Here is a 56268-nt window from a genome sequence, read left to right on the forward strand (position 1 = left end):
GGCGCCGCGAGCCGGTGGCGGCGGACGACAGGCCCGCGCAGCCGCCCCGGTGGGGCACCGGCGGCTCACCGGCCCGCCCGGCCCCGGCAGGGGTGGGACAGCCGGTACGAGCAGCCCGCGCCCGGCCGGGACCGGGAGCAGACACCCCGGCCCGTGGCGGCGGACGACAGGCCCGCGCGGCCTCCGGCCCCACCGGCCGCCCCCGGCGGGGGCAGGACAGTCGGTCCGGCAGGGCCGGGCGGCTTCGCCCCGGTCGCCTTGCCGGGCGGCGGCCGACCGGCGTGCGGGCCCCGGTCCGGCAGGGCCGGGCCGGGTGGTGGCGCGGTTCGGTACGGCCCGGCCCCGGAGGGCCGGGGGTGCTCCGGGTGCCGCGCCCTCGCGGGGTCAGCGCCGGGTGGCGCTGCTGACGCGGAGGAGGTCGATGTGCAGGCGTCGGGTCAGCCACCAGCGGCGCGGGCCGGGCCGGGGCGTCTGTACCGGTGTCACGGAAATCGACCTGCCCCCCGCTGCCCCCGGGGCTTACCCTGCCCCTGGCCGTCGCTGTCCCCCGCAGTCTCGTGGCGCCGTGCGGGGCCGTCAAGAAGGCGGTCGGGGGCGGCCGTTGACCGCCCCCACGGAAGGATCCCCGCACCCGATGCCCACCGAACATCCCGCCGCCCCCCTCGACAACCCGGTGTGGGCGTCCCTGACCGGCGCCCACCGGGCCTTCGCCGAGACCGCCCCCGGCGGTCTGGCCGCCCGCTACCTGCCGGCCGCGAACCCGTTCGCCGCGCTGGCCGACCCCGCCGACCCCGCCGCCTGGGCCGACCTGGCCGCGCTGATCGGGCCCGGCGAGACGGTCTGGCTGACCGGCCTGCCGACCCCGCCGCCCGACTGGACCACGGTGCTGGAGATCCCCGGCGTCCAGCTGGACGGCCGGGCCGTGCGGGCCGAGGCCGCTCCGGAGGCCGTACGGCTCGGGCCGGACGACGTCGCCGAGATGACCGAGCTGGTCGAGCTGACGGAGCCGGGCCCGTTCCTGCCCCGCACCGTCGAGCTGGGCGCGTACCTCGGGATCCGGCACGAGGGCCGGCTCGTCGCGATGGCCGGGGAACGCATGCACCCGCCGGGCTGGACGGAGATCAGCGCCGTCTGCACCCACCCCGACCACCGGGGCAGGGGCCTCGCGGGCCGGCTGGTCCGCGCCGTCGCCGCGGAGATCCGGGGCCGCGGGGAAACGCCGTTCCTGCACGCGGCCGCCGAGAACACCAACGCCATCCGGCTGTACGAGTCGATGGGGTTCACCCTGCGCCGCGAGCCGGTCTTCATCGGCCTGCGCACCCCCGGGACGGGCGGGATCCGGCCGTAACACGGCTTAACACGGGGTTCATTGAGTGCCGCCGGAGTCTCCCGTAGCGTCGGTGGAACGGGAGCACGGACGGAGGGAGGAAGGCCGTGGCGGTGAACACGTGGCAGATCAGCGGTCGTCCCGCCCTCCGTCCGGCTCCCGTGCTCGCCCCGCGCCGGCCGGTGCGCCTGCACGCGCGCGCCCACGTCGACCTCCAGCGGGTCTGCGCCTCCCTCTGTCGTCCCTGATCGCGTCCTCCGCCGCCGCGGCGCCCCGCCCGCGGCCGCCGCACGCCCGATCAGGAAGGCAGTTCCGCCGTGCCCGCACCCGACCCCGCCCCGCTCCACCTGGCCGTGGCCCTCGAAGGAGCCGGCTGGCATCCGGCCGCCTGGCGCGAACCCGGCGCCCGGCCCGGCGAGTTGACCACCGCCCGCTACTGGGCGGACCTGGTCGCCGAGGCCGAGGCCGGCCTGCTGGACTTCGTCACCTTCGAGGACGCGCTCGGCCTGCAGTCCACCGACCCGGCCGAGGCCGACGGCCGTACCGACCTGGTCCGGGGCCGGCTCGACGCGGTGCTGGTCGCCGCCCGGGTCGCACCGCTGACCCGGCACATCGGCCTGGTGCCGAGCGTGACCGCCACGCACACCGAGCCCTTCCACGTCTCGAAGGCCGTGGCCACCCTGGACCACGTCAGCCGCGGCCGGGCCGGAGTGCGCGTACAGGTCTCCGCACGCCCCGACGAGGCCCGCCACTTCGGCCGCCGCACCGCACCGGAGCCGGCCGGCGTCCTGCTGGCCGAGGCGGCCGACCACGTCGAGGTGACGCGGCGGCTGTGGGACAGCTGGGAGGACGACGCCGAGATCCGGGACGTGGCCACGGGCCGCTTCGTGGACCGGGAGCGGCTGCACCACATCGACTTCGAGGGACCCCACTTCAGCGTCCGCGGCCCCTCGATCACCCCCCGTCCCCCGCAGGGACAGCCGCCGGTGAGCGCCCTGGCGGCCGACGCCTCGGCGTACCCGCTGCTCGCCCGCGCCGCCGACCTCGGGTACGTGACCGCCCGGGACGCCGGACAGGCCCGCGCCGCCGTGGCCGGGATCCGGGCCGCCCAGGAGGCGGCGGGCAGGGCCGGGCGGCCCCTGCACGTGTTCGGGGAACTGACCGTCTTCCTCGACACGGGCCCCGGGGCGGCGACCCGGCGGCTCCAGCGGCTGGACTCCGTCCACGGGGCGGCGTACACGAGCGACGCCCCGCTGTTCGCGGGGAGCCCCGCCCAGCTCGCGGACCTGCTGCTGGACTGGCGGCGGGCCGGGCTGAGCGGCTTCCGGCTGCGGCCCGGGGTGCTGGCGCACGACCTGCCGGCGATCACCCGCGGCCTGGTGCCGGAGCTCCAGCGGCGCGGCGCCTTCCGGCGTTCCTACGAGGCCTCCTCGCTGCGCGGCCTGCTCGGACTCCCCCGCCCCGCGAACCGCTACGCCCGGCCCGCCGCCTGACCGCGCACGGGCCACGACCGGAAGGCCACGTACCGCCATGGGCAAACCCCTCAAGCAGATCCATCTGGCCGCGCACTTCCCCGGGGTCAACAACACCACCGTGTGGAGCCACCCGGAGGCCGGCAGCCACATCGACTTCGACTCCTTCGTCCACTTCGCGCGGACCGCCGAGCGCGCCCGCTTCGACTTCCTCTTCCTCGCCGAGGGACTGCGGCTGCGCGAACAGGGCGGCCTGATCCACGACCTGGACGTGGTCGGCCGGCCCGACACCTTCACGGTGCTCTCCGCCCTCGCCGCCGTGACCGGGCACCTGGGCCTGACCGGCACCATCAACTCCACCTTCAACGAGCCCTACGAGGTGGCCCGCCAGTTCGCCACCCTCGACCACCTGTCGGGCGGCCGGGCCGCCTGGAACGTGGTGACCTCCTGGGACGCCTTCACCGGCGAGAACTTCCGGCGCGGCGGCTTCCTGCGGCGCGAGGAACGCTACGGGCGGGCACGGGAGTTCCTGGCCACCGCCCACGAACTGTTCGACTCCTGGGACGGGGGCGAGATCCTCGCCGACCCGGCGTCGGGGGTCTTCCTGCGGGACGCGGGCGCGGGCGCCTTCGTCCACCGGGGCGAACAGTTCGACGTCTCGGGCCGGTTCAACGTGCCGCGCAGCCCCCAGGGCCGTCCGGTGATCTTCCAGGCCGGCGATTCGGACGAGGGCCGGGAGTTCGCCGCGGCCGACGCCGACGCCATCTTCGGCCGGTACGCCACGCTGGAGGAGGGCCGGGCCTTCTACGCCGACGTCAAGGGCCGGCTCGCCCGGTACGGCCGCACCCCGGACCAGCTGAAGATCCTGCCCGCGGCCACCTTCGTCCTCGGCGACACCGACGCCGACGCCCGGGAACTGGCCCACGAGGTACGCCTCGCGCAGGTCAGCGGGGCCACGGCGATCACGTACCTGGAGCAGGTCTGGAACCGGGACCTGTCCGCGTACGACCCGGACGGCCCGCTCCCGGAGATCGACCCGGTCCCCGGGGAGAACACCGTCGCGCGGGGCCGGGCCAGCGTGCGCATGTTCCGCGACCCACTGGCCACCGCCCGGGAGTGGCGGGAGCTGGCCGCCGCCCGGAAGCTGTCGATCCGGGAGCTGGTGATCGAGACGACCGGACGGCAGACCTTCATCGGCTCGCCCGCCACCGTCGCCGGCGCGATCGACGACCTGGTCCAGCGGGACGCGGCCGACGGTTTCATCCTGGTCCCGCACCTGACGCCCGGCGGCCTGGACGGCTTCGCCGACACCGTCGTCCCGCTGCTCCAGGAACGGGGGGTCTTCCGGCGCGAGTACTCCGGCCCCACCCTGCGCGACCACCTGGGCCTGGCCGCGCCGCGGGTCCCGGCCCCCACCGGCCCCTGAGGAGGAGCACCGTGTCCCGTACCCCCCTCGGGGTCCTCGACCTCGTCCCCGTCCCGTCCGGCTCCACCGCCACCGAGGCGCTGCACCACACCGTCGCCCTCGCCCGGCAGGCCGAACGGCTCGGCTACGCCCGCTACTGGTTCGCCGAGCACCACCTGAACCCGGGGGTCGCCGGGACCTCGCCCGCGGTGCTGCTGGCGCTGACCGCCTCGGCCACCTCCACGATCCGGATCGGGTCGGGGGCCGTACAGCTGGGCCACCGCACCGCGCTGTCGACGGTGGAGGAGTTCGGGCTGATCGACGCCCTGCACCCGGGCCGCCTCGACCTGGGCCTGGGCCGCTCGGCCGGCCGGCCGCCGCGGCCCGCGCCGGACGCGGCCCCGCCCTTCGAGGGGTGGACGCCGGGCGGACTGCGGATACCGCCCCGGTTCTCCTTCGCCCACCTCCTCGGGCACCCGCGCGTGGCCCTGCAACAGCGGCTGCTGAACCTGCCGGGGGCCGGGCCGCAGGACTACGCCGAGCAGGTGGGCGACGTACTGGCCCTGCTGCGCGGCGAGTACCGCTCCCCGGAGGGGGTGGAGGCGCACGCCGTCCCCGGCGAGGGGGCCGACGTCCAGGTGTGGATCCTGGGCAGCAGCGGCGGGCAGAGCGCGGAGACGGCCGGCGCGAACGGGCTGCGCTTCGCCGCGAACTACCACGTGAGCCCGGCGAGCGTGCTGGAGGCGGCGGAGGGCTACCGGGCCGCCTTCAAGCCGTCCGCCGCGCTGGACCGGCCGTACCTGACGGTGTCCGCGGACGTGGTGGTGGCCCCGGACGACGCCGGGGCCCGGGAGCTGGCCGCCGGGTACGCGCCCTGGGTGCGCAGCATCCGTACGGCCGAGGGCGCGATCCCCTTCCCCTCGCCGGAGGAGGCCCGGGAGCTGGTGGCCGGGTGGTCGGCGGCCGACCACGCGCTGGTCGCCGACCGGGTGGAGACCCAGTTCGTGGGGTCGCCGGCGACCGTCGCGGACCACCTGGAGCGGCTGCGGGAGGCCACCGGCGCGGACGAGCTGCTGATCACCACGATCACGCACGCGCCCGCCGACCGGGTGCGCTCGTACCGGCTGCTGGCCGAGGAGTGGGCCCGGCGTCCCTGACCGGTGCCGGACGGAGGCGGTCCGCTCCGTCGGGTTTCGCACGGCTGCTCGCGGTCAGACGCGGGAGGAGCCACGGAACCTACGGAAGGGAACTGCCGTGAACGACGTCACCCGTCTGCCCGGCGCCGCGCACCACCACTGGCAGTGGCAGGCACGGGCCGCCTGCCGGGGCCTGGGCCCCGGCAGGTTCTTCCACCCCGCCGGAGAGCGGGGCGAGGAGCGCGAGGACCGGGACGAGGCCGCCAAGCGGGTGTGCGCGCACTGCCCGGTGCGGGCGGCCTGCCTGGAGCACGCGCTGCGCACCCGCGAGCCCTTCGGGGTGTGGGGCGGGCTGACGGAGGAGGAGCGGCGGCAGCTGCTGTCCGGCGCCGCCGCCCGGCCCGTGTCGGCGTAGCCCCCGGGCCCGTTACGGGCGCGCCTGCCGCCAGGCGCGGGCGAACAGTTCGTGCGGGGGCAGCGGGGCGAGCAGCCGCTCCGTCATCGCGTACAGGCTCTTGCCCGCCGCCCACGCCAGGTGGCCCTCCAGTTTGGCCTTCTCCAGCGGAAGGTGCGGGGCCTTGAGGTCCGCCCACTCCCCGGGGACGAACGCGGTGCGGCCCGCGCGGGCCCGCTTGCCGCTCTCCACCGCCCCGGCCGCGACCAGTTCGGCCTGGGCCGCCTTGTGCCGCACCGCCGTCCAGCCGTTCCAGCGCCGCACGTTCCGGTCGGTGGGCCGGGCGAGCGCGAGCAGCTGGAGGTGGAGGGCGGCGGCGTCCGCGCCGACCCCGAGGGTCCCGGCGACCTCGGCCACCAGGTCGGGGGCGCTGAGCGAGGGGTCGGTCTCGTAGCCGCCCGGGGGCACGGGGGTGTCCGCGGCGCGGGCGGCGAGCCGGTCGAGCCCGTCCAGGAGCCGGGCGGTGCGCGGCAGGTCGTCGAGGATCCAGGCCGGTCCCCGGGCCCCGCACGTCGCGGCGGCCCGTTCCGCTCCGCCGGGGGCGGTGAAGGCGGCGGCCCGCAGGAAGGTCTCGCCGGAGGGGGCGCCGACGAGGAGGGTCCCGTCGTCGTGGACCGTGTCGGGTACGGCGCCCTCCGCCATCGGGACCGTACCGGGCAGGACCGTCCCCCGGTACGGGGCGAAGGCCGGGTCGGTGGGCACCGACCGTCCCAGGCCGGGCAGCTTTCCGAGGGGGATCAGCGCTCCGGGGCCCGCGAGCTGCTCCCGCAGCCGCTTGTGCAGGAGCAGGGCCCCGCCGCGGGCGGGGTCCCCGACGGGGCGTTCGGTCAGCGCCCAGGCGATGACGGTGGCGGCCGTCCGGTGGGCGGGCGCCGAGGAGGCCACCCAGCGTCCGGCGGTGCCGTCCGGTTCGGCGTACCGCAGTTCCAGGGCGCCGCGGCGGTCCCGGGTGAGGAGGAAGCCGTCCTCGCCGAAGGGCTCGCCCTGCGGGGCGCGTCCGGCGGGCAGGCTCCTGGCCCAGCTCTCGTGCAGGCCCAGCTCGGCCTCCAGGGCGGCGGCCAGTTCCTCGTCGGCGGGCTCCTCGGCGCCGAGGAGCCCGTTCCAGGCGGCGGCCATGCGTTCGGCCGCCGCGGTCATGCCGGTGGGCTCCCACAGTTCGGCGGGGTCCAGCGGGAGGCCCGCGGCGAGGACCGCCCGGCGTCCGGCAGCGCCCAGGGCCCGGCAGAGCTGGTCGTACGTGGAGACCACGGCCTTGGTCGCCTTGTACGGGGCCCCGCCCAGCAGGCGCTCGTGCTCGTCGTGGCGGTCGCGGCCCGGGAACCCGGCGAGGACCAGGGCCGCGACGGAGCCGCGTACGCCGGTGAGCCGGGCGAAGGCCTCCCGGGCGGCGGGGGGCACCTCCAGCGGTCCCCGCTGGGCGAGCAGTTCCAGCAGCCGGGGCAGGCGGGCGGTGTCGTCCGCGTCGACGGTGGGGGTCTCGCGGTCCTCGGCGCCGTCGGGCTCGGGGTCGGCGGCCCGCTGGAGGAACCAGTGCCCGCCGCCGTCGGCGGCGGCCGAGGAGAGGGGGTGTCCGGCGGCGCGGGCGGCGGCCAGGGCCTCCGTGGCCGCGCGGCCGGTGCGCCAGGTGCTGCCCGGTTCGGCGAAGGGCTGCCCGCTCCAGGTCTCCAGCAGGGCGGCGAGGGCGGCCCGGTCCGCTTCGGGGGTCGCGGCGGCGCAGGCCCGCCAGGCGACGGCGCCGATCCGGCCGACGAGCGGCTGCCAGGGTGCGTGGTCGGCGGGCAGGGCCAGCAGGCGGGTCTCCTCGTCGATCTCCCCGCGCAGGTGGCGGCCGTCGGCGGCGACGGCGGTGAGCAGGGCGGGCTGCGGCTGGGGCTCCGGGCTGCCGTGGTAGCGGCGCTGGTCGGGCAGCAGTCCGTACAGGGCGGGGGTGAGTTCGGTGTCGGGCACTTCGGTGCGCAGCGCGACGGCCGGCTCGGCGCGCATGAGGGTGACGCGGCGGGACAGGGCCCGGCGGCGGCGCAGGACGTCGGCGGCGCGGTGGGCGGCGCGGGCGACGCCTTCGGCGATCCGCGGTTCGAGCGGCCCGGGGAGCGCGGGGGCCGGGTCCTCGCGCAGGGCGGCGTCGAGGAGGTCCCGTACGGCGGGGTCGGCGACGGTCCGCAGGGCGTGTGAAGAGGTCTCGTCGCGGGGGGTCAGGAAGTGCCAGAACGCGGGCGGCGGGACGGGGCCCGCGCCGTCGCCGAAGCCGGGGGTGCGGGGGCGGTCGGAGCCGGGGAAGCCGTGGACCTGCCAGAGCAGGGAGTTGTCCTCGGCGGAGTGGCAGCGGACGGTCTCCTGGCCGGCGAGGACCGCGTCCTCGCCGCCCACGGGCATGCGCAGGATCGCCCAGGGCCGGCGGCCGAAGCGGCGGCTGCGATAGGAGGCGCTGCGGCCGTCGGTGCCCTGGAGGACGAACTCGCGGGGCGAGGGGCTCGCGTAGGGGGTGCGGTTGAGGACGCGGAAGCCGACGAGGCGGCCGTCCTGTCCGAGCGGGGAGGCGGGGGCGCCGGGGGGAAGCGCGGCGAGGGACTGCACGTCTCCGAAGAGCTGGGTGCCGGGCGGGGGTTCGGTGGCGGTGTGGAAGGCGGGCGGGGTGCGGTCGGTGCCGGGTTCCCCGGTGTCGGGGTCGACGCGGGTCCAGCTGCCCCAGGAGCAGAAGGTGCGTGCGCTCCAGAAGCGGTGGCCGTCGCTCATCTGGACGTCGTGGGCACCGATGCCCTCGCGTCCGCCGGGGCGCAGGACGTTGCGGCCGTCGTGGCGGCCGGTGCCGTCGGGGGTGGCGAACTGGTAGCCGAGGCCGCCCTGGATCATGCCGCCGTAGCGGTGCAGGCCGTACGTCCGCTCGGGCTCGAAGACGTCGTCGGGGTGGTCGCTCCAGAAGGCGCGGTCGGGGATGTTGTTCCCGGCGCCGCTCCAGGCGACGAGGAACTGCCCTCCGATGTGGTGCACGGTGAGCGCGGGCGCGGCGGCGCCGGTCTCGTCCCCCTCCGTTCCGGGCACGCGGAAGGTGCAGGCGGCCCGCCGGCCGGCGTGGTCGACGGCGAAGGCGCGGTCCGGGCCGTAGACGGTGAGGACGGGCCAGGTGCTGGTCACGCCGACGACCCGGTCGGGTCCGCCGAGCTCGGCGACGGCCTCCTCCAGGGCGGGCCAGCCGAACTCCTCGGGGAGCCCGGCGCGCAGGGCGCGGCCGAGGGGGCCGGTGAGGTCCAGGCCGGCCAGTGCCTCTTCGATGCCCTCCAGGGCGCGGGCGGTGGGGCGGTCCAGCAGTCCGTGGAGCTCGTCGACGGCCTCGTCGGCGGCGGCGAGGCCGCCGCCGCGCAGGGCGTCGAGGAGGGCTTCGACCCGGCCGTGCACCTCGGCGGCGATGCCCGCGTTGCGCGGGAGGCGGGTGATGGCGCTGCCCGCGGTGCGCAGCGCCTCGTGGACGGTGCCCTCCAGGCGGGGGCCGAATACGGGGTCCGCGGCCAGGGCCTTGAGGTCGCGCCGGGAGCGACCGTCCCGGAACTCCAGCCGCACGGCGGGTCCGGGGTCCTCGACGGCGATGCCCTCGGCGAGGCAGGCGTCGAGCAGGTCGGCGTCGAGCCCGGGGTGGCGGTAGCGGTCCTCGTGCAGCCGCAGCGGGGCGGCGGCGCGCAGCCGGGGGGCCCAGCGGGTCAGCAGCTCGAAGAGCTCGGCGGGCATGGGCTGGCGCATGACGCCGCTGCCGGAGCGGCCGTGGCCGAAGCGGTGGGTGTAGCGCGCGAACCAGCCGTCGAGGCCGCCCTCGGGGACGATCCGCCCGGCCGCGGCGGCGTCGGCGGCCCCGCAGGCCAGGAGCAGCCGCAGCCAGGCGCCGGCGTCGCCGCGGCTCTCGGGGAACAGGTCGAGGAGCAGGGCGGCGGTGTCGTCGGCCGGGGGGTGCTCGGTCAGCAGGGCCGTGGCGGCGTCGAACAGCCGGTCGGGGACGTCCTTGCCGTGGGCGGCGCCGAGCAGGGCGCCCAGTACCCGGGCTTCCTCGGCGGTGCCGGCTCCGGCCGCACGGGCGGAGAGCCGCAGGCGGCGGGCCAGGTCGGCGGGGGGCTCGCCGGGCGAGGCGGCCCAGGCCTCCAGGAAGCGTACGAACTCCTCGTGCGCGGCCCGCGGGTCCAGGGTGGCGGCGAGCCAGGTCTGGTGGGTCCCGATCGCGGTGGCGGGTAGGGCTCCGGCGCGGGCGAAGAGCAGCAGGTTGGCCCGGTGCCAGTCGGGGTCGACGGGGAGCCGGTGGGTCTGCTCGGCCTTGCGGGCGAGGGCGTGGGCGCGGGCCGCGGAGCGCAGGTGCCAGGGGATCAGCCGGTGCCCGAGGGTGTCCCAGAACCAGGGCAGGTGGGCGGGTTCCAGGGTCCTGGCGCGCCGCTCCAGGCCGTCCACGTACCGGCCGGGCTTCTCGTAGGCGGTGTGGAGGGTGGAGAGGGCCTCGGCGAAGAGCGCGGCGGCGTCCGCGGCCCGGGCGGGATCGTGGGCGGCGGCCCAGTCCGGGTAGGCGGTCGAGCGGTGCGGATCGGCCGGCGGCAGGATCTGGATCTTCATGGGCCGATCCTGGCACGCCCCTGTGACACCGCCCCGGCCCCTGATTCCCGCCGGGGAAGGGCCCAGGACCCCGCAGCCCGCACGGGGAGGCCGAGCCGAAGGGGCGCGCCGTGCTCTCAGGGGCGCACGCCCGGAGGAAACCGCGAGGAACGAGCGGTTTCCGAGGACGTACGCCCCTGAGAGCACGGCACCGGCGCCCCGGAGGCGAAGCCTCCCCTAGACAGAGGTGAAGCGGCGCAGGAGCGGGGAGAGGACCAGGACCGACTTGGTGCGTTCCACGAAGGGCTCGCCCGCGATGCGTTCCAGCACCCGCTCGAAGTGGCGCATGTCCGAGGCGAAGACCTGGACGAGGGCGTCCGCGTCGCCGGTGACGGTCGACGCGGACACCACCTCGGGGTACCGCTCCAACCCTCGCCGGATGTCGTCCGGCGAGGTGTTGTGGCGACAGTAGATCTCGATGAAGCCCTCGGTCTCCCAGCCCATCGCGGCCGGGTCCACGCGGACGGTGAAGCCGGTGATGGCTCCCTCGGCGCGCAGCCGGTCGACGCGCCGCTTGACGGCGGGGGCGGAGAGGCCGACCTCGGAGCCGATGTCCGCGTAGGAGCGGCGGGCGTCCTCGGCCAAGGCGTGCACGATGCGTTCGTCGAGATCGTTCAGTCGCACTGCGGGTGGATCACTTTTCTGCTGTGGCCACTTCTTCCGTGGCCAGGCGGGAGCGGCGGATGCCGTAGGTGAAGTACACCACGAGGCCGACGGCCATCCAGCCACCGAAGACGAGCCAGGTGGGGGTATCGAGGCTGAACATCATGTAGGCGCAGGCGAGGAAGCCGAGGATCGGCGTGACCGGGAAGAGCGCCACCTTGAAGGTGCGCGGCATGTCCGGCTTGGTGCGGCGCAGGATGATGACGGCGACGTTGACCAGGCCGAAGGCGAAGAGGGTGCCGATGCTGGTGGCGTCGGCGAGCTTGCCCAGCGGGATGAAGGCCGCGAGGAGGCCGCAGAAGACGGAGACGATGACGACGTTGGCGCGGGGGGCGCCGGTCTTCTCGTCGACCTTCGCGAAGACCTTGGGGACGAGGCCGTCGCGGGACATCGCGAAGAGGATGCGGGTCTGGCCGTAGAGGACCGCGAAGACCACGGAGAAGATCGCGATCACGGCGCCGGCGGCGAGGATGACGCCCCAGAAGCTGTGGCCGGTGACGTCGGTCATGATCTGGGCGAGCGCGGCCTCGGTGCCCTCGAAGTCCTGCCACGGCATGGCGCCGACGGCGACGAAGGCGACGAGGACGTAGAGGACGGTGACGATGCCCAGCGAGAGCATGATCGCGCGCGGCAGGTCCTTCTTCGGGTTCTTGGCTTCCTCACCGGCGGTGGAGGCGGCGTCGAAGCCGATGTAGGAGAAGAAGAGCGTGGACGCCGCGGCGCTGATGCCGGTGACGCCGAGCGGGGCGAGCGGGGTGTAGTTGCCGGCCTTGATGCCCATGACGCCGATGCCGATGAAGAGCAGCAGCGTGACGATCTTGACGGCGACCATGATCGAGTTGACCGTGGCGCTCTCCTTGGCGCCGCGCATCAGGAAGACCATCGACAGCAGGACGACGACCAGCGCCGGCAGGTTGATGAACCCGCCCTCGCCCAGCGGTGCGGAGACCGCCCCGGGGATGGTGACCCCGATGGTCCCGTCGAGGAGTTCGTTGAGGTACTGGCCCCAGCCGACGGCCACGGCCGCGACGGAGACGGCGTACTCCAGGACGAGGCACCAGCCGCAGATCCAGGCGATGAGCTCGCCCATGGTGGCGTAGGCGTACGAGTACGAGGAGCCGGAGACAGGGACGGAACCGGCCAGCTCTGCGTAGGAGAGGGCCGAGAACAGGGCGGTCAGGCCCGCGATGACGAAGGAGATCGTGACGGCCGGGCCGGCCTTGGGGGCGGCGGTGCCGAGGACGACGAAGATGCCGGTGCCCAGGGTGGCGCCGATGCTGATCATCGTCAGCTGCCACATGGTGAGCGAGCGGCGCAGCGTGCCGCCCTCGCCCTGGCCGCCCTCGGCGACCAGCCGCTCCACCGGCTTGCGGCGGAGCAGGGGGTGCGAAGGCTTGCGGGGCTCGGACGTGAGCGGTGGCGCCTGGCCGTGATCGAGCACGAAGGGACTCCTTTGACACTGCGGATGGGGACTGTCAGGCGTCGACCGCAGCGGTCCGGAGCAGTTCTCAGGCAGGGACGAACCCTGTCTGGGCATGGGGGGACCGCCGAGCAGGCGGTCCGCGCCACTCCACGTACAGCGAGTGAGCCTACGAGCTGAGTGATACCGCCCGTAATGCACCATCCTTGCACATTGGCGAACGATCATTGCGCGGATCTGTCCGGGATGGCCGTTTGTTGCGCACAGATGATCGATCACTGCGCAGGGCTCCCTCGCCCCCCTTTCTTGACACGGCGTCAGACATGCCGCAGCGTGCCCCGTGGTTCCCCCCTGTCCGACGATCGGAGGCGAAGCGTGAAACCGACGCAGACGGAGTCCGACGAGCGGTGGCTGGATCCCGGACCGTTCCTGCGCGGGGTCGCCTGGCTGCACGAGGGGCGCCCCGTGCGCGCCGACCCGGCCGACACGATGCGACTGCCCTGGGACACCGGCGAGCGCGCCACCCTTCCCATAGGGGTACGGCTGGAGTTCACGGGCGGGTCCGCGCACGCCGTGGAGATCCGCTACCGGGCCACCGTGCCGGGCCCCACCGACGCGCTGCGCGACCTCGCGCACGGCTTCGCCCTGTGGAACCGCCACGGCCGGATCACCGAGGTGTTCACCGAGCCCGCCGCGGAGGCCGTCGTACGCGTCCCGCTGCCCCGCGGCGGCGGCCCCTTCACCCTGCACCCGCCCGAGGCCCAGTCCCCCGCGGTCCTGGGCCTGCGCGGGATCGGCGGCCCCCTCGCACCCGCCCCCCGGGGCCCGCGCTGGGTGGTGCACGGCGACTCCATCACCGAGGGCTGGTGGTCGACCCGGCCCGCCCACGGCTGGCCCGCCGTAGCGGGCCGGGCACTGGGCTGGGACACGGTCAACCTCGGCTACGCGGGCGCGGCCCGCGGGGAACTCGCCACCGCCGAGCAGCTCGCCACCCTCCCCGCCGACGTCCTCACCCTCGCCTTCGGCACGAACTGCTGGTCCCGGGTGCCCTTCACCGCCCCCCTCCTCTACGAGACCACCCGCACGTTCCTCGACCTGATCCGCCAGGGCCACCCCCGCACCCCCCTGCTGCTGCTCTCCCCGGTGCTGCGCCCCGACGCCGAACGCACCCCCAACCGCCTCGGCGCGACCCTGGGCGCCCTGCGGGACGCCATGGAGCGGGCCACCCGCGACCGGATCGCCGCCGGGGACGGCCGGCTCGTCCTGCTGCCGGGCCGTGACCTGCTGGGACCCGAGCACCTCGCGGACGGACTGCACCCCGACGACGAGGGACACCGGATCCTCGGCCTCGCTGTGGTCACGGCCGCGCGGCGGGCCGGGTTCGACGCCGTGTGAGTGAAACAGGTCATAGCGGTCCCGCTGAACAGAACGCTCCCGCCGCCCCGTGTCCTGCACAAGTTGCCGATCCTCCGGCGACGGACTCGGCAGACACCACACGTGGGAGAGATCGACATGGGCATCAAGCGCGGAACTTCCCTGGCCGCGGTCGCGGTCGTCGTCACGCTGGCGGCGACGGCCTGCGGCGGTTACGACAAGGCGGCCGACGCGACCAAGCCCGCCGGTGCGGTCGCCGACGCCCAGGCGCCCGCCGCCGACCCCTACGGCAACGACAAGCCCGCCCAGGACGCCGCCGCCACCCAGGCCAAGGCCGGCGGGCAGCTGGCGATCGCCTCCACGGACCAGCTCGGCTCCGTCCTCACCGACAGCGCCGGATTCACCCTCTACCGCTTCGACAAGGACACCGCCAAGCCGCCCGCCTCCAACTGCGACGGCGACTGCGCCAAGGCCTGGCCCGCGGTCCCGGCGGGCGACGCGACCGCCGCGGCGGGCATGGACCCGGCCATGCTGGGCGAGGTGGTCCGCAAGGACGGCAGCAAGCAGCTGACGGTGGCCGGCTGGCCCGCGTACCGCTTCGCCAAGGACACCAAGGCGGGCGACCTGAACGGACAGGGCGTCGGCGGCACCTGGTTCGCCCTGGCCCCCGACGGCAAGAAGGCGGCGAAGCCCGCCGCGGGCGCCGGAGCGGGGACCGGAGCCGGCGCCGGCCAGGCCGCGGGCGCCCTGACCGTGGCCAAGGACCCCAAGCTCGGCGAGCACATCGTCGACGGCAACGGCATGACCGTCTACCGCTTCAAGCCGGACACCGCCTGGCCGATGGTCTCCAAGTGCGAGGGCGACTGCGTCGCCAAGTGGCCGGTCGTCCCGCCGGTCGACAAGGCCAACGCCAAGGGCATCATCGAGAAGAACTACCTCGTCCTCGACCGGCCCGACGGCAAGAAGCAGCAGACCGTGAACTGCTGGCCCGTCTACACCTTCACCGGTGACAAGAAGGCGGGCGACACCAACGGCCAGGGCGTGGGCGGCACCTGGTACGCCGTCGCCCCCGACGGCAAGCTCATCACCGTCCAGTAGCCCCGCCCGCCCCGGGCCCCACTCCCCCCACTCCCGATCCGCGCGGTCCCCGCCCCCCTCCCCCCGGGCGGGGGCCGCGCGCCGTTCCCCGGGACGGCCCGCTTGCCTAGAGTGAGCTCCATGCTGCGCGTACTGGCCGTCGACGACGAGAAGCCGCTCCTGGAGGAACTCCTCTACCTGCTGCGCTCCGACCCCCGGATCCGCAGCGCGGAGGGCGCCTCCGACGCCACCGGAGCACTGCGCCGGATCACCCGGGCGCTGGAGAGCGGACCGGACGGACCCGACGCCATCGACGTGGTGTTCCTGGACATCCAGATGGCCGGGCTGACCGGACTGGACATCGCCCGGCTGCTGACCGGGTTCGCCCGCCCCCCGCTGATCGTCTTCGTCACCGCCCACGAGGGCTTCGCCGTCCAGGCCTTCGACCTCAAGGCCGTGGACTACGTCCTCAAGCCGGTCCGGCCCGAGCGGCTGGCGGAGGCGGTCCGGCGGGCCCGCGCACTCCTGGGCCGGCCGGACGGGGCGCGGGCGGAGCCGGACGCGGCCGTCCCGGCCCGGCGGACCCCCGTGTCCCCGGCGGGCGCGGACGCCGGTGCCGCCGAACGCGTCCCGGAGCAGATCGCGGTCGAACTGGGCGGCGTCACGCGGTTCGTGGCGATCGCGGACATCGCGTACGTGGAGGCCCAGGGCGACTACGCCCGGCTGCACACCGACGGGGGCAGCCACCTGGTGCGGATCCCGCTGTCCACCCTGGAGGAGCGCTGGGCGGCCCGCGGGTTCGTCCGGATCCACCGTCGCCACCTGGTGGCGCTGGGCCGGATCGACGAACTGCGCATGGACGCGGGGACCACGAGCGTGCGGGTGGGCTCGGCGGAACTCCAGGTCAGCCGCCGCCACGCCCGCGACCTCCGGGACCTCCTCATGCGCCAGGCGACGGGCTAGCGTCCGGGCTCCGCCGGGACGGGCCGCGGGCCACGGGCCGACCTCTCCGGCCGCACCCCGCATCCGGATGCGGGGCGGGGCGGATGCGCCCATGCTGGAGAGGGGCGCCGGACGAGCCGTTCACGGCCGGAGGCGACCTCACCCCGACCGGCGCGCCAGCCCGCCCACAGGTGCTTCCTCCCTGTCGGCGTCCGCGGGACCGGAGGAGGAATCGTGATGACCGACAGCGACCGCTCGCCGGAGCGGCTGTCCGGCGTCGCCCAGGTCCTGGGGCCGGGTGGCGACGTGGTCGGAGCGGGCTTCCTGCTCTCCGAGGACGTCCTGGTCACCTGCGCCCATGTCGTGTGCGGGGCCGACTCGGGGCCGGGCGGGCAGCTGTGGCTGGCCTTCCCCCACCTGACGGGAGCACCCCGGATCGAGGGGCACGTCCTGGAGGGGCCGTGGCGGGCCCCCGAGGACGAGGACGTGGCCGTCGTGCGCCTGAGCCGCACCTCGCCGGGCATGGAGGGGTTGCCGATGGGCACCGCGGCGGGCTGCCGGGGCCACCCGGTGCGCTCGTTCGGGTTCCCCGCCCAGGCCCCGCCCGGCGGGCACTTCGGCTTCGGGGTGGCCGGCGATCTGCTGCCGGCGGCCGCGGGCACGGGTGTGCACCTGCAGTTGACCTCCGCCAACGACCTGACCACCGGCTTCAGCGGCGGTCCCGTCGTCGACGAGGTGACGGGCCTGGTGATCGGCATGCTCACCGAGATCGTCGCCCCGGACCGGCACGAGAGGGGGCTGGGCATCGCCTATGTGACGCCGACGCAGGTGCTGCGGGAGGTGTGGCCCGCGCTGGTCGAGCGGGACGTCTGCCCGTACCGGGGGCTGGAGCCGTTCACCGCCGAGCAGGCCCAGTGGTTCGAGGGTCGCGAGGAGGCCGTACGGCAGGTGCTGGCGAGCCTGGCCCGGCAGCAGCGGCTCACCCTGCTGCTCGGGCCGTCCGGTTCGGGCAAGTCCTCCCTGGTCGAGGCGGGTGTCCTGCCCGCCCTGGCCGCGGGTGAACTGCCGCAGAGCGACCGGTGGTTGCCCGTGGTCGCCCGGCCGAGGCAGGACCTGCTGGCCGAGCTGGAGCGCGCCGGACTGCCCGGGGTCACGACCGACGGGATCGCCGCGGCCGTCACCCGCAGGCTCGCGGCCGACCGCTTCCACCGGCGCGTCGTCCTGGTCGTCGACCAGTTCGAGGAGCTCCTCGTGCAGTCGGCGAGCGGCCTCCAGCACGAGCGCCGCCTGGCGGCCACGAACGAGATCACCGCAGCCGTGAAGTCGCGTGCCGAGCTCAGCATCATCCTGATCATGCGGGACGACTTCTACCCCCAGCTGGCGGCCCTGGCCCGGATGTTCGAGGCGGCGGCGCCGGGACTGCTCAACGTGCCGAGCGCCCTGAGCCAGCAGGACCTGCACGACATCATCACCCTGCCGGCCGGGCGCACGGGAGCGCGCTTCCAGCCGGGGCTGCCCGAGCAGATCATCAGCGACGTCCTGGCCACCACCCCCGGGGGCACCGCGTCCCGCGAGGCCCCCGTGACCGTGCTGCCGCTGCTGGAGCTGACGCTCAGCCAGCTGTGGGAGCGGCGCCGCGACGGCTACCTCACGCACGAGGCGTACCGTCGCATCGGCGGCGTCACCGGCAGCCTGACCACGTGGTGCGACACGGCCATGGACCAGCTGGCCCCCGAGCACCGCCCCGTCGCACAGCGGATCCTGACCTCCCTGGTGCGGCCGGCCGATGTGGCCCACCACATCCCCGCCATCCGCGCTCAGGTCCCCCTGCACGAACTGCGCGACCTCGCGGCGGACCCCGGTGCCGGGACCGGCGGCGACAGCGCGTTCGACGAGGTGCTGGCCTCGCTCACCCGCCACCGCATCATCACCACCCACACCCCCCTCGTTCCCGGGCACCCGGACGCCGCCGCGGGGCCGCCGGTCGCCGAGCTGATCCACGACGCGCTCATCCAGGACTGGGGCACCCTGCGCGAATGGGTCGGCCAGGACCACCGCTTCCAGGAGTGGTTCGACCACACCCGCGACCGGCGGGCCCGCTGGGCCGCCGGCAACGACCCCGGGGACCTGCTCGCGGGGACGGCCCTCGCGGAGGGCCTGGACTGGTCGAGGCAGCGGCGCCTGCCGAGTGACGTCGCGTCCTTCCTGACCGCGAGCCAGGAGCGCCAGCAGGCCGTCATCCGGCGCAGCAGACGCCTCAACATGATCCTGGCCGGCCTGCTCGCCCTCGCACTGCTCGCGGGGGGAGGTGCCCTCTGGCAGTGGCGGACGGCCGTCACCCAACGCCAGGAAGCCCTGTCCCGGCAGCTCGCCTCCGAGTCCAACACGCTCATGGGCGCGAACCCCGACCTCGCCGCGCTGCTGGCCGTGCGGGCGTACCGCACCCACCACACCCCCGAAGCCGTCGAAAGCCTGGCGTACAGCGCCGCCGACCCGCTGCGGCAGCGCTTGCCCGGCCATACGGACGAGGTCTGGTCGGTGGCGTTCAGCCCCGACGGGCGCACCCTCGCCAGCAGCAGTGCCGACGGGACGGTACGGCTGTGGGACGTGGCCACCGGCACCACCCGCGCCAAGCTCACCGGCCATGCGAAGGGAGTGGAGTCGGTGGCCTTCAGCCCCGACGGACGCACCCTCGCCTCCGGCAGCGACGACCACACGGTACGGCTGTGGGACGCGGCGACCGGAAAGCACCTGCGCACACTCACCGGACACACCGGCGACGTGTACACGGTGGCGTTCGGCCCCGACGGAGGCACCCTCGCCAGCAGCAGTGCCGACAGGACGGTACGACTGTGGGACGCGGCCACCGGGAAGACGCGCCGCACACTCACGGGCCACACCGGCGAGGTGAGCACGGTGGCGTTCAGCCCCGACGGACGGACCCTCGCCACCGGCAGCGACGACAAGACGGTACGGCTGTGGGACGCGGCCACCGGAAAGCACCGCCGCACGCTCACCGGACACACCGACTGGGTGTACACGGTGGCGTTCAGCCCGGACGGGCGGTCCCTCGCCTCCGCCAGCTCCGACGAGTCCGTCCGGCTGTGGGACACGGCCACCGGGAAGACGCGCCGCACGCTCACCGGCCAGACCGACGAGGTCACGTCGGTGGCGTTCAGCCCCGACGGACGCACCCTCGCCTCCGGCAGCGTCGACCACACCGTGTGGCTGTGGGACACGGCCACCGGCACGGCCCGCAGAACGCTGGCCGGGCACGACGGAGGGGTGTCCATGGTGGCGTTCAGCCCCGACGGACGCACCCTCGCCACCGGCAGCTACGACCACACCGTGCGCCTGTGGGACATGGCCACCGGTACGAACCGACCCCCGCTGACCGGCCACAGGAGCTGGGTGAACTCGGTGGCGTTCAGCCCCGACGGACGCACCCTCGCCACCGGCAGCGGGGACAAGACCGTCCGGCTGTGGGACGCGGCCACCGGAAGGCTCCTCCACACGCTCACCGGCCACCAGGGATGGGTCCAACCGGTGGAGTTCAGCCCGGACGGACGCACCCTCGCCACCGGCGGCGAGGACAAGACCGTCCGGCTGTGGGACGCGGCCACCGGCACGCTCCTCCACACGCTCACCGGCCACAAGGGCTGGGTCGAAGCGTTGGCGTTCAGCCCGGACGGACGCATCCTCGCCACCGGCGGCGAGGACAAGACGGTGCGGACCTGGGACGCGGTCACGGGCAAGCCCGGAATCGCGACCACCGGATTCCCGGGCGAAGTGTGGTCGGTGGCGTTCAGCCCCGACGGACACACCCTCGCCATAGCGGGCGACAGCAACTCCGTGCGGCTGTGGGACACGGCCACCGGCATCACCCGCACCCCGCTGACCGGCCACACCGCACCGGTGGAGGCGGTGGCGTTCAGCCCCGACGGACACACCCTCGCCACCGGCAGCGACGACCACACCGTGCGGTTGTGGAACGTGGCGACCGGCAAGCCCCGCAACACGTTGTACGGCCACGCCTACCGGGTCAACGCGGTGGCGTTCAGCCCGGACGGGCGCATGCTCGCCACCGGCAGCGACGACTGGACCGTCTGGCTGTGGGACGCGGCCACCGGGAAGGCGCGCGAAAAGTTCACCGGCCACCGCGGCCCGGTGCGGGCGGTCGCGTTCAGCCCCGACGGGCACACCCTCGCCACCGGCAGCACCGACGCGACGGTGCGGTTGTGGAACGTCCTCTTCCAGCCTTCGGCGGCGATCAGGAAGATCTGCCACGCCGTCGACCGTGACCTCACCGCGCAGGAACGGGACTCGTACCTTCCCGACCACGAGGGCGGCGCGGTGTGCCCCTCCCACTGAGGCCGGAGCCCGACCGCCCGGCGTACCGACGTGCCGTTCGTCGCGCCACGGGGGACGTACGGCGATCCGCCGGGCCCGTCGGTCGCAGCGCCGGCCGATTCGCCCGCCCGTGGCGCGGGCCGCGCGTATCGTGGATCTTCCGGCCCGGGAGGAGCGATATGTCCGAGATCCAGGCGCTGTTGGACGCGCTGACCGGACTGCCCCCGACCCGCGCCGCCGGGCCCGCCGAGGCCGAGGCGCTGCTCGCCCGGCTGCGCAGCGCGGCCGCCAGCTGGGCGGAGGTCCTGTACGAGGCGCAGGAGGGCACCCGCGGACAGTTGCCGCCCCGGGTGGAGGCGGCGCTGACCCTTGCCTTCCGGCGCGCGGAGGAGTCGTACGTGGAGCTGGAGATCGCCCTGCGCGACTGTGCGCGGCACCACGATCCGGCGCTCTGACCAGCGCGCCGCGGCCCCGCCGGAACCCGGGCGCGGGTGCCCGGTTCGCGCCTGTCGCCGGGGACGGGGGGCTGCGTAGACTCCGGAGACTTGCCTCCCCTCCCCCGTCGAAGGACCTCCGGTGAACCAGACGTACGCGCTGACCGCGGTCACCGTCGTCGTCCTGGTCACCGTCCTCGTCGGGGCGCTCGGCCTGCGGATATCGCGGACCACCTCCGACTTCTACGTCGCCTCCCGCACGGTGGGCCCGCGCCTCAACGCGGCCGCCATCAGCGGGGAGTACCTCTCCGCCGCCTCCTTCCTGGGGGTGGCCGGGCTGGTGCTGCTCCAGGGGCCGGAGATGCTCTGGTACCCCGTCGGCTACACCGCCGGCTACCTGGTGCTGCTGGTGCTGGTGGCGGCCCCGCTGCGGCGCTCGGGCGCGTACACGCTGCCCGACTTCGCCGAGGCGCGGCTCCAGTCGCGGGCGGTGCGGCGGATCGCGGTGCTGTTCGTGCTGGGCGTGGGCTGGCTGTACCTGCTGCCGCAGTTGCAGGGGGCCGGGCTGACGCTGGAGGTGCTGACCGGGGCCCCGCACTGGGTGGGCGGGGTGGTCGTGGCCTTCGTGGTGACGGCGGCCGTCGCCGCGGGCGGCATGCGCAGCATCACCTTCGTGCAGGCGTTCCAGTACTGGCTCAAACTCACCGCACTGCTGGTGCCGGCCTTCTTCCTGATCGCCGCCTGGGCCGGGGACGGCGCTCCGCGCGCCTCCTTCGACGCCCCGGCCGTCTTCCGCGAGCACACCGCCGTCACCCTGGGCGAGGACGTACGGCTCACGGTGGACGCGCCGCTCACGGTGACGGTGACGGGCCGGGTGGACGGCGCCGACCACGCCGGGGTCCCGCTCACCCTGGAGAGCGGCCGGCACTCCGTCGCGGCCCGCACCCGCCTGGAGTTCGCCCCCGGCAGCGTGGTCCCGGACTCCCCCACCGGCCCCGGCCCGGACGCTCCCGGCTGGTCGAAGGCGCTGTCCGGCGGGGAACACCGGCTGTACGCCACCTACGGGCTGATCCTGGCCACCTTCCTCGGCACCATGGGCCTGCCGCACGTGGCGGTGCGCTTCTACACCAGCCCCCACGGGCGGGCCGCCCGCCGCACCACCCTCGTCGTGCTGGGCCTGCTCGGGGTGTTCTACCTCCTGCCCCAGGTGTACGGGGCGCTGGGCCGGATCTACGCACCGGAGCTGGCGCTGACCGGGGACGCCGACGCCGCGGTGCTGGTGCTGCCGGAGCGGATGCTGGGCGGGCTGCTCGGGGACCTGCTGGGGGCGCTGCTGGCCGGGGGCGCGTTCGCCGCGTTCCTGTCGACGGCCTCGGGGCTGACCATGGCGGTGGCCGGGGTGCTGCACCAGGACGTGCTGCCCCGGCGCGGGGTGGGCGCGTTCCGGCTCGCCGTGGTGATGGCGATGGCGGTGCCGCTCGCGGGCGGGATCGCTGCCACCGACGTGCCGGTCGCCGACGCCGTCGGGCTGGCCTTCGCGGTCTCGGCGTCCTCCTTCTGCCCGCTGCTGGTCCTCGGCATCTGGTGGCGCGGGCTGACCCCGCCCGGGGCCGTGGCCGGGCTGCTCACCGGGGGCGGTGCGGCGCTGGGCGCGGTGGTGGCCACCCGCTCCGGGCTGGTCCCGGCGGGCTGGGCGCACGCGCTGCTGGCCTGGCCCGCGGTGTGGTCGGTGCCGTTGGGCTTCCTGACGATGGTGACGGTGTCGCTGGCGACCCGGGCCCGGATCCCCGCGGGGGCGGCCGCCGCGCTGGCCCGGCTGCACCTGCCCGAGGACCTGGCCGGTGAGCGGGCCGCGGGGGGTGCGCGGTGACCGGGGCGGCTCTCGTGGTGGCGGCCCTGACGGCCGCGGCCCTGCTGCTGGGGCTGGGCTGGGCTGCGGGCCGGTGGCACGCCGGGCGCGGGGAGCGGGCCGCCGGGCCGGACCTGGGCACCCCGGTGGAGCGGGCCACCTTCCACACCCTGCACACCGCTTCGCTGGCCGCTCCTCCGCTGCGGGCGGGGCTCACCGAGGACGCCGCCCGCAAGGCCGCCCGGCGGCTGCGTTCGCTGCTGGGCACGGAGGCGCTGTGCCTGACGGACCGCGAGGCCGTGCTGGCCTGGGACGGGCCGGGCGCCGACCACCACCAGCGCCGGGCGATGGCGCGGGTGGCGGTGATGCTGGAGTCGGGGCGCAGCCAGAGCGTGCGCACCGAGTGCCAGCGGCCCGGCTGCCCTCTGAAGTGGGCGGTGTTCGCCCCCCTGACGGGCGAGGACGGGCTGCTGGGGGCGCTGGTGGCCTACGGGTCGCGGGAGTCGGCGGTACTGGTGCGGGCCGCGACGGAGGTGGCGCGCTGGGTCTCCGTACAGCTGGAGCTGTCGGAGCTGGACCGGGCGCGGACGCGGCTGATGGAGGCGGAGATCAGGGCGTTGCGGGCGCAGATCTCCCCGCACTTCATCTTCAACTCGCTCGCCGCGATCGCCTCGTTCGTGCGGACCGATCCGGAGCGGGCGCGGGAACTGCTGCTGGAGTTCGCGGACTTCACCCGTTACTCCTTCCGCCGGCACGGCGAGTTCACCACCCTGGCCGAGGAGTTGCGTTCGATCGAGCGGTACCTGGCGCTGGCCGGGGCCCGGTTCGGGGACCGGCTGAAGGTGACCTTGCAGGTGGCGCCCGAGGTGCTGCCGGTGGCGCTGCCGTTCCTGTGTCTGCAGCCGCTGGTGGAGAACGCCGTCAAGCACGGGGTGGAGGACTCCGCCGGGGAGTGCCGGATCACCATCGCCGCCCGGGACGCCGGGGCGGAGGCGGTGCTGACCATCGAGGACAACGGGGTCGGGATGGATCCGGCGCTGCTGCGCCGGATCCTGGCCGGGGAGCGCCCGGGGGCCTCGTCGGGAATCGGGCTGACCAACGTGGACGAGCGGATGCGTCAGGTCTACGGGGACGCGCACGGGCTCGTCATCGAGACGGGCGTCGGCGCCGGCATGAAGATCACCGTCCGGATCCCCAAGTACCGTGCGGGCGTGCACACTTCGGGCCCGAGGGACGGCCGGGCGGGTACGCCGGTGGCCCCGGACCGCCCGGACGGGGCGGGCCGGGGCCACCGGTACGGGGACTAGCTCCAGCTGGCGTGCAGCGGCTTGCCCTCGGCGTAGCCCGCCGCGGACTGGATGCCGACGACGGCCTTCTCCTCGAACTCCGCGAGGGAGCCGGCACCGGCGTAGGTGCAGGAGGAGCGGACACCCGCGATGATCGAGTCGATCAGGTCCTCCACGCCCGGCCGCGCCGGGTCGAGGAACATGCGCGAGGTGGAGATGCCCTCCTCGAACAGCCCCTTGCGGGCGCGGTCGTAGGCCGACTCCTCGGAGGTCCGGTTGCGCACGGCGCGCGCCGAGGCCATGCCGAAGGACTCCTTGTACAGGCGGCCGTCGGCCGACTGCTGGAGGTCGCCCGGGGACTCGTACGTACCGGCGAACCAGGAGCCGATCATGACGTTGGAGGCACCGGCGGCGAGCGCCATGGCCACGTCGCGCGGGTGGCGGACGCCACCGTCGGCCCACACGTGCTTGCCGTACTTCTTCGCCTCGGCCGCGCACTCCAGCACCGCGGAGAACTGCGGGCGGCCCACGCCGGTCATCATGCGGGTGGTGCACATGGCGCCGGGGCCCACACCGACCTTGATGATGTCGGCGCCGGCGTCGATGAGGTCCTTGACGCCCTCGGCGGCGACGATGTTGCCGGCCACGATCGGGACCTCGGGGTCCAGCGCGCGGACGGCCTTGATCGCGTTGATCATCGATTCCTGGTGGCCGTGGGCGGTGTCGATGACCAGCGTGTCCACGCCGGCGTCGAGCAGCTGCTTGGCCTTGCCCACGAAGTCGCCGTTGATGCCGACGGCGGCGGCGATGCGCAGCTTGCCGTCGGCGTCGGTGGCCGGGGTGTACAGGGTCGCGCGCAGGGCGCCCTTGCGGGTGAGGATGCCGACGAGGCGGCCGTCCTTGTCCACGGCGGGGGCCAGCTTGCGGTGGCCGGCGTCGAGCTGGTTGAAGGCGTCGCGCGGGTCCATGTCGGCGTCGATGAGCAGCAGCTCCTTCGACATGACCTCGGAGAGCTGGGTGAAGCGGTCGACGCCGCTCAGGTCGTGGTCGGTGACGACGCCGACCGGGCGGCCCTCGGCGTCGACGACGACGCCCGCGCCGTGCGCCCGCTTGGGCAGCAGGGACAGCGCGTCGGCGACGGTCTGGGTGGGCGCCAGGGTGATCGGGGTGTCGAGCACGAGGTGGCGGGTCTTCACCCAGGAGATGACGTCGGTGACGACCTCGATCGGGATGTCCTGGGGGATGACGACGATTCCACCGCGGCGCGCCACGGTCTCCGCCATCCGGCGGCCCGCGATGGCGGTCATGTTCGCCACGACGAGCGGGATGGTCGTGCCGGTGCCGTCGGGCGAGGAGAGGTCCACGGCCTGGCGGGAGCCGACCGCGGAGCGGCTCGGCACCATGAACACATCGTCGTACGTCAGGTCGTACGGCGGCTTCAGGTCATTGAGGAAACGCACGTGCTGAACTTCCCAGTCGATCGGAGGTACCTCGACGGGTCAGCCGAGGAAACGCACGTACTTCATTCTCCCATGTCCGGGGGTTCATGCCGCCCGGGCCGATCGTCCAGGACGCACCGGGCCGCTTGGTCGGTTCCTACGGGACCTTGGTCCCGGGGCCCCGGAAGGAGGCCGTCCGGTGCAGGGGCCGGAGGCCTCCGGTGAGGGGGGTGGCGGGGGCCCCGTGGCGCAGGGCGGTGAACTCGGCGGCGATGGACAGGGCCGTCTCCTCGGGGGTGCGCCCGCCCAGGTCCAGGCCGATCGGCGATCTGAGCCGGGCCAGCTCGGCCTCGGTCACCCCCTCGGCGCGCAGCCGGGCGGCCCGCTCGGTGTGGGTGCGGCGCGAGCCCATGGCGCCGACGTAGGCCAGCGGCAGCCGCAGGGCCAGCGCGAGGACGGGTACGTCGAACTTGGCGTCGTGGGTCAGTACGCACACGGCCGTACGGGTGTCCAGGCGCCCGGCGGCGTGTTCCGCGGCGAGGTGCCGGTGCGGCCAGTCCACGATCACCTCGTCGGCGCCGGGGAAGCGCTGCGGGGTGGCGAAGACGGGCCGGGCGTCGCACACGGTGACCCGGTGTCCGAGGAAGGCCCCCATCCGGGCCAGGGCGGAGGCGAAGTCGATGGCCCCGTAGACGATCAGCCGGGGCGGTTCGGCGGCGGATTCGACGAGGAGGGTCAGCGGCTCCCCGCACAGCCCGCCGGCGGTGCCCAGCTCGGCGGTGCCGGTGCGTCCGGCGAGCAGCAGGGCCCGGACCCGTTCGGCGGCGGCCCGGTCCAGGGCGGCGCCGCCGCTGAGGCCGCCCACGCAGGTGCCGTCGGCGTGGACGGCCAGGGCCCGGCCCCACTGTCCGGGCGGGCCGCTGACGACGCGGGCGAGGGCGACCCTGGCCCCGTGGGCGGCGGCGTCGAGCACGGAGCCGAGCACGGGCCGTACGGGGTCCTGGCCGCGCACCGGGGTGACCAGCACGTCCAGGATCCCGCCGCAGGTCAGCCCTACCGCGAAGGCGTCGTCGTCGCTGTAGCCGAAGCGGTGCACGCCGCCTTTGCCGGAGGCGATGGCCTCCAGGCACAGCTCGTGCACGGCCGACTCCACGCAGCCTCCGGAGAGGGAGCCGAGCGCGGTTCCGGCGGCGTCCACGGCCAGGGAGGCGCCCGGTCCGCGCGGCGCGCTTCCGCTGACGGAGACCACGGTGGCCAGCGCGAACTCCCGCCGCTCCGCGCACCAGGTCCGCAGGGCCGCGGCGATGTCGAGCATCAGCGGATGACGGCTCGGCGCGGCGACTGCCCGGGGATCAGCGGTCGCGGGGGGAGCACGGCGGGTGGTCTGGCGGCCGGTGCGCCCGTGTAGCGGGCGGGGGCGGACGTCAGGGGCACGGGGTCGGGGTGCCGGCCGCCGGTGCTGAGCAGCCGGGCGGCGTGGGCGACGCTCGCCAGGGTGGCGTGGTGGTGCCAGCCCCGGAAGGAGCGGCCCTCGAAGTCCCGGATGCCGACGGGTTCGCAGGTCTCGGTGAAGTCCAGGGTCACCCGGTCGGTGAGTTTGGCGAGCAGGAAGAGCTGGGCGAGGGGCCGGTCCCCGATGTTGGTGATCCAGAACTCGGAGGGCAGCAGGGCGGCTTCGGTCCAGGCTCCCACGAGCAGCAGGGGAGCGGGCGGTGCGGGCAGGGGCCGGTCCTCGGCGGGGGTGGCGAGGATGGGGGCCGAGGTGAGCAGGGTCACCGCTCCCTCGGCGCGGCCGTGCCGGGTCCATTCGACGACCCGGCGCTGGGAGCGCAGCGAGTCGATGAGCTCGCGGGCGGGCGCGGTGTGCGGCCCGGGTTTGTGGCGGCCCGCGCCGCCGAAGGAGACGGGCAGGGAGCCGTCGACCTTGAGGACGAAGGGGATGTCCTGGAGGGCGAAGGCCTCGATGGTCTGGGGCAGGTCGGTGTTGGAGACCTCCATGACGACCGGGCGGCGCTGGAGCTGCCAGGTCGCGGCCATGCGCTGGACGGCGTGGACGGCGTCCTGGGCGGGGGTGAGGGAGCGCGCGGTGTCGGGGATGCCGGCCCGGCGGCGCAGCAGTTCGCTGGTCCAGGGCCCGGGGAGGGTGAGGGTCCATTCGACGGGGAAGCTGGCCTCGCTGGAGGCGAGCCAGATCCCGCCCGCCTGCTGACAGTTGGCGGTGCGGCCGAGCTGGGGGACGAACTGGCGGCCGACTCCGACGGAGCGGTCGCCGGCCTTCTCGATGACCATGGGCTGCACGACCCAGGCGAGCGGACGCTGGGCGGTGCGTTCCAGGTGCTGGGCGAGGGAGCGGCGTACGGGGGTCCAGTCCCAGGGGGACTTGCTGATGAACTGCTGGAGGCTCTGTTCGACGGAACTGGCCCCTGTTCCGGCGATGTTACGGATCGTTTTCTTCCCGGTGGTCCGCACCAGACCGTTCAGATAGACGCGGGCCCAGTTTCGCTGGTCCCGCCGGGGTAAGGATTCGAAGAAAAGCGAGATCAGTACGTCGATCAAATCGGAGATTTCCTTGATGGAATCCTCCGGCAGGACTACCCGAGCCATCTGGTGCCTCCCCCGCGACCAGCTAGATCTTTTAGCCTACTTGACCGCGCGGAACGGCCGTAGGTCCGGGCGGCTACTTCCTGAGGTCGCCGGCAGATTCGAGCCGCTCTTCCTCTACCACGAGCGGGATGGGGATCTGGTTCGCCGCATAGTAGAGCGCGATCAGGAAATGTGCGACGAGAGTGAGGGGTGCCGAGAAGAAGGACAGGAGGACGGTCAAGGGGTAGGCCACCGCGCCCAGTCCGAATCGCACCCGGGTGGCCCGGGCACCCTCTTTGTCGACCTTTTCGTGGAAGAGGTGGCCGACCTGGGTGACGTACCACCAGAAGCCCAGGAAGGCGAGAGCGTACACGACGGTCCACGAACTGTAGAGGATCGCGGCCACGTTGGCCGATTCCCCGTCCGTGAGGTGCTCGGCGAGGACGTTGGTCGTGTACGGAATCACCGACACCACCATCAACACCAGGAGATTCAGGAACAGCAGCGGCCGGTCGACCCGCTTGAGGTGGCTGAAGATCGTGTGGTGATTCACCCACATCACGCCGATGATGAGGAAACTCACGAGATATGCGGCGTAGTGCGGCCATTGCTCCATGAGTCCGTGCCACAGGGCCGCACCCTGCTCTTCCGGAACTTTTAACTCCAGCACCAGAATGGTGATCACGATGGCGAATACGCCGTCGCTGAACGCCTCCACCCGGTTGGTTTCCCGCTCCATGGCCCGCGGCCTCCCCTTCACCGAATCATTCACGTGTGCGGGGAGGGCCCACGCCCTGCACCCTCCCCGCACACGCTACCCAGGAAAGGGCCGTCAGCCGCCGAATCCGGCGGTCTGGCGCCAGATCCGGCCATCGCGGACCACCAGTGTCCCGAACGCGTGCTCCGGCTCGCCGTTCAGGTTCATGATCGCCCGATAGAAGATGGTGTCCTCGGTCTCGATGTACTCCTGCAGTTCGACCAGCGTGGGCTTCACCGTGAGGTATCCGGTGAACGTCTCGCGAACGGCCTCGATGCCGACCGAGGCGCCCTCGAAGCGCAGCAGGACGGCGTCCTCGGTGTAGTTCTTCATCACCGCCTCGATGTCCAGCGCGGCCAGCGCCTCCATCTGGCGGACGAAGACGGGGTGCAGCGTGGCGATGTCGTACTTGGCCATGTTCGACTCCCTTTCCTGACGTCCGGCTGACAGCGGGTCGGCCGGCACGGGTGTGTGGTGACGGATGTGCTGGTGACGGACGGGCGGGTGGCCGACGGGCCGGTCGCGCTCAGCCGGTGGCGGCCGGCGCGAGCGGCAGGCGGACGACCATCCGGGTCTCGCCCGGACGGGAGCGGGCCGCGATCGACCCGTGGTGGCGCTGGGTCACGATCCGGTAGCTGAGGTGCAGCCCCAGGCCCGTGCCCTTGCCCACGTCCTTGGTGGTGTAGAAGGGTTCGAAGATCCGCGGCAGGACGTCCTCGGGGATCCCCCGCCCGGTGTCGGTGATCTCCACGACCATGCAGACCCCCTCGGCGCGGGCCCGCAGGGTGAGCACGCCCGCGCCCTCCATCGCCTCGGCGGCGTTGTCGACCAGGTTGGTCCACACCTGGTTGAGCTCGCCGGGATAGCCCGTGAGATCCGGCAGGTCCGGCTCGTAGGCGCGCACGATGGTGATGCCCGCCAGCTTGGACCGCAGCACCACCAGGGTGTTCTCCAGGCCGTCGGTGACCGCGAACCGCTGCTCGGGGGCCCGGTCGAGGTTCGCGTAGTCCCGGGTGGCGGCCACCAGCTGGGAGATCCGGGGGCCCGCGGCGCGCAGTTCGGCGGCCAGCGAGCGGGCCTCCAGCAGGGCTCCCAGGTGGTCCAGGGCGGCGGGCAGGGCGCTCTCGCCGACCTCCTCCAGCCGGGCCGGCAGCCAGTCCGGCTCCAGCCCCAGGTCGGCGGCGCCCGAACCGAGCAGGCCGGGACGCTCGGCGCCGGCCGCCTCGGCCCAGTCGGCGATCTCCTCCTCGGCGTCCGCCTGGGCGAGCGGATCGGTGGTCCCGGGCGGCGGGAGCTTGTCGAGTTCCCCGGCGAGGCGGTCCAGTACGGAGCGCTCCGCGCCCGTGGCGGCCGCGCCCCACGCGTACGCGGTCCCGGTCAGCCGCTCCAGGGCGGGCTCCAGTTCCTGCGCGGCCCGCGCCACGGCGGCGGCCGGGTTGTTCAGCTCGTGCGCGAGCCCCGCGGCGAGGGTGCCCAGTGCCTCCACGGTGGCCCGCTTGCGCGCCTGGACCTCGGAGGACTTGATCCGCCACGCCAGGACCGGCAGCAGCACGGCCGCCACCCCGTGGCAGCGGGTCAGCATCTCGAAGAACACCGGCTTCGGGTAGGCCACGACGGTGGTCGCGGGCCCGCTGGCGGCCGCGGTGGCCACGTAGGAGCCCTCCGTCAGCAGGGGCAGCTCCCCGGTGAAGCGGTGGGCGGCGGAGGGTTTGCCGTCGTGTTCCTCGGCGGCGGCCCCGTCCTCCTCGGTGGAGTGCCGGGTCAGGACCTCCTCCCGGCCGTCGACGACCTTGGTGACCACGAGCCCGCCGGAGAGCAGGACGTGGAAGCCGGTCGCCTCGTCCCCGTCGTGGAAGAGGACCTCCCCGTCGCCGAGGACCCGCGGCTCGGAGACCGAGACGAGCCAGTCCAACTGCTCCCCGGTGAGTCCCGCGAAGATCTCCAGCCCGTACAGGGCGGACCTCAGCTCCGTGGCGTCCATCGCCGCTCCGGTCACACCGTGCTCCCCTCTGCCCTGGTGCGGGAGGCCAGCCGCAGGGTCGTGAACAGGGCCAGCGCGCACACTCCGGCGACGGCGGCCATGAAGCCGACCGAGGTGCGCTGCAGGCCGTGGATGTTGGTCAGCAGTCCGGCGAGGACCGCCGGAACGCTCATGGCGAGGTACGCGAACACGTAGACGGCGGCGGTCAGTTCGCCGCGGTGCGCGGGCTCGGCGAGGGCGCTGAGCGCCCGGAAGGAGCCGAGGAAGGCGGCCCCCCAGCCGCTGCCGAGGACGGCGGTGGCGGCGAGGAACACGGCCGGCGAGCCCAGGCCCAGTGCGAGCAGCACCAGGGCGAGGCCGAGGAGCAGCCCGATCAGGCCCAGCACGGCGGTGCGCAGCGCCTCGGTGCGGCCCAGCAGCAGCTGGGCCGCGGTGGCCGCGCCCGCGAGCAGGGCCACCGTGGCGCCTCCGGCCAGGTAGTTGGTGCTGTGGAGCAGGGAGAGGGCCAGGTGCGGGCCCAGGGAGAGGTAGAACCCGCCGACCGTCCAGACGGCGACCACCGTCAGCACCAGCACGGCGAACCGCCCGCGCGCGGCGGCGGGCACCCTGATCCGGTGCGGCACCACCCGGAGCCTGCCGCCCGCCCCGGGAGCGCTCTCGGCCATGCGCGCCACGCCGACCAGGGTGATCGCGAAGGCCCCGACCAGCAGCAGGTAACTGAGCACGGTGGGCGCGGGCGCGTACTGGACGAGCAGTCCCGCCCCGAGCCCGCCGAGGCCGATGCCGACGGTCGGTCCCGCGCTGTTGACCTGGGCGCCGAGCGCGGGCCGCGAGCGCGGGCTGAGTTCCAGCAGGGCCGCGCCCATCGCCCCGGTGGCCAGGCCCACCGCCAGCCCCTGGACGGCGCGGGCGGCGAGCAGCAGGGCCGGCCCCCCGGCCCCGGCGAACAGGCCCATGGAGACGATCGCCAGGACCAGTGCGGCTCCGAGGACGGGCCGGCGGCCCACGGTGTCCGAGAGGGAGCCGAACAGCAGCAGCCCGGCGAGCACGGTGACGGCGTAGGCGGCGAAGACCACCGTGACCGTCCCCGGGGACAGGCCCCACCTCTCCTGGTAGAGCGCGTAGAGGGCGGAGGGCACGGAGGAGGAGAGCATCAGCAGGACGAGGACGGTGCCCACCACCCAGAAGCCCGACGGTCTGGCCGCGCCGCCCGGGGCGGCCGCGCGGGCGGCCCGGTGGTCCACCGTGCCTCCTGTGGTCGTCGTCTCGGTCGGTTCGGCCATGGCGTCTACTCCCCTCCTCCTGGTGCCCGGCGGGCCGTCAGGCGGTGATCCGGGCCGCCCTCGCCAGCGCACGGGCGGTGAGCACGCCCGCGAGGTGGCCCAGGTATTCGGCCGAGGTGCCGCGCCCGGGGACGAACAGCTCCCGGGGCTCGGCGCGGAAGGCGGCGAGCACCGCCTCCGTCGTGTACGGGCCGCCGCGCAGCCGGTCCTCGACCCCGCGCAGGCGCAGGGCGCGGGGGGTGGCTCCGGTGACGGCGATCCGCGGCCCGTCGGCGGTGATCCGTACGGCGGCGGCGCACAGCGGGTAGCGGGTGGCCCGGTCGGCGGCCTTCTCGAAGGCGGCGGCCGGGCCGGCGGCGGGCACCAGCAGGGCGGTGAGCACCGATCCGGCGGGCACCCCGCCGGCGGTGAACTCCTCGGCCCCCATCCGGGTACGCCCGCCGGGGCCCGCCAGTTCCACCTCGGCGCCGGCGGCGAGGGCGGCGACCGGCAGGTCGGTCGGCCGGTCCGGGACGGCCAGGTTGCCGCCGGTGGTGCCGAGATTGCGGACCTGGGGGTCACCGTTGGCGCGGGCCGCGGCGGCCAGCTCCGGCGCCGCGTCCCGCACCAGGGGGTGCGCGGCGAGTTCGGCGAGGGTGGTCAGGGCCCCGACGCGCAGGGTCCCGTCGGCGCCGGAGATCCCCCGCAGCTCCTCCAGGTGGCGTACGTCGACCAGCAGCCGGGCCCGGTCGGTTCCGGCGCGCAGGCCGGGCAGCAGGCTCTGGCCGCCGGCCAGCACCCGGGCGCCGGGCCCGGCGAGCAGGTCCAGGGCCTCGTCGAGGCCGAGGGGGCGGACGTAGTCGAATTCGGTGAGGATCACTGCGTCTCTCCCTGCAGGCGGCGCCACACCTTCTCGGGGGTGAGCGGCATGTCGATGTGCCGGACGCCCAGGTCGGAGAGGGCGTCGACGACCGCGTTGACCACCGCGGCGGCGGGCGGCACGGTGGCGATCTCGCCGGCCCCCTTGGCGCCGAGCGGGTTGTGCGGGGAGGGCGTGACGGTCCGGTCGAGGGCGAAGAAGGGGACGTCGGCGGCGCGCGGCAGGGCGTAGTGGTCCAGGTCGTAGCTGATGAGGATGCCGTTCTCGTCGTACTCGGCCGCCTCCATCAGCGCCTGGCCGAGGCCGTGCACGATGCTGCCCTCGATCTGGCCGTTGACGATCTTCGGGTTGCCGATGTTGCCGGCGTCGTCGACGGCGGTGTAGGCCACCACCTCGGTCTCCCCGGTGAGTTCGTCGACCTCGACGACGGCGACGTGCGTGCCGAAGGGGTAGTTGAAGTCCGGCGGGTCGAAGTGCGTGGTCTCGTCGAGGGCCGGCTCGATCTCGGGGGGCAGTCCCCAGCCGTACCACATGGCCATGGCCAGGTCGGCGAAGCTCTTGGTGTTTTCGGGGTTGCCGTCCTCGTGGACGGCTCCGCCCCGGTAGACGACCTTGTCCTCGGGGACGCCCAGGAAGACGGATCCGGCCCTGACCAGTTTGGCCTTGATCTTGCGGGCGGTGAGGGCGACGGCGGGGGCGGCCATGCTGTAGGAGCGGGAACCGTAGGTGCCCTGCCCGTAGGGGGCCTTGAGGGTGTCCCCCTCGTACACCTGGACCTGGGAGGGGTCGATGCCCAGCTCGTCGGCGGCGACCATCGCGAAGACGGTGTGGTGGCTCTGGCCGGTGGAGGCGGAGCCGACGGTGACGGTGACCTCGCCGGTGGGGTGGACGCGGATGTTCGCGCTCTCCCAGGTGCCGCCGAGCATGCCCTCCTTGGACATCCGTGTGGAGGGGCCGACCCCGCAGATCGCGACGTAGGTGGCGATGCCGACGCCGAGCCGTTTGCCGCGCGTACGGGCCTCGGCCTTGCGGGCGGGCATGTCGGCGTAGCCGGACAGTTCGATGGCCCGGTCGAAGTTCGGCAGGTAGTTACCGGAGTCGTAGGTCCAGCCCAGACCGTTGTCGTACGGGAAGGCCTCCTTCGGCACCAGGTTCCTGCGCCGGACCTCCGCCGGGTCCATGCCGATCTCCCCGGCGTAGCGGTCGACGAGGCGTTCCATCAGGAAGGCGGCCTCCGCGCGCCCGCTGCCGCGCTGGGCGCCGAGCGAGACGGTGTTGGTGAAGGCGGCGTAGACCTCGCAGAAGGCGGCGTCGACGGCGTACATGCCGGTGATGGAGCGGCCCATCAGGGCGGTGGCGACGCCGGGGCCGATGGTGGAGGGGTAGGCGCCGAGGTTGGCGTAGCTGGTGCAGCGCACGGCGGTGATGCGGCCGTCGCGGGTGCCGGCGAGGGTGACGTGCTGGCGGTGGTCACGGCCCTGGACGGTGGAGTTCATCAGCCCGGTGCGGGTGTCCACCCATTTCACGGGCCGGCCGAGCGCCTTCGACAGGAGCAGGACGAGCGGCATGTCGGGGTAGAGGTAGCCCTTGGTGCCGAAGCTGCCGCCGACGGTGGGGGCGATCACCCGGAGCTTGTTGAAGGGGATGCCGAGGACCAGGGCGGAGAGCAGGAAGCGGTGGTTGTGCGGGCCCTGGGTGGTGGCGTAGAGGGTGTACTCGCCGGTGGCGGCGTCGTAGTCGCCGACCGCGCCGCGCGGCTCGATGGGGCTGTTGATGGTGCGCTGGTTGACCAGGTCGAGCTCCACCGTGACCTCGGCCGCGGCGATGGCCGCGTCGGTGCGGTCCTTGTCGCCGCAGGTCCAGTAGGCGTTCAGGTTCCCGGGGACGGCCTCGTGCAGCTGCGGCGCGCCCTCGGCGAGGGCCGCGTCGGCGCGGGTGACCACGGGCAGCGGCTCGTACTCGACGGAGATCGCGGCGAGCGCGGCGGCGGCCTGGCGCGGGGTCTCGGCGACGACCACGGCGATGGGGTCGCCGACGTGGCGGACGGCGTCGCCGGTGAGGACGGGGCGGGCGCCGGGCAGCCCGTAGGGGTGGGGCGGGAAGTGGCTCTCGACCCCGCCGGGGATCCAGATGCAGGGCAGCGGCATCACGTCGGTGAAGTCGGCGGCGGTGGCGACCTTGAGGACGCCGGGCATCTGTTCGGCGGCCTTGGTGTCGATGGAGAGGAGCCTGGCGTGGGCCACCGGGCTGCCGAGGATCGCCATGTGGGCGGTGCCCGGCAGGTCGATGTCCGCGACGTACGTGGCCTCGCCGCGCAGCAGCTGCGGGTCCTCGCGGGCGTCCATCGGCCGCCCGAGGACGGCGTGCTCCTCGGGCTCCGCGGCGGTCGCGGGCGGTGCGTCCGCCACGGCGGTGGCGTCCTGCACGGCGGTGGCGTCCCGTACCGGTGCTGCGTCCTCCACCGCGGTGGCGTCCCGCACCGGTGCGGTATCCACGGCTGTGGCGCCTTCGACGGCCGTGCCCCCGCCGGTCACGGCGGTCTCCCCCGTCACTGCGGTCATCTCCCTCACCCCTCCCGTCCGGGCGCGCCGGCCGCGGGGGCGGGGGCGCAGGCGCGCTGCACCCCGCGGACCACGCTGTGGTAGCCGGTGCAGCGGCAGAGGTTGCCGGTGAGCCACTCGCGGATCTCGGGCTCGGTGGGCGGCTCGCCGCCGGCGGTGTTCTCGACGAGCTCGCCGAGGGCCATGACCATGCCGGGGGTGCAGAAGCCGCACTGGGTGCCGTGCTCCTGGCGCAGGGCCTCCTGGAGACCGGTCAGCTCTCCGCCGCGCTCCGCCACGCCCTCGATGGTGGCGACCTCGGAGCCGGCGGCCGCGGCGGTCAGGACCAGGCAGCTCTTGACCGACCTGCCGTCGAGCCGGACCACGCAGGTCCCGCACGTGCCGGTGTCGCAGCCGACCTTGGTGCCGGTGAGCCCCAGTCCGTCGCGGAGCCGCTCCACGAGGAGTTCGTTGGGCCGCGCCGTGAACCGCTCCGGTCTTCCGTTCACGTTCAGGTTCAGGTTCAGGTTCAGATCCATGCGAGCGCCTGCGCTTCCGTGAGCGACCGGTTGTAGAGGGGACCGCCGGGCTGCTGGAGCATTCCTCCGGAGTGCAGCGGGCCGGTGTCGACGGGCACGAATCCGAGGTCCGTGATGATGCCCGCGACGATTTCCTTCGCCTTCGCGTCGTCGCCCGCCGTGAAATGGGCCAGCCGCTCGGACGGCTGTCGTCCGGGGGCGGTCCCGGCGACGGCGAGGGTCTCGAAGTACATGGTGTTCAGGGATTTCACGATCCGGGCGCCCGGATACCACTCGGCGACCAGTTCGCTGGAGCCGCGGCCGGTGGGGTCGGCGGCGCCCCCGGGGCCGTTGAAGGCGTTGGTGGCGTCCACCAGGACCTTGTCCTGCACGACGTGCGGGGGCAGCAGCCCCCGCACGGTGGCGAAGGGCACCATCAGCACCAGGAGGTCGGCCTGCCCGGCCGCCTCGACGGGGCGTCCCGCCGCGGCGCCGGGGCCGAGCTCGGCCAGCAGCGGGGCGAGCGATCGCGGCCCGCGCGCGTTGGCGAGGACGACCTGGTGGCCCGCCGCCACGAGGATCCTGGCGAGGGTCGAGCCGATCCGCCCGGTGCCGATGATGCCTGTCCGCATGAGGACTCCTCGATCGGGGGTCCGGCCGGGTGGACCTCAGTCCATTCCGATCCAGACCGACTTGGTCTGCGTGTAGCTCTCCAGGGATTCCGGTCCGCACTCGCGTCCGTAGCCGGAGGCCTTGTAGCCGCCGTAGGGCACGGAGGGGTCGTACTGGTTGTAGCAATTCACCCAGACCGTCCCCGCCTTGATCTGCGAGGCGACCCGGTGGGCCCGCCGCAGGTCCTTGGTGTGGACCCCGGCGGCGAGGCCGTACGCGCTGTCGTTGGCGATGCGTACGGCGTCCTCCTCGGTGTCGAAGGGGATGATCGACAGGACGGGTCCGAAGATCTCCTCCTGGGCGATCCGCATGGAGTTGTCGACTCCGGTGAAGACGGTCGGCAGGAAGTACAGGCCCCTGCTGGAGGCTCCCTCGGGGGTCCAGCCGGCGCCTCCGGTGCGCAGGACCGCGCCTTCCTTCTCGCCGACCTCGATGTAGGAGCTGACCTTGTCGAACTGGCCCTGGTGGGCGAGTGGTCCGAAGAGGGTCCCGGGGTCGCGCGGGTCGCCGGGCTTGAGGTCGGCGGCGCGGCGCACCAGGCGTTCGACCATCTCGTCGTGGATGGGGCGGTGCAGCAGCAGCCGGGAGCCGGCGGTGCAGATCTCGCCCTTGTTGTAGTAGATGCCGAAGAAGGCGAGTTCCTCGGCGGCGTCGAGGTCGGCGTCGGCGAAGACGATGTTGGCGGACTTGCCGCCGAGTTCCATCGTCACCTTCTTCAGGGTGCCGGCCGACTTGCGGATGATCGACTGGCCGACCGCGGTGGAGCCGGTGAAGGCGATCTTGTCGATGCCGGCGTGGCCCGTGAGGGTCTCCCCCAGTTCCACGCCGGGACCGGTGATGACGTTCAGCACCCCGTCGGGGATCTCCGCCTCCTGGAAGAGTTCGGCGATCTTCAGGGCGGTGAGCGGGGTGGCCGGGGAGGGCTTGTGGACGACGGTGTTCCCCGCCGCGAGGGCCGGGGCGATCTTCGTCATCGACAGCAGGAGCGGGAAGTTGAAGGGGGTGATGGCGCAGACCACGCCCAGCGGTTCGCGCAGCGTGTACGCGAGCTGTCCGCCCGCCGGGGCCCGGGAGGACCCGTCGACGCGGGTGACCGCTCCGGCGTAGTAGTGCATCAGCTGGGCGGCCATGGGGGCGTCGACGGTGCTGGAGAAGGCGAACGGCTTGCCCATGTCGACCGTCTCCAGCAGGGCGATCTCCTCCAGGTCCCGCTCGATCAGTTCGCCGACCCGGTTCAGCCGCAGCGCGCGCTCCTGGGCGGAGAGCCGGCTCCAGGGACCTTCCTCGTAGGCCGTGCGCGCCGCGGTGACGGCGGCGTCGGCGTCGGCCGCGGAGGCCTGGGCCACCGGAACGATCTCCTGTCCGTCGATCGGGCTGACGTCCGGTTCGGTACGGCCGTCCCGGGCGGGGATCCATCTGCCGCCGATGAACAGCTTCCCGGGGTTGGCCAGAGGTCGGTCGCTGAGCACGCGCTGGGTCATGGCTGCACCTTCCGGTGTCGCGGGGGCTAGCCCTGGTCGAGCTGCTTCAGGAACGTCTCGGCGAGGGCCTTGGAGGAGTACGGGTTCTGGCCGGTGGTGAGCCTGCGGTCCACCACCACGTGCGAGTCCCAGATCGCTTCGGCCTTCTCGTAGCGGGCGCCGAGCCGGGTGAGTTCGGCCTCCAGGATCAGCGGGAGCCGGCCGGCCATGTTGGTGACCAGTTCCTCGGCGTGCGAGAAGGCGGTCATCCGGTAGCCCTCGAACGGCCAGCGGCCCTCGCCGTCGCGCAGGGACAGGAGCGCGGTGTGACCGTGGCAGACCGTGGCGAGCGGCTTGTCCCGATCGATGGCCCAGCGCAGCAGCTGGGCGAGTTCGTCGGACTTGGGCAGGTCGCCGATGGCCCCGTGGCCGCCGCTGATGTAGATGCCGTCGTAGTCGGCGATGTCCTTCTCGCCGAGGGTTTCCAGGGCGATGGGGTGCTGGAGCTGGGGGGTCTGCCCGATGACGCGGACGTACTCGGCGGCGTTGGCCGCGTCCTCGTCCGGGGAGCCTTCGGGCCGGACCCACCGCAGGAAGCCGGGGTCGATGCTGGTCTGGTCGACCGTGGGCGCCCGGCCCCCGATCGTCGCCACGTCCACGGCGTGGCCGGCGGCCCGGAAAAGGGTATAGGGAACGACGAATTCCTCGGCCCAGAATCCCGAGGGGTGCTGTTCCCCGTCCAGGAGATGAAGCGTGGCCTTTGCCGTCATGACGACGAGAATCTTCATGATTCTCTCCTTGTTCTGGATTCGCTGCCGATTCAACACGCCCCCTTCCAGGGGCGTAAGGGGTGGACGTCAGGCCCGCGATACTTCGTCACGTGCGTCCAACGCCGAGATGATCGCGCGGAATTCACCGACCAGGGGGTGGTCGGGAAGGGCTTCCGCAAATATGCGCTCCCCGTACAGGGTGGCCATTTGTGGCACGTACGGGAGAATTCCGGCCAGCGGAGCCCCGTAGACCTCCTCGGCCCGTCGGCGGACGGTCTCCCGGTCGACGCCCTCGGGGGCCATGCTCAGTACGAGGGCCCGCCGGCAGACCAGCCGCCCGGCCAGGGCGATGGTCTCCTCGACCCCGGAGAGGTCGACGCGGTCCGCCCGCGCCATGATCAGGACGATGTCGGCGCTGCCCATGGCGGTCACCGACTCGTTGTTCAGTCCGGCGTGCGTGTCGAGCAGCAGCACGTCGAGCGCGAACCGCTGCGCCAGCCGGTCGAAGCCCTCCGGGAGCAGCCCCACGTCGTAGCCGGTGGTCATCAGCTCCCGCAGGGCCGCAGTGCCGGACCGGGCCGGTACGACGTACAGCCCGGGCAGGACGGTGCGGCGGGCCGCGGCTTCGATCTCGCAGCGGCCCAGCAGGTAGTCGGCCAGCGAGCCGGGCCCCGGTGCGAGCCCGAACAGCAGGTCGAGGGTCGGCGACTGGAGGTCGGTGTCGACCGCCCCCACCCGCAGTCCCCCGGCGGCCAGCAGGACCGCGAGGTTGGCCAGCACCGAGGTCTTCCCGGTGCCGCCGCGGTGCGAGTGCACCACGATGGTCCGGGTCATCACGCCACCACCCGGTAGCCGTCGCCGGCCACGTGCGGCCCCCGCGCCGCACGTGGCCGGTGCAGGGCCAGCATGGTCACGTCGTCGTGCTGTTCGGCGGTGCCGGTGTGGCGGCGCACGGCCAGGTCCATCCGGTCCACCACGTCACGGCCGCTCGCCGGGGGGCCGGCGAGCAGCTCCAGCATCCGTTCGTCGCCGAGGAAGCTGCCTTCGGGGCAGCGGGCCTCGGGTACTCCGTCGGTGAACACGAACAGGGTGTCGCCCGGGTCCAGCTGGGCGTAGCCCAGGGTGTAGACGCAGTCGGGCAGCACGCCGACGGCCGGTCCCGTCACGTCGAGCGGCCGGGGCAGGGCGCCCTCGCCGGAGAGCAGCAGCGGCGGGTTGTGGCCGCCGTTGATGTAGACGAGGCTGCCGGTGAGCGGGTCCAGGACGCCGAAGAAGAGGGTGGCGAAGTAGCCCTGGCGCAGGTGGTTGCGGGTGAGGTAGCCGTTGGTGGCGGTGACCGCGTTGAGCAGCGGGGTGGCGCCGACGACCGGGGTGCGGCGGCTGCCGCCGGTGCGGCCGGCCGCCATCAGGTGCTGGAGTCCGCTGTTCTCGGCGGTGTGGCGCAGCAGGGAGCGGATCAGGGCCATGAAGAGGGCGGCGCCGACGCCCTTGTCGCAGACGTCGGCGACGACGACGGCGAGGCGCCGGCCCCGGGAGAGTTCGAAGACGTCGTAGAAGTCCCCGGCGACCTGACGGGCGGGGCGGAAGCGCACGTCGATCTCCCAGCCCTCGGGGACGGGCAGCGATTCGGGCAGGAAGCCGGCCTGGATCTCGCGGCCGATCTCCAGTTCCTTCTCGTATCCCATGAGTTCGGCGCGGGCGTCGGCCTCGCGCAGGGTGCGGCCCAGTCCGGCGCGCTCGGAGCAGCTGTGCAGCCGGGCCCTGACGAGGGCGGGCAGGAAGGGCGGGACGAGGTAGTCGTGGCCGAGGGTGACGTGCCGCTCCAGTGCGTCGAAGGCCGTGACGGTCCAGACGACCACGACGGGGGCTCCGGCCCGGCGGCGCAGCCGGCGTACGGCGCTGCGCACCGCTTCCCCGTCGGCCTCGGCGGGGGCGAGCAGCACGTCGGCGGGAGGCAGGGCCTCCAGTCGGCCGAGCAGCAGCTCGGACAGCGTGCGGGTGACGAGTTCCGCGTCCATCAGCCGCAGTGCTTCGAGCAGTTCGGCGGGTGGCGGCGGGTTCGCGTCGAGGATGATCACGGTGGTGGAGGGCATGCGTCCGTCCCCTCGGCCTTGACGGTCAGCGTGCTGATGTTGCGGCCGTCCCTGCGGGCGTAGGCGTACGTGTCCACGCTGGTCAGGGCCAGGTGGATGCCGAGGCCGCCGACCCGCCGCCGTTCCGGGGGGATCCCGGGGGCGGGGGGCAGGCGGCCTTCGACCGGGTCGAACGCGGGGGCGGTGTCCTCGATGACGATCCGCACCCCGTCGGGACCCGAGCGGCCGCGGACGGTGATCCGTCCGTCGCCGCCCCGGTACCCGTGCATCACGATGTTCGTGGCCAGCTCGTCCACCGCCAGCCGGATCCGGTACGCGGCCCCTTTGCCGAGGCCCGCCCGGCCGGCCAGCAGCAGGACGAACGCGGCGATCTCGCCCAGTGCCCCCACGGTGGCGGGCACCTCCAGTACGGCGGGCTTCCTCGCCAGTCCGACCATCTCACTCACCGCGCGGGCGGCAGCGGTGCTCAGCCATCGGACAGCTGGATGCTGCGGTCGAGGCCCGCCGTGCGGATGGTCCGGGAGACGGGCTCGATGGCTCCGACCACCTTGATGGTGACGCCGGAGCCCACCTTCTGCTGGGCGAAGACCAGGGAGCGCAGCCCGGCGCTGGCCATGTAGCCGACCCCGGCCATCCTGATCTCGACGGTGCCGGTGCCGTGGCCGGCGGCCTTCTCGATCGTCTGGTGGAAGTCGGGGGCGGTCTTCGCGTCCAGCTCGCCCGTCAGTTCGATCACGGTGGTGTCGCCCTCGATGCTCAGGGACACGGAAAGCGGCATGTCAGGTCTCCTTCGGTCGGGGCGGCTCAGTCGTCCCGGGGGTCGGGGTCGTTCGCGCGGCCGACCAGGATCACGACCGAGCGCGGGCCGATCAGGTACTTGCCGGCGTTGTCCAGCTCCTGTTCGGTACCCGGGGTGCGGATGTCGTGCGGCGCCTCGGCGCCGGTGTCCGCGAACAGGTGCCAGCTGCGGCCGCCGGGCAGCGCGGGCAGTTCCAGGTCGTGCGGCTCCCAGTGGGAGTTCATGGCCACGTAGACCACGTCCTCGTCGCCGACGCCGCAGCGGGCCACCGCCAGCAGCCGGCTCTCCGCCGACCAGTCGGGCTGCCAGGCCCGCTCCCCGTGCCAGCTGATGTCCGGCAGGCCCAGGCTGTCGCGCAGCCGGCCGGTGGGGTGCGAGGTGGAGCGCAGCTCGCGGTGGCGCCCCCGGAAGCCGATCATCTCCCGGGTGAACCGGAGCAGTTCGGCGTTCTCGTCGACCTGGTCCCAGTCGAACCAGGAGAGCTCGTTGTCCTGGCAGTACGTGTTGTTGTTGCCCTGCTGGGTCCGCGCGACCTCGTCCCCGGCCAGCAGCATCGGGATGCCCTGGCTGGTGAAGAGGATCGCGAGGGCGTTCTTCATCTGGCGCAGCCGCAGCGCGTTCACCCCGGGGTCGTCGGTGGGCCCCTCCGCGCCGCAGTTCCAGCTGGCGTTGTCGTTGCCGCCGTCGTTGCCGCCCTCGCCGTTGGCCTCGTTGTGCTTGTCGTTGTACGAGACCAGGTCGGCCAGGGTGAACCCGTCGTGCGCGGTCAGGAAGTTGACGGAGGCCGAGGTCCCGCGGCTGGAGTAGAGGTCGGGCGAGCCCGCGATCCGGGTCGCCAGCTCTCCGGTGACCCCGGGGTCGCCCTTGAGGAAGCTGCGGACGGTGTCGCGGTACTTGCCGTTCCACTCCGCCCAGCGGCCGTAGGCCGGGAAGTTGCCGACCTCGTAGAGGCCGCCCGCGTCCCAGGCCTCGGCGATGAGCTTGGTGTGCCGCAGGACCGGGTCGAAGGCGAGCAGTTCCAGCAGGGGCGGGTTGGGCAGCGGGGTGCCGTCCGCGGACCGGCCCAGGATGGCGGCGAGGTCGAAGCGGAAGCCGTCGATGTGGTAGTCGGCGACCCAGTGGCGCAGGCAGTCGAGCACGAAGTTGCGCACGACGGGGTGGTTGCAGTTGACCGTGTTGCCCGTGCCGCTGAAGTTGAAGTAGTACCCCTCCGGCGTGAGCATGTAGTACGTGGCGTTGTCGAGGCCCTTGAAGGAGATGGTCGGGCCCAGCTCGTTGCCCTCGGCGGTGTGGTTGAAGACGACGTCGAGGATGACCTCGATGCCGGCCGCGTGCAGGTCCTTGATCAGGGTGCGGAACTCGTCGCCCTGCATCCCGTAGCGTCCGGTGGCCGCGTAGCCGGCCTTCGGAGCGAAGAAGGAGACGGTGTTGTAGCCCCAGTAGTCGTAGAGCTTCTCGCCGGTCTCCGGGTTGCTGCGCGGGTTGTCGCTCTCGTCGAACTCGAAGACGGGCAGCAGCTCGATGCAGTTGACCCCGAGCTCCTTCAGGTACGGGATCTTCTCGCGCAGCCCCGCGAAGGTGCCGGGGGCGGTGACCTGCGAGGAGGGGTGGCGGGTGAAGCCGCGCACGTGGGTCTCGTAGACGACGAGGTCCTCGGCGGGGATCCGCAGCGGGGTGTCGTCGCCCCAGTCGAAGTCCTGGAGGCAGACCCGCGAGCGGTACTGGTAGCCGCGGCTGCGGTCCGGTTCCACGCCCCACACGTCGCGGCCGGCGATCAGCCGGGCGTAGGGGTCGGAGAGGACCTGCCGGGCGTCGAAGCGGTGTCCGGTGGCCGGGTCGAAGGGTCCGTCGGCCCGGTAGCCGTACTCGATGTTCTCGTGGTCGAGGCCGAAGACGGTCATGGCGAAGACGCTGCCCGTGCGGAATTCCTCGGGGAACTGCAGCTCGGCCATCGGCTCGGGCTCGCCGCGCTTGAAGATGACCAGGGTCATGGAGGTGGCCTGGTCGGAGAAGACGGAGAAGCTGACCCCGCCCGGGACCACGTTGGCCCCGAACGGGAACGGCTTGCCGGCGCGGACGCGGTACCCGCCCACCTCGTGGGTCGGGTACGCGTCCACCCGCAGCACCTGGTCGGAGGAGGTCTCGCTCATCGCGCGACCTTGGCCCTGGCCGCGGCGGCCGCGGCCTCGCCGGTCTCGAAGAAGTCGAGGAAGCCGGTGGCCGACATGACGAACCGGACTTCCTCGCTCACCCCGTACAGGGTGACCGCGACGCCGACGTGCTGCGCCTCCCGGTAGATGACGAGCAGGGTGCGCAGGCCCGCGCTGGACACGTAGGTGACGGCGGTCAGGTCGATGCGCAGCGGCCGGCCCTCGCGGACCAGCGGCAGGAGTGCCTGGAGCAGGGCACCGGAGGTCTCGCTGTTGATCTCGCCGGTGGCGACGAGCACGGTGCCCGACTTGTTCCGGCGTTCCTTGACGGTCAGAGTCATTGCATTCCCCTCGTGTTGGGGCGCCCCCCGTTGAGCGCTACTTCTGGTTCACCGGCCGGAGCCGGACCTTGACCTTGACCCGTCCCTGGACGTCGGGGAGGTGGACGGTCAGCTCGTCCGCGTCGAATTCCTCGTACGGCTTCTCGTCGATCTCCACGGACGCGATCCGCACCGAGCCCGCGGGCAGCAGGTCGGGCGAGACGCGCAGGGTCCGGCCGGGCAGGTCGGTCGGGTCGGGCTGGAAGTGGAAGTCCATCTCCCGGCCGTTGACGAGCAGGTTGTTGTAGACGGCGGCGAGGTAGCAGAGCTCCGCCGAGTGGTACATGGACATCGAGTGGCTGCCCTTGAGCCGCTCGGTGCCGAGCAGGTACGGCGTGCCGCTGGCGAGCACGTTGAAGTACACGGCTCCCTCGTCGTGGTCGAGGAAGAAGGTGTTGTAGAAGGCCTGCGCCTGCCGGGCCTCGCGCAGGTTCGCGTCGCCGCCGACCGTGCCGCCCAGGATGAGGTAGGCGAGGATCGCCTGTTCCTGCTGCCACCAGGCCTTGCGGTCGTGCCAGGCGAAACGATACGTCTCCTCGTCCCCCCGCTTCACCCGCTCCACCACGTCGTACCAGCCGCCCCGCTGGACGTCGCTGCCGACGGCCGGCATGATCTGGCCGATCTTCCGGGCCAGCTCCTCGTACGCCGGCTTGGCCTTCAGGGAGTTCATCCGCATCAGGTTCCAGGCGATCTTGAGGTTGTGCCCGACGACCGCGCGGTTCTGCTGCCAGCTGTGCGCGGTGTCGTGCGACCAGTCGCGGAAGAAGCGCTCCTGGACGAACGGGCTGTTCTCGTAGTCCGGGAACCGGTCCGCGATGGTGTCGAAGGTGTACTCCAGGAAGTCGGCGTACTTCTGCTCGCCGGTCGCCAGGTACAGGTTGATCAGGTACGCGGGCGCGTGGTCGCCGACCGAGTTCCAGTTCTTGCGCTCGGCGTTCTCGCCCAGCGACTCGTGGTCGGGGCTGAAGAGGATCGGGTCGATGTGCGAGTAGTAGCCGCCCTGCTCCTCGTCCTTGAAGAACTTGTCGAAGAGCCGGATGGTGGCGTCCGCGTCGTTCCTGATCCGGGCGTCACCGGTGACCCGGTAGGTCTGGATGGGGCCGGCCAGCGCGTAGATCTGCTCGTACATCGGGATCGCGTCGTAGTCGTCGGAGAACTCCGAGGTGAACAGCTTGCGCTCGCTGTCCCCGTCGACGCTGATGCCGTGGTACCAGAAGACCACGTCCTCCTCGGTGTCGACGACCCGCATGTGCTTGCGCAGGTACTCGGTGCCGCGCTCGGCGATCTCCAGGTACTCGTCCTTGCCGGTCAGCAGGTAGGCCGAGGCCATGCCGTAGACCAGCCGGGAGATCGTGTCGGTCTCCTGGACGTGGCTGGCGGTCTTGTCCCCGCCGAGACGGATCTCGGTGCGGTACTGCGTGAAGTCCACCGGCCCGTCGCCGAACTGGGCCCGCTTGTAGAAGTCGGCCAGCGACTCGATCTGCTTGATCCACCAGCCGGTCTCCTCGAACCGGTAGTCCTCGGCCCCGCGGCCCAGGAACACCAGCCGCTTGGCCTCGAACTTCCCCTCCCCCTCGGGGTAGTGGACCCCGTAGACGAAGAGGAAGCGGCCCGGGGAGAGCATCTCGTCGATGTGCCCGGAGGCGTCGATGTACGGCTCGTCCAGGTTGCGCACCAGCTCGGCGCTCGGGTCGCCGGCGAGCGAGACCTCGAACTCGCGCTCGTCCGCGGTCTTCAGGCGCAGCAGCCGCGCCCCGGAGTCGAAGCGGACGACGTAGCCCGCGATCGTGTCGGAGAAGGAGAAGCCGGGCGTGCTCGCCATGTCATGCACCGTCCTTGTCGTATGAGCGGTCGTCCTCGAATCCCTGGCTGACCTCGACGATCACCCCGTCGGGATCGCGGACCCACACGGTCCGCCACCCGCAGACGAAGTCGTCGAAGTCCAGCGGCCCCAGGGTCACCTCGGCCGCGTCGCCCAGCTCCGCGAGGAACGCGTCGACGCTGTCGGTCTGGAAGGCCAGGTGCCGTATCCGGCCCGGGGCCGGCGGGCCGTCCTCGTGCGCCGTGCGGGCCGGCTCGGCTCCGGCCGCGAAGAGCTCCAGGTACGCGTCCCCCTTGCGCAGGAACACGATCCGCTCCTCCCCGAGGTCGACCACCCGGGCCCGGGTGAAGCCGAAGTGGCGGGTGTAGAACTCCTCGGTGGTCTTCTGGTCCGTGCAGTTGAGGCCCACGTGCGACCAGACCATCGCGCCGCCCGTCGCGCCGCCCGTCCCGCCCGCCATCAGCCGGCCCTCCGGCCCCGCCCGGCGGCGAGCAGCTCGATGATCCGGCGGGCGAAGAGGTGGTGGTGGGCTCCGGTACGGCCGGTGACCAGGTCCCCGTCCACCACCACGTCCTCGTCCACGTACTCGGCGCCCATGTTGCGGATGTCGCCGATGAGGTTGTTGTGGCAGACGACCTTGCGGCCGCGCACCTTGCCCGGGATCGAGGACGCCAGCCACATGCCGTGGCAGATGATCCCCTTGAGCACCGTGGGCTCCTCGAACGCCCGGCGCAGCAGCTCCGTCGCCGGGGCCGGTACGTCCACGTCCTCGGTGTAGCGCAGCCGGTCGGCGACCATGCCCGAGGGCACGATGAGCGCGGAGTAGCCGCGCAGCTCCTCGTCGGCCAGCCCCTCCAGGGAGCGGTCGGCGGTGAAGGGCGCCCGGTACTCGTGCCCGGTGAAGGTGAGGGAGTCGTTCCCCCACAGCCGGGTCAGGAAGTCGACCCGGGCGCCCTCCTCCGCGAACCGGCGCTGGTAGTAGAAGATCTCGGGCTCGTAGAAGTCGCTCTCGACCAGGACCGCGATCCGGGTCCCCGACAGCGCGCCCTCGCGCAGGACCACGTCAGGCACGGGATTCCCCCCTGTTCCGGCCTCCGATGAAGTCCGCCGCTCGTTCGGCGATCATCGCGATGGCGGTGTGGCAGTTGCCCGACGGGACGGCGGGCATCACGCTCGCGTCGACGACGCGCAGGTTGCGCACGCCGTGCACCCGCAGCTCCGGGTCCACGACGGAGAGGTCGTCGACGCCCATGCGGCAGGAGCCGGCCTGGTGGTGGTAGCTCTCCGCCTTCTGCCGCACGAAGGTCCGCAGCTCCTCGTCCGAGGCGTACCCCGGCCCCGGCTGGAGCTCCTGCTTGTACCAGGGCGAGAAGGCGGAGGTCGCGAAGAGCTCCCGGGCGGTCCTGACGCCCTGCACCATCCGCTCCAGGTCCCACCGGTCGCCCAGGTAGTTCGGGTGGATCAGCGGGTGGGCCAGCGGATCGGCGCTCGCGAGCCTGATCCAGCCCCGGGAGACCGGGCGCACGACGCCGGGCAGGATGGACACCGTGTTCGGGTGGTCCTGGCCGACGATCACGTCGAACGGGACGTGGACGAAGGCGATCTGCAGGTCCGGGGCCGGCAGACCGGGCCGCGAGGACAGGAACAGAGCGCTCTCGGAGAGGTTCTGCGCGGGCGGCGGCAGTTCCTGGGTCACCTCGGCCATGAGCCCGGTCAGCACGTGGTTGTGGAAGTTCTCGCCGACTCCGGGCAGGGCCGCGGTGACCTCGATGCCGTGCTCGCCCAGCTGCTCGGGGTGCCCGATCCCGGAGAGCAGCAGCAGCTTCGGGGACTCGATCGCCCCGGCGGCCACGATCACCTCGCGCCGGGCCCGTACGGTGTGCCGTCCGGGCGCCGCCGCCCGGCTGTGGCCGTCGCGCACGGTGCGGCCCGGGATCTGCTCCGGAGCCCGGAGCTGTTCGTACTCGACGCCGGAGCAGGTGTCCCCGTCGAAGAGCAGCCGGGTGGTCTGGGCGCTGGTGCGCAGGGTCAGGTTGGGCCGTTCCAGCGCCGGTTCCAGGTAGGCGGCCAGGGTGCCCTGGCGGCGGCCGTCGGCCACGTCGATGTGGTGCCAGCCGGTGCCGAAGAGACCGCGCCGGGGGCCGTCGGTGTTGAAGTCGGCGATCTCCCGGTGGCCCAGTTCGACGGCCGCGTCGATGAAGGCGCGGGAGACCGGGTTGGGGCCGTGCAGGCCGGCGTTGGTGACCCGCTGCGGGCCGTCGGTGCCGGTGGTGGGCGCGGTGGGGTCCTCCTGGCCCTCCAGCAGGGCGAAGTACGGGAGCACGTCCTCGTACGCCCAGCCGGCCGCGCCCTGGTAGGCCCAGTTGTCGAAGTCCGAGGCGTGGCCCCGGACGTGCATCATGATGTAGAGGTTGCTGCTGCCGCCGGGGGCCTTGCCGCGCGGTTCGTACGTACGGCGCCCGCCCAGGCCCGGCTGCGGGACGCTGGTGTAGCCCCAGTCGACGGGCCCGCCCAGCAGCTTGTACCAGGAGGACGGGTCGTCCACCTCGGGCGGGATCCGGGAACCGCCCGCCTCCAGGACCAGGACCGAGACGTCCGGGTCCGCGGAGAGGCGGTTCGCGAGGACGCTGCCGGCGGTGCCGGAGCCGACGATCACGTAGTCGTACTGCTCTGTGGCCACGGGTGCGTTCCTCCCCCCTCAGTCCTGGCCCAGCACCTGGAAGGGGACGGTGTCGTGGTAGTTCGCCATGTAGGCGATGCGTCCGTCCACGATCCGGAAGAAGTTCATGACCTCGGCCTCGATCGCCTCGCCGGAGGCGCTGACGGCGGTGAGGTGGGAGACGGCGGCGGCCTTCTCCCCGTCGACGAGGAAGTGCACGGGCTCGTTGCGGAAGACCCGGTACATGGTCCCCATGCCCTTCATCATCGAGCGCAGGGTCTCCAGGCCCTCGATGTGTCCGGCCAGCTGCTCGTCCATGACCTGGTCCTCGGCGAACAGGTCGCACCAGCGGTCCCAGTCGCCCGCGTTGGCATACTCGTAGTACCTGGTGAGGATCGTTCGGGCGTCGTCCGTCGCGCTCACTGCAGTCATCCCCCTATCGGTCCCTGCGGGTTCCGTCCGGCGCGAAGGGCGCCCAGAACTGGCTGAAGGCGGAGGCGGTGTCGCCGAAGAGCCCGTCGCGGCCCTCGACGATCCGGCCGTCCCGCCAGCGCATGAAGTGGAAGACCGGGTAGTCCATCCGCTCGTACGGGGTGGTGCTCGCCGGGTCGGCGCCGTCCCGCAGCGCGACGTTGCGGCACACGTCGGCGCTGCAGTCCTCGCCGACCAGGACAGCCTCCAGGTCCATCCGGAAGGTGCCGCCCGTGAGCTTGTGGGTCTGCCCCATCAGCTCCAGGAAGGCGTCGAGGCTCTCGTACCAGCCGGCGAGGGGGTGGTTGCCCGGCACCAGCCAGCGCAGGTCCTCGGAGTAGTACTCCAGGATGCGGGCCCGGTCTCCGGAGCCGAGGGCGCGGTAGGCGGCCTCGACCCGCTCGCGGGTCACTTCGCTCATCGTGGCCGTCCTCTCAGAGCGAGACCGAACCGGGCATCGGCGTGAGGTCGTTGACGGTGTACTGCTTGATCAGCGGCCCGTCCGGGCCGGCCACCACGGTCCAGGTCTGGTCGGCGTCGAAGCCACCCCACTGGCTGCGGGCGGCCGGCGCGTCCCAGATCTTGAACTGCCAGTTGACGATGACCCGGACGACGGCCCGGTCCCCCTCGACGACCGGCTCCACCTTGGTGACCGTGTGCACCTCGTCGAAGAACCGGTTCGTGACGGCGTCGTACCAGCGGGCGAAGCCCCGGTGTCCGAGGAAGGTGTCCTCGGGGACCTTGAGCTCCAGGTCCTCGGTGATGAGGGCGAGGACCTGCTCCAGCGGGAGGTGGCGGTCCAGGGCCACGTACCAGTTCTCGGCGAAGGCGCGGATCGCGTCCTCGGTCAGCCGCTCGGCGGGCATGCGGTCTCCTCCTGTCCGTACGGGATGGCTGTGCTGGTCGGTCAGATCTGGACGTCGACGAGGTACGGGCCGGGATGGGCCAGCATCCGGTCGACCGCGGCGGCCGCCTCGTCCGGCTTCTCCACCCGCGTCCCGTCGGCGCCCAGCGCCCGGGCCAGCCCCGCGAAGTCGATCTCGGGGCGGGAGAGGTCGAAGGAGCCCGGGAAGGGGTGCTCGGCGATGTCCCGTTCCCGCCAGTACTGGGCGATGTTGTCGTCGAGCAGCCGGTACTTGCGGTTGTTGCAGACCACGAACTTGGCGTCGATCCCGTACCGGGCGGCCGTCCACAGCGCCTGGTGGGTGTACATCGTGCCGCCGTCGCCCGCGAAACCGACCACGAGCCGGTCCGGGTGGGCGAGCTTGGCGCCGACCGCTCCCGGGAAGCCCACGCCCAGCGATCCGCCGCGGGTCAGGTGGTAGTCGCCGGGCCGCTCCGGCGGCAGGTACCGGGTCACCAGCGGCGAGGTGGTCAGCGCCTCGTCGAAGACGATCAGGTCCCGCCCGGTGCGCTCGGCCAGCGTCCGCAGGAAGACGGCCATCGGCGTGCCGTCGTCGTCCGTCGCGAGGTCCGCACGGGCCCGCTCCCGGGTCCGTACGTCCAGCCGCGCCGCGGCAGCGGCCCGCTGCGCCGGGGTCAGCCGCTGCTCCAGTACGCCGGCCAGCGCGCGCAGCGCCTGGCGCGGATCGGCGGCCAGCCCCAGGTCCACGGGGTGGTTCTTGGCGATCTCGTAGGCGTTCAGGTCGATGTGCACGACCTTCGCGCCCGGCCGGAAGGGGTTCTCCAGCTCGGGGAACACCTCCGGGAAGACGTAGGTGCCCACGATCAGCACCGCGTCCGCGTTCCCGACCAGCTCCTTGCTGTGCGGGCCGAACATGTGGCCCGTCTGGCCGCGCCGCAGCGGGTGCGAGGCGGCGATGTTCACCTCGGAGGAGTCGACCTCGAAGACGTCGGCGCCCAGCAGTTCGGCGACGGAGACGAGTGCGGCCTGCGCCCCGGAGAGCGCCACCCCGTCCCCGACCAGGACCACCGGCCGGGCGGCGCCGGCGAGCAGTGCGGCCGCCCGGCCCACCGAGGCGGGCGAGGGGGCCACGTCGGTGAGCGGCACCGTGGCGGGCAGCACGGGCTCGGAGTTGAGCTCGTCCAGCACGTCCATGGGCAGTGCCACGAAGACGGGGCCGCGCGGCGGGGTGAGGGCGATCTTCACGGCCCGCCGCACCGTGCGCAGCACGGACCGCGGGTCGGTCACCCGGGTCGCGTACTTGGTGACGGGCCTGGCCATGGCCACCAGGTCGCAGGCCATCTGCGCGTCCATGGCGTCGTAGCGCACCCCGGCGTCACCGGCGACCACGACGAGCGGGGTGTGGCCGCGCAGCGACTGGTAGAGCATGCCTATGCCGTTGCCCAGGCCCACACCGGAGTGCAGCTGGAGCAGGGCCGCGCCGCCCGTGGCGCGGGCGTAGCCGTCCGCGATGCCCGCGGCCACGGTCTCCTGGAGCGCGAGGACGTAACGGAAGTCCGCCGCCGCGTCCACCGCGTCGAGGAATCCCTGTTCCACCGTTCCCGGATTTCCGAACATCACCTTCAGGCCGTCGGCCTTGAACTGCTCGATCAGCCTTTCCCGGCCGGGAGTCGCTTCGGCGTTCACGGTATTCCCCCTTTTCCTCCCGTGGTTCGCGGAATTACCAGCCGTAGCGGGTGAGGCCGTCTTCCAGGACTTCCACGATCTTCTGCCCGGTGAGGTAGGAGTCCGGGGTCGAACGTCCCGTCACGAAGGGGTAGTCGACGATCACGGAGACCGGCTTGCCGAAATTCCCGTGATAGGCGCCGCGCGGGCCCGTGGCATCGCGCAGGATGTACTCCAGCGGGTACGGGGGCGGGCCCATGTTGAAGTCGGTACCGAGGAATCCGGTGCCGTCCTTGTAGTCGTACTCCTTGCAGTGGCCGGTCACGTGCTTGCCCCAGACGATGCTCTTGCGGTCGTCCCAGTCCCGGGCGAAGGCCAGGCAGGCGACCCCGTAGCACTCGGCGGCCACGACCTTGCCGGCCTTCTCGAAGGCCAGGATCAGGGCGTGCACGCGCTCGTTGTTGGCGAGGTCGGCGATGGGGCCGCTGCCGCCGACGATGAGGATCGCGTCGAAGTCCGCGATGTCGGCGTCGAGCTTGTCCAGGTCGCGGTGGTACTGCTCCAGCTTGCGCAGATAGCCCTCGTCGCTCGTGTACGGGCGCTCGGGCACCCAGGCCTCGATGTCGAGCGGCGAGTCGAGCCGGCTCGACTGCTCGAACTCGCGGCCCAGCCGGGCGTTCTCCTCGGTGGTCACCGAGCGGCCCAGCGGGGGGTCGATGTAGTGCGCGTCGAGGCTCGGCGGAAGTGCGTGGGCGCGCTTTCCGGTCGGCGTGGCGAATACGGTCTCATAGCCCCGCTCATCGAACTTCGATACGGGACCGATCAGTTCCTCGGCCCAGTAACCGTGTTCGGAGACAATGACCAGAATCTTTCTGCTCACAGATTCCTCCAGGCGCCGCCTGTTGTCGTTGGCGTCCCCCACACTGCGTGCGCCCGGTGCCCGCGTCAAAGGGCCCGAATGCGACTTCGTGAGGTAGCGGGCAAGGTGGTCCGGGCACCTCACGTAGTCGTCCCGCGAGGTCATGAAGTACCCGCCGGACTTCCTGACCTCGGCCGGATCGATGAACCTTTCCCGGATCCCCGACTTATGGTCTGGACGCGCCGTGGGCCCCGGGCGGGCCGGGGGCACGAGTGCGCGAGGAAAGGGACGGGGACGATGACGATGGACCTGTTGTGCACGCACGTCGACCGGATACGTCCGGTGAGGGCCGGCTCCGAGGGCTGTGAGGAGTGCCTGCGGTCCGGTGACAGCTGGGTGCACCTGAGGATGTGCCTGAGCTGCGGGCACGTCGGCTGCTGCGACTCGTCGAAGAACCGTCACGCCACACGGCACTACCGGACCACCGATCACCCCATCGCGGCCTCGCACGAGCCCGGCGAGGACTGGGCCTGGTGCTACGCCGACAAGCTGATGCTGGACCCGGCGTGAGCGCGGCCCGGGACGGCGCCACCGCCCCCGCCACGCCCGCCCCCGCCACCACTGCCTCCCCCGCCACCCCCTCCTCCCCCACCACCGCCGACACCCCGGCCGGCGCCGGGGCGGCCGCCGAGCGCGCGGAGAGCCGCAAGCCGGTCATCCTGGCCGTGGACGACGACCCGCAGGTGCTGCGGGCCGTCCGCAGGGACCTGCGCAGCGCCTACGGCGACCGCTACCGGGTGCTCGGCGCCTCCTCCGCGGCCGACGCCCTGAAGATCCTGGACTCCCTCGACGAGCGCGGTCACGACCCGGCCCTGTTCCTCGTCGACCAGCGGATGCCCGACGTGACCGGCGTGGAGTTCCTGCTGGAGGCCGTCAGCCGGTTCCCGGACGCGCGCCGGGTCCTGCTCACGGCGTACGCGGAGACCGACGCCGCGATCACCGCCATCAACCGGGTGCGGCTGGACTACTACCTGCTCAAGCCCTGGGACCCGCCCCACGAGCGGCTCTTCCCGGTCCTGGACGACCTGCTCTCCGACTGGCTGGCCACCTACCGGCCGGCGTACGACGGGATCATCGTCGCGGGACACCTGGTCTCCCCCGGCACCCACGCCGTCCGGGACTTCTTCACCCGCAACGGGCAGCCGTTCCGCTTCCTGAACGTCGAGCGCGACCCCGAGGCCCTGACGGTGATCGCCGCCGCGCAGGCGGACGCCGCGCTCCCGCTGGTGCGCTTCCCGGACGGATCGGTGCTCTCGGCCCCGAGCGACACCGAGCTGGCCCGGCGCCTCGGCCTGGCCACGACCGCCTCCCGCCCGCACTACGAGTGCGTCATCGTCGGAGCCGGGCCCGCCGGGCTCGCCGCCGGGGTGTACGCGGCCTCCGAGGGCCTGTCCACGCTGATGCTGGACTCTCGCGCCCCGGGCGGTCAGGCCGGCACCTCCAGCCTGATCGAGAACTACCTCGGCTTCCCCTCGGGCCTCTCCGGCGGCGACCTGACCCGCCGGGCCACCATCCAGGCCGCACGGTTCGGCGCCGAGATCCTGCACCCCGTCGAGGTGGTCTCCCTGACCCGGGACGACCCGGCGAAGATCCTGACCCTGTCCGACGGTACGGAGATCAGCGCCGAGACGGTGCTGCTGGCGACCGGGGTCTCGTACAACCGGCTGGACGCCCCCGGCGCGGACCGGTTCGAGGGCGCGGGGCTGTACTACGGCGCGGCCACCACGGAGAGCTCGGCCTGCATCTCGCAGCAGGTGTTCATCGTGGGCGGCGCCAACTCGGCCGGGCAGGCCGCCGTCCACTTCGCCAAGTACGCGGCCCGCGTGACCATCCTGGTCCGCGCCGCCTCCCTGGACGCGAGCATGTCCCGCTACCTGATCGACGAGATCGAGCGGACCCCGAACATCGAGGTCCGGGTGCGCACGACGGTGGTGGCGCTGGACGGCGACGAGCACCTGGAGCGGATCACCCTGCACGACGGCGACACCGGTGCGGACACGGTCACCCCGGCCCGGTTCATGTTCACCTTCATCGGCGCCCGCCCGCACACCGACTGGCTGGCCGGGGTGGTGGAGCGCGACGAGTACGGCTTCGTCCTCACCGGTTCCGACCTGATCGCCAACGGCGGCGAACTCCCGGCGGAGTGGAGCCTGGAGCGCGCCCCCTACCCGCTGGAGACCAGCGTCCCCGGGGTCTTCGCGGCGGGCGACGTACGGGCCCACTCGGTCAAGCGGGTCGCCTCGGGCGTCGGCGAGGGCGCCATGGCGGTGTCGCTGATCCACCGCTACCGCTCGATGGGCTGAGAGCGAACGGCCGAACCCTTGCGATCAAGAGGAGAGCGGATGCAACGTTGATTACATGATTACAGCCGAACAGAGCGAGAAGCTCCGCGCGTGGTTCGCCGAGCGCCTGCCGGTGGACGTCTACGAGTCCCTCGTCTCGGTCACCGTCGACCGGGAGGAGATCACGGTCGTCGGCACCGCCCCGGCGGCCGAGTCCGTCAAGGAGTTCCGCGAACGCACCCGCGAACAGCGCATCGAGGTCGCCCGGGAGGCGGAGGAGCTCTACCGCCGCAAGGTCGCCTGGGGCGTGCGCTCGGGTGAGGAGACCACCCTCTTCACCCACCTCGCCGTCCCCGTCATGACCCGGCTGCGCCAGTCCGAGCGCCAGGTGCTCGACACCCTCGTCGCCGGGGGCGTGGCGCGCAGCCGGGCGGACGCCCTGGCCTGGTGCGTCCGCCTCGTCGGGAGCAACACCGACACCTGGCTCGCCGAGCTGCGGGAGTCCCTGGACAGGGTGCGGCAGGTCCGCGCCGAGGGCCCGGACATCCAGAAGTCTGAGTCCGAGTAGGGGAACCCCTCGCCGGGCACGCATGATCCCGGAAGGGTAGCCGGGACCACCTGATCCCAGGGAGAGGCACGCACACCATGACCACGACCGTCGAGTACATCCGCTACCGGATCGCCTCGCAGGACCAGAAGGCGTTCGAGGAGGCGTACGCGAGGGCCGCCGAGGCCCTGGCCGCCTCGCCCGAGTGCATCGACTACGAGCTGGCCCGCTGCGAGGAGGAGAAGGAGCGCTACATCCTCCGCATCCGCTGGACCTCGATCGACGACCACCTGAACGGCTTCCGCAAGGGCGAGCACTTCCCGGCGTTCTTCGGCGCGATCCGCCCGTACGTGACGGCCATCGAGGAGATGCAGCACTACCTCGTGACCGGTGTGGCCGGTCCGGGAAAGGCCGCCGGTCAGTCATGAGCACCACGCCCACGATCTACGAGTGGATGGGCGGCGCGGAGGCCATGCGCCGCCTCACCGACGTCTTCTACGCGCACGCCCTGCAGGACGAGATCCTGGCCCCGGTCTTCGCGGGCATGGACTCGGAGCACCCCCAGCACGTCGCCGTCTGGCTGTCGGAGGTCTTCGGCGGCCCGGCGGAGTACTCGGCGCACCACGGCGGTCACCAGCACATGGCCACCAAGCACCTGGGGCGCGGCATCACCGAGAAGCAGCGCCGCCGCTGGGTGGACCTGCTGCTGGACACGGCCGACGAGGTCGGCCTCCCGACGGACCCGGAGTTCCGGGCGGTGTTCGTCTACTACATCGAGTGGGGCACCCGGATGGCCCTGATCTACTCGGGGCCCAACCCGCCGCCGGTGGACGCGGCGAAGATCCCGGTCTGGTCCTGGGGCCAGACCCCGCCGTGGGTCCCCAAGACCCCGGCGAACGGGTAACCACCGTGGGGGCGGCCGGGGCCGCCCCCACGGGCGTT

50 protein-coding genes are annotated in these 56268 nt (G+C 73.1%); 18 read left to right on the forward strand and 32 right to left on the reverse strand.

Features of this window, described 5'->3' with window-relative positions; all coding sequences use genetic code 11:
* Positions 1-384: 384 nt before the first annotated feature.
* Positions 385-486, reverse strand: a complete 102-nt coding sequence (locus ABZW32_RS22860; RefSeq protein WP_356218541.1) for a putative leader peptide — start codon at positions 484-486, stop codon at positions 385-387.
* 148 nt (positions 487-634) lie between these two features.
* On the opposite strand from ABZW32_RS22860, the gene ABZW32_RS22865 reads away from it, so the two are divergent.
* The 6 genes from ABZW32_RS22865 (at position 635) to ABZW32_RS22890 (ending at position 5755) form a co-directional block, all read left to right on the forward strand.
* Positions 635-1348 carry a GNAT family N-acetyltransferase gene (locus ABZW32_RS22865; protein WP_356218543.1) on the forward strand — a complete coding sequence of 238 codons (714 nt, stop codon included), beginning with the start codon at positions 635-637 and terminating at the stop codon, positions 1346-1348.
* 86 nt (positions 1349-1434) lie between these two features.
* Positions 1435-1575, forward strand: a complete 141-nt coding sequence (locus ABZW32_RS22870; protein WP_356218545.1) for a hypothetical protein — start codon at positions 1435-1437, stop codon at positions 1573-1575.
* 69 nt (positions 1576-1644) lie between these two features.
* A complete protein-coding gene (locus tag ABZW32_RS22875) occupies positions 1645-2820 on the forward strand; it encodes an LLM class flavin-dependent oxidoreductase (protein WP_356218546.1) in 1176 nt (391 codons plus the stop codon).
* A 37-nt stretch (positions 2821-2857) separates the two neighbouring features.
* Positions 2858-4225, forward strand: a complete 1368-nt coding sequence (locus ABZW32_RS22880; protein WP_356218547.1) for an NtaA/DmoA family FMN-dependent monooxygenase — start codon at positions 2858-2860, stop codon at positions 4223-4225.
* An 11-nt stretch (positions 4226-4236) separates the two neighbouring features.
* Entirely contained in the window at positions 4237-5361 is a 1125-nt protein-coding gene (locus tag ABZW32_RS22885; protein ID WP_356218548.1) for an LLM class flavin-dependent oxidoreductase, read from the forward strand.
* A gap of 97 nt (positions 5362-5458) precedes the next feature.
* Complete coding sequence (locus ABZW32_RS22890) at positions 5459-5755, forward strand: WhiB family transcriptional regulator (RefSeq protein ID WP_356218550.1); 297 nt, start codon at positions 5459-5461, stop codon at positions 5753-5755.
* 12 nt (positions 5756-5767) lie between these two features.
* On the opposite strand, the gene ABZW32_RS22895 is transcribed toward ABZW32_RS22890, so the two are convergent.
* The 3 genes from ABZW32_RS22895 to ABZW32_RS22905 form a co-directional block, all read right to left on the reverse strand.
* Positions 5768-10378, reverse strand: coding sequence for a hypothetical protein (locus ABZW32_RS22895; protein ID WP_356218551.1), 4611 nt, complete (start codon positions 10376-10378; stop codon positions 5768-5770).
* 216 nt (positions 10379-10594) lie between these two features.
* Positions 10595-11041, reverse strand: coding sequence for an Lrp/AsnC family transcriptional regulator (locus ABZW32_RS22900; protein WP_030234152.1), 447 nt, complete (start codon positions 11039-11041; stop codon positions 10595-10597).
* A 10-nt stretch (positions 11042-11051) separates the two neighbouring features.
* Positions 11052-12521, reverse strand: coding sequence for an amino acid permease (locus ABZW32_RS22905; protein ID WP_356218553.1), 1470 nt, complete (start codon positions 12519-12521; stop codon positions 11052-11054).
* A 354-nt stretch (positions 12522-12875) separates the two neighbouring features.
* Between ABZW32_RS22905 and ABZW32_RS22910 the strand changes: the two genes are divergently transcribed.
* From ABZW32_RS22910 to ABZW32_RS22940, 7 genes are all read left to right on the forward strand, one after another.
* Positions 12876-13895, forward strand: a complete 1020-nt coding sequence (locus tag ABZW32_RS22910) for a GDSL-type esterase/lipase family protein (protein ID WP_356218555.1) — start codon at positions 12876-12878, stop codon at positions 13893-13895.
* Between the two features lie 117 nt (positions 13896-14012).
* The gene (locus ABZW32_RS22915; RefSeq protein WP_356218624.1) at positions 14013-14972 is read left to right on the forward strand and encodes an SCO0930 family lipoprotein; all 960 of its coding nucleotides are present in this window, start codon (positions 14013-14015) and stop codon (positions 14970-14972) included.
* A 120-nt stretch (positions 14973-15092) separates the two neighbouring features.
* A complete protein-coding gene (locus ABZW32_RS22920; protein ID WP_356218556.1) occupies positions 15093-15914 on the forward strand; it encodes a LytTR family DNA-binding domain-containing protein in 822 nt (273 codons plus the stop codon).
* A gap of 216 nt (positions 15915-16130) precedes the next feature.
* Complete coding sequence (locus ABZW32_RS22925; protein WP_356218558.1) at positions 16131-20264, forward strand: trypsin-like peptidase domain-containing protein; 4134 nt, start codon at positions 16131-16133, stop codon at positions 20262-20264.
* Between the two features lie 158 nt (positions 20265-20422).
* Positions 20423-20698 carry a hypothetical protein gene (locus tag ABZW32_RS22930; RefSeq protein WP_356218560.1) on the forward strand — a complete coding sequence of 92 codons (276 nt, stop codon included), beginning with the start codon at positions 20423-20425 and terminating at the stop codon, positions 20696-20698.
* Positions 20699-20819: 121 nt separating this feature from the next.
* Complete coding sequence (locus ABZW32_RS22935) at positions 20820-22547, forward strand: cation acetate symporter (RefSeq protein ID WP_356218561.1); 1728 nt, start codon at positions 20820-20822, stop codon at positions 22545-22547.
* Positions 22544-23833 (forward strand): histidine kinase, encoded by a 1290-nt coding sequence (locus ABZW32_RS22940; RefSeq protein ID WP_356218562.1) that lies wholly within the window; start codon positions 22544-22546, stop codon positions 23831-23833. The genes ABZW32_RS22935 and ABZW32_RS22940 overlap by 4 nt, the downstream gene beginning before the upstream one ends.
* Here the strand turns inward: ABZW32_RS22940 and ABZW32_RS22945 are convergent.
* The 28 genes from ABZW32_RS22945 to ABZW32_RS23080 all read right to left on the reverse strand — a co-directional run bounded on the left by ABZW32_RS22945 (position 23830) and on the right by ABZW32_RS23080 (position 52458).
* Complete coding sequence (locus tag ABZW32_RS22945; RefSeq protein ID WP_356218626.1) at positions 23830-25293, reverse strand: GuaB1 family IMP dehydrogenase-related protein; 1464 nt, start codon at positions 25291-25293, stop codon at positions 23830-23832. The genes ABZW32_RS22940 and ABZW32_RS22945 overlap by 4 nt on opposite strands.
* A 115-nt stretch (positions 25294-25408) precedes the next feature.
* The gene (locus ABZW32_RS22950) at positions 25409-26566 is read right to left on the reverse strand and encodes an XdhC/CoxI family protein (protein ID WP_356218564.1); all 1158 of its coding nucleotides are present in this window, start codon (positions 26564-26566) and stop codon (positions 25409-25411) included.
* Complete coding sequence (locus tag ABZW32_RS22955) at positions 26566-27855, reverse strand: transposase (RefSeq protein ID WP_356218566.1); 1290 nt, start codon at positions 27853-27855, stop codon at positions 26566-26568. Before ABZW32_RS22955 ends, ABZW32_RS22950 begins: the two co-directional genes overlap by 1 nt.
* Positions 27856-27928: 73 nt before the next feature.
* A complete protein-coding gene (locus tag ABZW32_RS22960) occupies positions 27929-28573 on the reverse strand; it encodes a TMEM175 family protein (protein ID WP_356218567.1) in 645 nt (214 codons plus the stop codon).
* A 93-nt stretch (positions 28574-28666) separates the two neighbouring features.
* Positions 28667-29008, reverse strand: a complete 342-nt coding sequence (locus ABZW32_RS22965) for a nuclear transport factor 2 family protein (RefSeq protein ID WP_030234121.1) — start codon at positions 29006-29008, stop codon at positions 28667-28669.
* A gap of 109 nt (positions 29009-29117) precedes the next feature.
* Positions 29118-30587, reverse strand: coding sequence for an ATP-binding protein (locus tag ABZW32_RS22970; RefSeq protein ID WP_356218570.1), 1470 nt, complete (start codon positions 30585-30587; stop codon positions 29118-29120).
* Complete coding sequence (locus ABZW32_RS22975; RefSeq protein WP_356218571.1) at positions 30584-31855, reverse strand: MFS transporter; 1272 nt, start codon at positions 31853-31855, stop codon at positions 30584-30586. The genes ABZW32_RS22970 and ABZW32_RS22975 overlap by 4 nt, the downstream gene beginning before the upstream one ends.
* A 37-nt stretch (positions 31856-31892) precedes the next feature.
* A complete protein-coding gene (locus ABZW32_RS22980; protein WP_356218573.1) occupies positions 31893-32714 on the reverse strand; it encodes an FAD binding domain-containing protein in 822 nt (273 codons plus the stop codon).
* Positions 32711-35275 carry a xanthine dehydrogenase family protein molybdopterin-binding subunit gene (locus ABZW32_RS22985; RefSeq protein WP_356218574.1) on the reverse strand — a complete coding sequence of 855 codons (2565 nt, stop codon included), beginning with the start codon at positions 35273-35275 and terminating at the stop codon, positions 32711-32713. Before ABZW32_RS22985 ends, ABZW32_RS22980 begins: the two co-directional genes overlap by 4 nt.
* Before the next feature lie 5 nt (positions 35276-35280).
* Positions 35281-35793, reverse strand: coding sequence for a (2Fe-2S)-binding protein (locus ABZW32_RS22990; protein WP_356218576.1), 513 nt, complete (start codon positions 35791-35793; stop codon positions 35281-35283).
* A complete protein-coding gene (locus tag ABZW32_RS22995) occupies positions 35784-36404 on the reverse strand; it encodes an NAD(P)-binding domain-containing protein (RefSeq protein WP_356218577.1) in 621 nt (206 codons plus the stop codon). Before ABZW32_RS22995 ends, ABZW32_RS22990 begins: the two co-directional genes overlap by 10 nt.
* A 36-nt stretch (positions 36405-36440) precedes the next feature.
* Positions 36441-37925: an aldehyde dehydrogenase family protein gene (locus ABZW32_RS23000; protein WP_356218579.1), complete on the reverse strand. Its 1485-nt coding sequence runs from the start codon at positions 37923-37925 to the stop codon at positions 36441-36443.
* 26 nt (positions 37926-37951) lie between these two features.
* Positions 37952-38692: a type 1 glutamine amidotransferase domain-containing protein gene (locus ABZW32_RS23005; protein ID WP_356218581.1), complete on the reverse strand. Its 741-nt coding sequence runs from the start codon at positions 38690-38692 to the stop codon at positions 37952-37954.
* A 69-nt stretch (positions 38693-38761) separates the two neighbouring features.
* Positions 38762-39508 carry a MinD/ParA family protein gene (locus ABZW32_RS23010; protein WP_356218583.1) on the reverse strand — a complete coding sequence of 249 codons (747 nt, stop codon included), beginning with the start codon at positions 39506-39508 and terminating at the stop codon, positions 38762-38764.
* The gene (locus ABZW32_RS23015) at positions 39508-40767 is read right to left on the reverse strand and encodes a PP2C family protein-serine/threonine phosphatase (RefSeq protein ID WP_356218585.1); all 1260 of its coding nucleotides are present in this window, start codon (positions 40765-40767) and stop codon (positions 39508-39510) included. The genes ABZW32_RS23010 and ABZW32_RS23015 overlap by 1 nt, the downstream gene beginning before the upstream one ends.
* Positions 40749-41204 carry an anti-sigma regulatory factor gene (locus ABZW32_RS23020; protein ID WP_356218586.1) on the reverse strand — a complete coding sequence of 152 codons (456 nt, stop codon included), beginning with the start codon at positions 41202-41204 and terminating at the stop codon, positions 40749-40751. Before ABZW32_RS23020 ends, ABZW32_RS23015 begins: the two co-directional genes overlap by 19 nt.
* A 29-nt stretch (positions 41205-41233) precedes the next feature.
* Positions 41234-41545, reverse strand: a complete 312-nt coding sequence (locus ABZW32_RS23025) for an STAS domain-containing protein (protein ID WP_266837856.1) — start codon at positions 41543-41545, stop codon at positions 41234-41236.
* A gap of 26 nt (positions 41546-41571) precedes the next feature.
* Positions 41572-43716, reverse strand: coding sequence for a glycogen debranching protein GlgX (glgX, locus tag ABZW32_RS23030; RefSeq protein WP_356218589.1), 2145 nt, complete (start codon positions 43714-43716; stop codon positions 41572-41574).
* The gene (locus ABZW32_RS23035) at positions 43713-44057 is read right to left on the reverse strand and encodes an STAS domain-containing protein (protein ID WP_356218590.1); all 345 of its coding nucleotides are present in this window, start codon (positions 44055-44057) and stop codon (positions 43713-43715) included. The genes glgX and ABZW32_RS23035 overlap by 4 nt, the downstream gene beginning before the upstream one ends.
* A gap of 37 nt (positions 44058-44094) precedes the next feature.
* Positions 44095-45918, reverse strand: a complete 1824-nt coding sequence (locus ABZW32_RS23040; protein WP_356218592.1) for an AGE family epimerase/isomerase — start codon at positions 45916-45918, stop codon at positions 44095-44097.
* A 1-nt stretch (position 45919) separates the two neighbouring features.
* A complete protein-coding gene (locus ABZW32_RS23045) occupies positions 45920-46378 on the reverse strand; it encodes a VOC family protein (RefSeq protein WP_356218593.1) in 459 nt (152 codons plus the stop codon).
* Complete coding sequence (locus ABZW32_RS23050) at positions 46378-46989, reverse strand: DJ-1/PfpI family protein (protein ID WP_356218595.1); 612 nt, start codon at positions 46987-46989, stop codon at positions 46378-46380. The genes ABZW32_RS23045 and ABZW32_RS23050 overlap by 1 nt, the downstream gene beginning before the upstream one ends.
* Positions 46982-48598: a GMC oxidoreductase gene (locus ABZW32_RS23055; protein ID WP_356218596.1), complete on the reverse strand. Its 1617-nt coding sequence runs from the start codon at positions 48596-48598 to the stop codon at positions 46982-46984. Before ABZW32_RS23055 ends, ABZW32_RS23050 begins: the two co-directional genes overlap by 8 nt.
* 18 nt (positions 48599-48616) lie before the next feature.
* Positions 48617-49009: a nuclear transport factor 2 family protein gene (locus ABZW32_RS23060; protein ID WP_356218598.1), complete on the reverse strand. Its 393-nt coding sequence runs from the start codon at positions 49007-49009 to the stop codon at positions 48617-48619.
* Positions 49010-49013: 4 nt separating this feature from the next.
* Positions 49014-49469, reverse strand: a complete 456-nt coding sequence (locus ABZW32_RS23065; protein ID WP_030234069.1) for a nuclear transport factor 2 family protein — start codon at positions 49467-49469, stop codon at positions 49014-49016.
* A 13-nt stretch (positions 49470-49482) separates the two neighbouring features.
* Entirely contained in the window at positions 49483-49914 is a 432-nt protein-coding gene (locus ABZW32_RS23070) for a nuclear transport factor 2 family protein (protein WP_356218600.1), read from the reverse strand.
* 41 nt (positions 49915-49955) lie between these two features.
* The gene (locus ABZW32_RS23075) at positions 49956-51599 is read right to left on the reverse strand and encodes a thiamine pyrophosphate-binding protein (RefSeq protein WP_356218602.1); all 1644 of its coding nucleotides are present in this window, start codon (positions 51597-51599) and stop codon (positions 49956-49958) included.
* 34 nt (positions 51600-51633) lie between these two features.
* Positions 51634-52458, reverse strand: coding sequence for a type 1 glutamine amidotransferase domain-containing protein (locus ABZW32_RS23080; protein ID WP_356218603.1), 825 nt, complete (start codon positions 52456-52458; stop codon positions 51634-51636).
* Between the two features lie 276 nt (positions 52459-52734).
* Between ABZW32_RS23080 and ABZW32_RS23085 the strand changes: the two genes are divergently transcribed.
* From ABZW32_RS23085 to ABZW32_RS23105, 5 genes are all read left to right on the forward strand, one after another.
* On the forward strand, positions 52735-53007 hold the full coding sequence (locus tag ABZW32_RS23085) for a UBP-type zinc finger domain-containing protein (protein WP_356218605.1): 273 nt from the start codon (positions 52735-52737) through the stop codon (positions 53005-53007).
* Positions 53008-53162: 155 nt separating this feature from the next.
* On the forward strand, positions 53163-54800 hold the full coding sequence (locus ABZW32_RS23090) for an FAD-dependent oxidoreductase (protein WP_356218628.1): 1638 nt from the start codon (positions 53163-53165) through the stop codon (positions 54798-54800).
* A 55-nt stretch (positions 54801-54855) separates the two neighbouring features.
* Positions 54856-55347 (forward strand): hypothetical protein, encoded by a 492-nt coding sequence (locus ABZW32_RS23095; RefSeq protein WP_356218607.1) that lies wholly within the window; start codon positions 54856-54858, stop codon positions 55345-55347.
* Between the two features lie 77 nt (positions 55348-55424).
* Entirely contained in the window at positions 55425-55754 is a 330-nt protein-coding gene (locus ABZW32_RS23100; protein ID WP_356218608.1) for an antibiotic biosynthesis monooxygenase, read from the forward strand.
* Positions 55751-56230 (forward strand): group II truncated hemoglobin, encoded by a 480-nt coding sequence (locus ABZW32_RS23105; RefSeq protein WP_356218610.1) that lies wholly within the window; start codon positions 55751-55753, stop codon positions 56228-56230. The genes ABZW32_RS23100 and ABZW32_RS23105 overlap by 4 nt, the downstream gene beginning before the upstream one ends.
* The last annotated feature ends 38 nt before the right edge of the window (positions 56231-56268 follow it).

Origin of the sequence: Streptomyces sp. NPDC004667 (assembly GCF_040609475.1) — a bacterium.
Taxonomy (GTDB): Bacteria; Actinomycetota; Actinomycetes; order Streptomycetales; family Streptomycetaceae; genus Streptomyces.

Bases quoted from the DNA above. Each gene is read 5' to 3' on its own strand.
- ABZW32_RS22920 (WP_356218556.1), top strand. From the start codon at position 15,093: ATGCTGCGCGTACTGGCCGTCGACGACGAGAAGCCGCTCCTGGAGGAA.
- ABZW32_RS23035 (WP_356218590.1), bottom strand. From the start codon at position 44,057: ATGACTCTGACCGTCAAGGAACGCCGGAACAAGTCGGGCACCGTGCTC.
- ABZW32_RS22950 (WP_356218564.1), bottom strand. From the start codon at position 26,566: ATGCTCGACATCGCCGCGGCCCTGCGGACCTGGTGCGCGGAGCGGCGG.
- ABZW32_RS23105 (WP_356218610.1), top strand. From the start codon at position 55,751: ATGAGCACCACGCCCACGATCTACGAGTGGATGGGCGGCGCGGAGGCC.
- ABZW32_RS22925 (WP_356218558.1), top strand. From the start codon at position 16,131: ATGACCGACAGCGACCGCTCGCCGGAGCGGCTGTCCGGCGTCGCCCAG.
- ABZW32_RS22895 (WP_356218551.1), bottom strand. From the start codon at position 10,378: ATGAAGATCCAGATCCTGCCGCCGGCCGATCCGCACCGCTCGACCGCC.
- ABZW32_RS23045 (WP_356218593.1), bottom strand. From the start codon at position 46,378: ATGGCGGGCGGGACGGGCGGCGCGACGGGCGGCGCGATGGTCTGGTCG.
- ABZW32_RS22990 (WP_356218576.1), bottom strand. From the start codon at position 35,793: ATGGATCTGAACCTGAACCTGAACCTGAACGTGAACGGAAGACCGGAG.
- ABZW32_RS23065 (WP_030234069.1), bottom strand. From the start codon at position 49,469: ATGAGCGAAGTGACCCGCGAGCGGGTCGAGGCCGCCTACCGCGCCCTC.
- ABZW32_RS22995 (WP_356218577.1), bottom strand. From the start codon at position 36,404: ATGCGGACAGGCATCATCGGCACCGGGCGGATCGGCTCGACCCTCGCC.
- ABZW32_RS23025 (WP_266837856.1), bottom strand. From the start codon at position 41,545: ATGCCGCTTTCCGTGTCCCTGAGCATCGAGGGCGACACCACCGTGATC.
- ABZW32_RS22915 (WP_356218624.1), top strand. From the start codon at position 14,013: ATGGGCATCAAGCGCGGAACTTCCCTGGCCGCGGTCGCGGTCGTCGTC.
- ABZW32_RS22975 (WP_356218571.1), bottom strand. From the start codon at position 31,855: ATGGCCGAACCGACCGAGACGACGACCACAGGAGGCACGGTGGACCAC.
- ABZW32_RS23040 (WP_356218592.1), bottom strand. From the start codon at position 45,918: ATGGCGAGCACGCCCGGCTTCTCCTTCTCCGACACGATCGCGGGCTAC.
- ABZW32_RS22985 (WP_356218574.1), bottom strand. From the start codon at position 35,275: ATGACCGCAGTGACGGGGGAGACCGCCGTGACCGGCGGGGGCACGGCC.
- ABZW32_RS23015 (WP_356218585.1), bottom strand. From the start codon at position 40,767: ATGCCCTCCACCACCGTGATCATCCTCGACGCGAACCCGCCGCCACCC.
- ABZW32_RS23095 (WP_356218607.1), top strand. From the start codon at position 54,856: ATGATTACAGCCGAACAGAGCGAGAAGCTCCGCGCGTGGTTCGCCGAG.
- ABZW32_RS22880 (WP_356218547.1), top strand. From the start codon at position 2,858: ATGGGCAAACCCCTCAAGCAGATCCATCTGGCCGCGCACTTCCCCGGG.
- glgX (WP_356218589.1), bottom strand. From the start codon at position 43,716: ATGAGCGAGACCTCCTCCGACCAGGTGCTGCGGGTGGACGCGTACCCG.
- ABZW32_RS22930 (WP_356218560.1), top strand. From the start codon at position 20,423: ATGTCCGAGATCCAGGCGCTGTTGGACGCGCTGACCGGACTGCCCCCG.
- ABZW32_RS23100 (WP_356218608.1), top strand. From the start codon at position 55,425: ATGACCACGACCGTCGAGTACATCCGCTACCGGATCGCCTCGCAGGAC.
- ABZW32_RS23060 (WP_356218598.1), bottom strand. From the start codon at position 49,009: ATGACTGCAGTGAGCGCGACGGACGACGCCCGAACGATCCTCACCAGG.
- ABZW32_RS22865 (WP_356218543.1), top strand. From the start codon at position 635: ATGCCCACCGAACATCCCGCCGCCCCCCTCGACAACCCGGTGTGGGCG.
- ABZW32_RS22960 (WP_356218567.1), bottom strand. From the start codon at position 28,573: ATGGAGCGGGAAACCAACCGGGTGGAGGCGTTCAGCGACGGCGTATTC.
- ABZW32_RS23000 (WP_356218579.1), bottom strand. From the start codon at position 37,925: ATGACCCAGCGCGTGCTCAGCGACCGACCTCTGGCCAACCCCGGGAAG.
- ABZW32_RS23005 (WP_356218581.1), bottom strand. From the start codon at position 38,692: ATGAAGATTCTCGTCGTCATGACGGCAAAGGCCACGCTTCATCTCCTG.
- ABZW32_RS23085 (WP_356218605.1), top strand. From the start codon at position 52,735: ATGACGATGGACCTGTTGTGCACGCACGTCGACCGGATACGTCCGGTG.
- ABZW32_RS23020 (WP_356218586.1), bottom strand. From the start codon at position 41,204: ATGGTCGGACTGGCGAGGAAGCCCGCCGTACTGGAGGTGCCCGCCACC.
- ABZW32_RS22965 (WP_030234121.1), bottom strand. From the start codon at position 29,008: ATGGCCAAGTACGACATCGCCACGCTGCACCCCGTCTTCGTCCGCCAG.
- ABZW32_RS22955 (WP_356218566.1), bottom strand. From the start codon at position 27,855: ATGGCTCGGGTAGTCCTGCCGGAGGATTCCATCAAGGAAATCTCCGAT.
- ABZW32_RS23070 (WP_356218600.1), bottom strand. From the start codon at position 49,914: ATGCCCGCCGAGCGGCTGACCGAGGACGCGATCCGCGCCTTCGCCGAG.
- ABZW32_RS23010 (WP_356218583.1), bottom strand. From the start codon at position 39,508: ATGACCCGGACCATCGTGGTGCACTCGCACCGCGGCGGCACCGGGAAG.